This is a genomic window from Nostoc sp. FACHB-152, assembly GCF_014697475.1.
Taxonomy (GTDB): Bacteria; Cyanobacteriota; Cyanobacteriia; order Cyanobacteriales; family Nostocaceae; genus Nostoc_B.
Genome location: NZ_JACJRV010000017.1, coordinates 1 through 57671 on the forward strand (window position 1 = coordinate 1; position 57671 = coordinate 57671).

At 39.7% G+C, this 57671-nt stretch carries 52 protein-coding genes and 1 pseudogene (1 of these 53 running past the window's edge); 34 read left to right on the top strand and 19 right to left on the bottom strand.

The annotated features are described in order from the left end of the window. Positions 1-205: 205 nt before the first annotated feature. From H6G76_RS15125 to H6G76_RS37055, 8 genes and pseudogenes are all read right to left on the bottom strand, one after another. Positions 206-3202 (bottom strand): hybrid sensor histidine kinase/response regulator, encoded by a 2997-nt coding sequence (locus tag H6G76_RS15125; protein ID WP_190701839.1) that lies wholly within the window; start codon positions 3200-3202, stop codon positions 206-208. Between the two features lie 84 nt (positions 3203-3286). Beyond that, positions 3287-5554: a methyl-accepting chemotaxis protein gene (locus H6G76_RS15130; RefSeq protein ID WP_190701840.1), complete on the bottom strand. Its 2268-nt coding sequence runs from the start codon at positions 5552-5554 to the stop codon at positions 3287-3289. 61 nt (positions 5555-5615) lie between these two features. Further along, a complete protein-coding gene (locus H6G76_RS15135; RefSeq protein ID WP_190701842.1) occupies positions 5616-6113 on the bottom strand; it encodes a chemotaxis protein CheW in 498 nt (165 codons plus the stop codon). Between the two features lie 4 nt (positions 6114-6117). Then, the gene (locus tag H6G76_RS15140; protein WP_190701844.1) at positions 6118-6495 is read right to left on the bottom strand and encodes a PleD family two-component system response regulator; all 378 of its coding nucleotides are present in this window, start codon (positions 6493-6495) and stop codon (positions 6118-6120) included. Between the two features lie 48 nt (positions 6496-6543). Further along, positions 6544-7593, bottom strand: coding sequence for a response regulator (locus H6G76_RS15145; protein ID WP_190701846.1), 1050 nt, complete (start codon positions 7591-7593; stop codon positions 6544-6546). A gap of 568 nt (positions 7594-8161) precedes the next feature. Further along, positions 8162-8290 carry a hypothetical protein gene (locus tag H6G76_RS37680; RefSeq protein ID WP_277883093.1) on the bottom strand — a complete coding sequence of 43 codons (129 nt, stop codon included), beginning with the start codon at positions 8288-8290 and terminating at the stop codon, positions 8162-8164. After that, positions 8260-8544, bottom strand: a complete 285-nt coding sequence (locus tag H6G76_RS37045) for a WD40 repeat domain-containing protein (protein WP_242056411.1) — start codon at positions 8542-8544, stop codon at positions 8260-8262. The genes H6G76_RS37680 and H6G76_RS37045 overlap by 31 nt, the downstream gene beginning before the upstream one ends. Before the next feature lie 120 nt (positions 8545-8664). Beyond that, positions 8665-8724: pseudogene (locus H6G76_RS37055) on the bottom strand (hypothetical protein); the annotation flags it as partial. Positions 8725-9529: 805 nt separating this feature from the next. Between H6G76_RS37055 and hpsA the strand changes: the two are divergent. From hpsA to H6G76_RS15225, 15 genes are all read left to right on the top strand, one after another. Beyond that, positions 9530-14383: a hormogonium polysaccharide biosynthesis protein HpsA gene (gene hpsA, locus H6G76_RS15155; RefSeq protein WP_190701848.1), complete on the top strand. Its 4854-nt coding sequence runs from the start codon at positions 9530-9532 to the stop codon at positions 14381-14383. 34 nt (positions 14384-14417) lie between these two features. Next, positions 14418-15128 (top strand): hormogonium polysaccharide secretion pseudopilin HpsB, encoded by a 711-nt coding sequence (gene hpsB, locus H6G76_RS15160; protein WP_190701851.1) that lies wholly within the window; start codon positions 14418-14420, stop codon positions 15126-15128. Positions 15129-15173: 45 nt separating this feature from the next. Next, positions 15174-16157, top strand: a complete 984-nt coding sequence (hpsC, locus tag H6G76_RS15165; RefSeq protein WP_190702081.1) for a hormogonium polysaccharide secretion pseudopilin HpsC — start codon at positions 15174-15176, stop codon at positions 16155-16157. Positions 16158-16191: 34 nt separating this feature from the next. After that, positions 16192-16875 carry a Tfp pilus assembly protein FimT/FimU gene (locus H6G76_RS15170; RefSeq protein ID WP_190701854.1) on the top strand — a complete coding sequence of 228 codons (684 nt, stop codon included), beginning with the start codon at positions 16192-16194 and terminating at the stop codon, positions 16873-16875. Positions 16876-16920: 45 nt separating this feature from the next. Next, a complete protein-coding gene (gene hpsE / locus H6G76_RS15175; RefSeq protein ID WP_190701857.1) occupies positions 16921-17886 on the top strand; it encodes a hormogonium polysaccharide biosynthesis glycosyltransferase HpsE in 966 nt (321 codons plus the stop codon). Positions 17887-17909: 23 nt separating this feature from the next. Beyond that, positions 17910-18920 carry a hormogonium polysaccharide biosynthesis glycosyltransferase HpsE gene (gene hpsE, locus H6G76_RS15180; protein WP_190701860.1) on the top strand — a complete coding sequence of 337 codons (1011 nt, stop codon included), beginning with the start codon at positions 17910-17912 and terminating at the stop codon, positions 18918-18920. Next, positions 18917-19933 (top strand): glycosyltransferase, encoded by a 1017-nt coding sequence (locus tag H6G76_RS15185; protein ID WP_190701863.1) that lies wholly within the window; start codon positions 18917-18919, stop codon positions 19931-19933. Before hpsE (H6G76_RS15180) ends, H6G76_RS15185 begins: the two co-directional genes overlap by 4 nt. A gap of 7 nt (positions 19934-19940) precedes the next feature. After that, positions 19941-20585, top strand: coding sequence for a prepilin-type N-terminal cleavage/methylation domain-containing protein (locus H6G76_RS15190; protein WP_190701865.1), 645 nt, complete (start codon positions 19941-19943; stop codon positions 20583-20585). Positions 20586-20621: 36 nt separating this feature from the next. Beyond that, positions 20622-21293: a TIGR04282 family arsenosugar biosynthesis glycosyltransferase gene (locus H6G76_RS15195; RefSeq protein WP_190701868.1), complete on the top strand. Its 672-nt coding sequence runs from the start codon at positions 20622-20624 to the stop codon at positions 21291-21293. Positions 21294-21545: 252 nt separating this feature from the next. Beyond that, the gene (locus H6G76_RS15200) at positions 21546-22382 is read left to right on the top strand and encodes an HpsJ family protein (RefSeq protein WP_190701870.1); all 837 of its coding nucleotides are present in this window, start codon (positions 21546-21548) and stop codon (positions 22380-22382) included. A 135-nt stretch (positions 22383-22517) separates the two neighbouring features. Further along, complete coding sequence (locus H6G76_RS15205) at positions 22518-23405, top strand: glycosyltransferase family 2 protein (protein ID WP_190701873.1); 888 nt, start codon at positions 22518-22520, stop codon at positions 23403-23405. Between the two features lie 414 nt (positions 23406-23819). Continuing rightward, positions 23820-24593, top strand: coding sequence for a DUF502 domain-containing protein (locus tag H6G76_RS15210; RefSeq protein WP_190701876.1), 774 nt, complete (start codon positions 23820-23822; stop codon positions 24591-24593). Positions 24594-24695: 102 nt separating this feature from the next. Beyond that, entirely contained in the window at positions 24696-25337 is a 642-nt protein-coding gene (nusB, locus tag H6G76_RS15215; RefSeq protein ID WP_190701879.1) for a transcription antitermination factor NusB, read from the top strand. A 214-nt stretch (positions 25338-25551) separates the two neighbouring features. Then, a complete protein-coding gene (ftsY, locus tag H6G76_RS15220) occupies positions 25552-27132 on the top strand; it encodes a signal recognition particle-docking protein FtsY (RefSeq protein ID WP_190701882.1) in 1581 nt (526 codons plus the stop codon). Positions 27133-28100: 968 nt separating this feature from the next. Continuing rightward, complete coding sequence (locus H6G76_RS15225; protein WP_190701885.1) at positions 28101-29492, top strand: SpoIIE family protein phosphatase; 1392 nt, start codon at positions 28101-28103, stop codon at positions 29490-29492. 68 nt (positions 29493-29560) lie between these two features. Here the strand turns inward: H6G76_RS15225 and H6G76_RS15230 are convergent, their stop codons facing one another. Then, positions 29561-30553, bottom strand: a complete 993-nt coding sequence (locus H6G76_RS15230; protein ID WP_190701889.1) for a DUF2278 family protein — start codon at positions 30551-30553, stop codon at positions 29561-29563. 193 nt (positions 30554-30746) lie between these two features. Continuing rightward, positions 30747-31367, bottom strand: a complete 621-nt coding sequence (locus H6G76_RS15235; protein WP_190701892.1) for a hypothetical protein — start codon at positions 31365-31367, stop codon at positions 30747-30749. A 102-nt stretch (positions 31368-31469) separates the two neighbouring features. Here H6G76_RS15235 and psbP point away from each other — a divergent pair, with 102 nt between their 5' ends. Next, entirely contained in the window at positions 31470-32015 is a 546-nt protein-coding gene (psbP, locus tag H6G76_RS15240) for a photosystem II reaction center PsbP (RefSeq protein WP_190701895.1), read from the top strand. Positions 32016-32095: 80 nt separating this feature from the next. Beyond that, the gene (locus H6G76_RS15245) at positions 32096-32689 is read left to right on the top strand and encodes a nucleoside triphosphate pyrophosphatase (RefSeq protein WP_190701899.1); all 594 of its coding nucleotides are present in this window, start codon (positions 32096-32098) and stop codon (positions 32687-32689) included. Positions 32690-32726: 37 nt separating this feature from the next. On the opposite strand, the gene H6G76_RS15250 is transcribed toward H6G76_RS15245, so the two are convergent. Together H6G76_RS15250 and H6G76_RS15255 are read right to left on the bottom strand one after the other, a co-directional pair. After that, positions 32727-33110, bottom strand: a complete 384-nt coding sequence (locus tag H6G76_RS15250) for a YkvA family protein (RefSeq protein ID WP_190701902.1) — start codon at positions 33108-33110, stop codon at positions 32727-32729. 26 nt (positions 33111-33136) lie between these two features. Then, complete coding sequence (locus H6G76_RS15255) at positions 33137-33391, bottom strand: hypothetical protein (RefSeq protein ID WP_190701905.1); 255 nt, start codon at positions 33389-33391, stop codon at positions 33137-33139. A gap of 196 nt (positions 33392-33587) precedes the next feature. Here H6G76_RS15255 and H6G76_RS15260 point away from each other — a divergent pair, with 196 nt between their 5' ends. Next, a complete protein-coding gene (locus H6G76_RS15260) occupies positions 33588-34340 on the top strand; it encodes a phycocyanobilin:ferredoxin oxidoreductase (protein ID WP_190701908.1) in 753 nt (250 codons plus the stop codon). Positions 34341-34432: 92 nt separating this feature from the next. On the opposite strand, the gene H6G76_RS15265 is transcribed toward H6G76_RS15260, so the two are convergent. Together H6G76_RS15265 and H6G76_RS37685 are read right to left on the bottom strand one after the other, a co-directional pair. Continuing rightward, entirely contained in the window at positions 34433-34597 is a 165-nt protein-coding gene (locus tag H6G76_RS15265) for a hypothetical protein (protein WP_190701912.1), read from the bottom strand. A gap of 353 nt (positions 34598-34950) precedes the next feature. Beyond that, positions 34951-35079, bottom strand: coding sequence for a hypothetical protein (locus H6G76_RS37685; protein WP_277883094.1), 129 nt, complete (start codon positions 35077-35079; stop codon positions 34951-34953). A 47-nt stretch (positions 35080-35126) separates the two neighbouring features. Here H6G76_RS37685 and H6G76_RS15270 point away from each other — a divergent pair, with 47 nt between their 5' ends. The 3 genes from H6G76_RS15270 to H6G76_RS15280 all read left to right on the top strand — a co-directional run bounded on the left by H6G76_RS15270 (position 35127) and on the right by H6G76_RS15280 (position 38642). Beyond that, complete coding sequence (locus H6G76_RS15270; RefSeq protein WP_190701914.1) at positions 35127-36566, top strand: HlyD family efflux transporter periplasmic adaptor subunit; 1440 nt, start codon at positions 35127-35129, stop codon at positions 36564-36566. A 30-nt stretch (positions 36567-36596) separates the two neighbouring features. Further along, a complete protein-coding gene (gene devC, locus H6G76_RS15275; RefSeq protein WP_190701916.1) occupies positions 36597-37751 on the top strand; it encodes an ABC transporter permease DevC in 1155 nt (384 codons plus the stop codon). Positions 37752-37907: 156 nt separating this feature from the next. Continuing rightward, positions 37908-38642 carry a DevA family ABC transporter ATP-binding protein gene (locus tag H6G76_RS15280; RefSeq protein ID WP_190701919.1) on the top strand — a complete coding sequence of 245 codons (735 nt, stop codon included), beginning with the start codon at positions 37908-37910 and terminating at the stop codon, positions 38640-38642. A gap of 57 nt (positions 38643-38699) precedes the next feature. Here H6G76_RS15280 and H6G76_RS15285 read toward each other — a convergent pair whose 3' ends face one another. Then, positions 38700-39491, bottom strand: a complete 792-nt coding sequence (locus H6G76_RS15285; RefSeq protein WP_190701922.1) for a hypothetical protein — start codon at positions 39489-39491, stop codon at positions 38700-38702. A gap of 137 nt (positions 39492-39628) precedes the next feature. Between H6G76_RS15285 and H6G76_RS15290 the strand changes: the two genes are divergently transcribed. After that, a complete protein-coding gene (locus tag H6G76_RS15290) occupies positions 39629-40408 on the top strand; it encodes an HAD family hydrolase (protein ID WP_242056412.1) in 780 nt (259 codons plus the stop codon). A 114-nt stretch (positions 40409-40522) separates the two neighbouring features. Continuing rightward, positions 40523-41140, top strand: a complete 618-nt coding sequence (locus tag H6G76_RS15295; RefSeq protein WP_190701927.1) for a chromophore lyase CpcT/CpeT — start codon at positions 40523-40525, stop codon at positions 41138-41140. A gap of 157 nt (positions 41141-41297) precedes the next feature. Here H6G76_RS15295 and H6G76_RS15300 read toward each other — a convergent pair whose 3' ends face one another. The 3 genes from H6G76_RS15300 to H6G76_RS15310 all read right to left on the bottom strand — a co-directional run bounded on the left by H6G76_RS15300 (position 41298) and on the right by H6G76_RS15310 (position 43477). Then, positions 41298-41666, bottom strand: coding sequence for an STAS domain-containing protein (locus H6G76_RS15300; RefSeq protein WP_190701930.1), 369 nt, complete (start codon positions 41664-41666; stop codon positions 41298-41300). Positions 41667-42074: 408 nt separating this feature from the next. Next, positions 42075-43118 carry an oxygen-dependent coproporphyrinogen oxidase gene (gene hemF, locus H6G76_RS15305; protein WP_190701933.1) on the bottom strand — a complete coding sequence of 348 codons (1044 nt, stop codon included), beginning with the start codon at positions 43116-43118 and terminating at the stop codon, positions 42075-42077. Between the two features lie 194 nt (positions 43119-43312). Next, positions 43313-43477 (bottom strand): hypothetical protein, encoded by a 165-nt coding sequence (locus H6G76_RS15310; RefSeq protein ID WP_190701935.1) that lies wholly within the window; start codon positions 43475-43477, stop codon positions 43313-43315. An 86-nt stretch (positions 43478-43563) separates the two neighbouring features. Here H6G76_RS15310 and H6G76_RS15315 point away from each other — a divergent pair, with 86 nt between their 5' ends. The 8 genes from H6G76_RS15315 to H6G76_RS15350 all read left to right on the top strand — a co-directional run bounded on the left by H6G76_RS15315 (position 43564) and on the right by H6G76_RS15350 (position 53148). Then, positions 43564-44088: an SRPBCC family protein gene (locus H6G76_RS15315; RefSeq protein ID WP_190701938.1), complete on the top strand. Its 525-nt coding sequence runs from the start codon at positions 43564-43566 to the stop codon at positions 44086-44088. 242 nt (positions 44089-44330) lie between these two features. After that, positions 44331-45404: an Mrp/NBP35 family ATP-binding protein gene (locus H6G76_RS15320; protein WP_190701941.1), complete on the top strand. Its 1074-nt coding sequence runs from the start codon at positions 44331-44333 to the stop codon at positions 45402-45404. Between the two features lie 275 nt (positions 45405-45679). Further along, positions 45680-47059 (top strand): rod shape-determining protein RodA, encoded by a 1380-nt coding sequence (gene rodA / locus H6G76_RS15325; RefSeq protein ID WP_190701944.1) that lies wholly within the window; start codon positions 45680-45682, stop codon positions 47057-47059. A gap of 102 nt (positions 47060-47161) precedes the next feature. Beyond that, positions 47162-47359, top strand: coding sequence for an NAD(P)H dehydrogenase subunit NdhS (locus tag H6G76_RS15330; protein WP_190701949.1), 198 nt, complete (start codon positions 47162-47164; stop codon positions 47357-47359). 66 nt (positions 47360-47425) lie between these two features. Then, on the top strand, positions 47426-48082 hold the full coding sequence (locus H6G76_RS15335; RefSeq protein ID WP_190701952.1) for an HAS-barrel domain-containing protein: 657 nt from the start codon (positions 47426-47428) through the stop codon (positions 48080-48082). A gap of 150 nt (positions 48083-48232) precedes the next feature. After that, complete coding sequence (locus tag H6G76_RS15340) at positions 48233-50368, top strand: cation:proton antiporter (RefSeq protein ID WP_190701954.1); 2136 nt, start codon at positions 48233-48235, stop codon at positions 50366-50368. A 293-nt stretch (positions 50369-50661) separates the two neighbouring features. Continuing rightward, entirely contained in the window at positions 50662-51597 is a 936-nt protein-coding gene (locus H6G76_RS15345; RefSeq protein WP_190701957.1) for a UDP-glucuronic acid decarboxylase family protein, read from the top strand. A 159-nt stretch (positions 51598-51756) separates the two neighbouring features. Further along, on the top strand, positions 51757-53148 hold the full coding sequence (locus tag H6G76_RS15350) for a UDP-glucose/GDP-mannose dehydrogenase family protein (protein ID WP_190701960.1): 1392 nt from the start codon (positions 51757-51759) through the stop codon (positions 53146-53148). A 126-nt stretch (positions 53149-53274) separates the two neighbouring features. On the opposite strand, the gene H6G76_RS15355 is transcribed toward H6G76_RS15350, so the two are convergent. Continuing rightward, a complete protein-coding gene (locus H6G76_RS15355) occupies positions 53275-55008 on the bottom strand; it encodes a fasciclin domain-containing protein (protein ID WP_190701963.1) in 1734 nt (577 codons plus the stop codon). 828 nt (positions 55009-55836) lie between these two features. Here H6G76_RS15355 and H6G76_RS15360 point away from each other — a divergent pair. The 3 genes from H6G76_RS15360 to H6G76_RS15370 all read left to right on the top strand — a co-directional run. After that, on the top strand, positions 55837-56589 hold the full coding sequence (locus H6G76_RS15360) for a hypothetical protein (protein WP_199337392.1): 753 nt from the start codon (positions 55837-55839) through the stop codon (positions 56587-56589). Positions 56590-56691: 102 nt separating this feature from the next. Continuing rightward, positions 56692-57459, top strand: coding sequence for a DUF1350 family protein (locus H6G76_RS15365; RefSeq protein ID WP_190701967.1), 768 nt, complete (start codon positions 56692-56694; stop codon positions 57457-57459). A 162-nt stretch (positions 57460-57621) separates the two neighbouring features. Continuing rightward, on the top strand, positions 57622-57671 hold the start of the coding sequence (locus H6G76_RS15370; protein ID WP_190701970.1) for a SpoIIE family protein phosphatase. The gene runs 1087 nt beyond the window's last position; only the first 50 of its 1137 coding nucleotides appear in the window; the start codon lies at positions 57622-57624; the stop codon falls past the right edge of the window.

Consider the following 57671-nt stretch of genomic DNA (forward strand, 5'->3'; position numbering starts at 1 on the left):
GCCTATTTTATTAACCCAGATTTTTGCCAAGCTTACTTCTTTAGGACGTATTCATCCCGTTTCTACAGGCATTAAACCCTCGTAAATTGGCTAAGGTATTGATATACTTAACAGCTTACTTTTAACCTCTTATGCAAATTCCTAATATTCATATAAATAAATATTCCCAGCAGAAGCTGGGAAGTAATTAAATCAGGCACTTTATTCAATTGGATGCGGCTGTTTCTGCAACATTACCAATGAGTTCCTCTAAGGTGCGGAGTAATTCTTGCTCGTTGTAAGGTTTGGAAAAATAGGCTTTAGCACCTAGTTGCATAGCGAGTTGTCGGTGTTTATCGCTGCTGCGAGAAGTCAGCATAGCAACTGGAATATTCTTCAAATTAATATTATTCTTAACTTTTCCTAAAAATCCATAACCGTCAAGACGAGGCATTTCGATATCACAAATTATTGCTGCGATTTCCAAGCCTGCTTCTAATTTTTCTAAAGCATCTTGGCCGTCTTTGGCTTGTTCTACTTGATACCCACCTTTTTCTAGAGTTAAAGCCAAGAAACGACGGACATTAATCGAGTCATCAATGATTAAAATCTTGCCTTTTGGCTTGGGAGGTAACGCCGCTAGTTTTTCACTGTCAACAAAGAGGAACGGTGTTTTCAGCCTGACGGAGGGTAATTGATTGTTTTTTGGAGTGTTTTGATTTGTTGCAATCCAATATAGTAATTCGTTAGCACTAACTAATGCGACTACTCGACCATCACCGAGAATTGTGCAGTTACTAAAGCCTTGAGGTAGACATATATTACCTTCAACTTGGCGGATAGCAACTTCTTGTTCACCCCAACAACGGTCTACTTGGACTGCTACTGTTTGATTGTTGCCTTTAACTATTAATACGCTACTAGCGTTAATTGCTGCGGGAGTTTCCAGTTCTGGGCTATCGTAGCGCGGACAATTAAACTCAAAATATTGTCCCAGGCGAATTAACGGTAGCATTGTGCCTTGCCAATTGAGGACTTCGCTACCTCCCATTGAAATAATGCGATCGCTTTGTAGTAAAAATATTTCTGATACCACATCTGTGGGAAAAGCCAGCAATATTTTACTAGTTTCTACTAGTAGCACCCTAGCAACAGAAAGAGTAAACGGTACGGATAGGGTAAAAGTAGTTCCCACTCCTGGTTCGGTATCGACTGTGATATCACCGCGAACCAGTTTCAGGTTGTTGCGTACCACATCCATTCCCACACCACGGCCAGATAAAGCGGTTACTTTTTCAGAGGTGCTAAACCCTGGTTCAAAAATTAGTGATAGTAGTTCATCATTACTAGCACTTTCTAGTAAAGAACTATCTAAACCCATTGCCAATGCACGAGCGCGAATTTTTTCTAAAGAAATACCTCGCCCATCATCCCGCATAGTAATAATAGTGCGATTGCTGCGGTGACTGGCTTGAATTTCAATTAATCCTTGTTCTGGCTTACCTAAATTGCGGCGGGTGGCTGATTCTTCAATACCATGATCAAAAGCATTCCTTAATAGGTGCATTAAAGGGTCATTTAATGCTTCCAAAATGCTGCGTTCAATTAAAGTATTACCACCTTCAATTTTCAATTGAACATTTTTACCATACTCTACATTTAAGTCGCGGATGGCTCTAGGAAAACGCTCAACTAATTCTGAAATTGGTCGCATCCTCACTTGATTGAGTTTAGTTTGCAATTGCTTGGATGTCTTATTCAATTTGCGGGCAATTTGATCAGCATCATCCACACTTAATTGAATATCTGTGGATACCTCTTGTACCTGCACAATAGTTTCGACTATATCCTGCGATCGCAAATTAATTTCTTCTAAGGACGGCTGGTTTACAACAGCGATTTCTTCGCCTAATTTACTCTCTGCATGATCCTGATGTGACAACTGATTTTGCCGCAAATTAGATGATATTGCTCTGTTATAGGCTATGCGTAGTTCTTGATTTTCTTGGTCAAGAGTTTGCACTCTTTGGCTAAGATTACGACCGAGATTGCGTAATTTTTCTAGTTGGGAGTGTAGACCATTTCTCTGAATGATCAGTTCACTAAATAAATCATTGATTTGTTCCAATTGTTTACTTGGAACTCGGACTGTATTTTCTAAAGGTTCGCGCTCTTTAGCATTACTAATTGGTTCGATTTTGTGTTCGTTAATAATGGTGTTTATCTCAGGAATATTTACAGTATCAATATCTGTATTTAAAGAGATAAAATCATTAGTATTTATTTCTTCCAGTTCAGTTTCAAGTATATCTATTAATTCTATTTCTTGATTAACACCATTATCTGTAGCAAGAATTTGCGCGTTCGGCTTTGACGTTGCCGCAGGCATTGCTTCTTCAGTAGACAGTGACTTAGATTGTTTATAATTTGTCGAAGAAGTTGATATTTCACTCAAATCAATAGCTATAGGAAGACTATCTAACTGATTTGTTAAAACTAAAGCTTGTGATTGTCGCCATGCTTGCAATGCTGCTTGGGCAATTTGGGGGATGCGATCAGAATTTGCCGATTCTATAGAGCTTTTTATAGAATCACACAGTTGGGTAAATGCTGACAATTGCAACATTTCTCCCAAACCACCTAATTCAGCCGCCATAATCACAACTTCTTCCTGTAAACAAGGTTGTTGACTATCTGCTAATACAGATTCTAGGCGTTGCAAACAACCTTCAACTTCTGTTTCAAATAATAAAGGAATAATATTTTGTCCATCTTCTGGTGACAACATAGTTGTTGCATCTTCAGGAGTAGGATTACCTAAACGTTGATGAAGCTCTTCAAAAACTGGGTAACAAAAACTTGTTAACCATTGTTCTTCTATCGCGCTTTCTGTTGATAGCAAGTCCACAATTTGACGCATCCAGTCAATTGCAGATAGCAGTAAACTTTGTAATTGTTGGTCGATTTCTAGAGAACTTTTTCTAGTTTTTAAAACTTTAAAAGCATCTTCTAATCGGTGTGCTAAATCACTTAGCACCCGAAATCCCATCATTGCCGCACCACCTTTAATCGAGTGGGCAGCGCGGAGTGCGCCATTAATTTTTTCTAAATCTATGCGATGGCTAGTGTCGATTTCTAGCAATACTCCCTCTAAAGTATTGAGGTAATCTGTCGCTTCTTCCAGAAATTGCATCTGGATTTCCAATTCTTTATCTTTTGACATAGTTTTTATTATTTAGTCAATAGTCAATGGTCAATAGTCAATAGCCTAAATTTTGACTATTAACTTTTGACTCTGGACAATTATTCAGTTAACTTTAAAAGTTTCAACAGTCTCTTGCAACTTATGCGAAATCTCTACTGTTTGTTTGAGAGATTGGCAAATTAAGCTAGAAGAATCGCTAGTGCGTTGAGAAACGGCAGCGATATTTTTCATTAACACACTAACAGTTTGTGATGTTTGAACTTGAGATGCAGTTGCAGAGGAAATAGACTGTACTAAAGAATCAATTTGACGAGAAACATCGAAAATTTGTCCGAGATTTTGTTTGGCTTCTTCTACTACCCGCGCGCCTTCACCAACTTGGGTAGTACCAATTTCTATCGCCTGGACAACTGCACTGGTTTCTCGTTGAATTTTCTCCACAATTTGTTCAATTTCTTGGGTGGCTGCGGCACTCCGGGCTGCTAACTCACCTACTTCTTCGGCAACCACAGCAAAACCTTGTCCTTCTTCACCAGCACGGGCGGCTTCAATACCAGCGTTAATTGCCAGTAAGTTGGTTTCCATCGCTATTTGATTAATCAAAGAAACCACACGGGAAATTTGTTGAGAAGACTCTCCCAGTCGTTTGACTTTTTGGGCAGTTTCACCGACGCTTTCTCGCAAAGAGAGGATGTTCTGCACTGTTAAGTACATTGTCTCTTCACTCATAGAGGCCTTTTGCGCCGCGTTATTAGCGACAGTGGCGGCTTGTTCGGCACTGGTGGCTACGGCTTGCATGGAATTAGTCATGTTATCAACAGCATCAAGGGCGTGAGTAATTTCCCCGACTTGCACCAATGCTTCGTCGGCAAGTTGCCTAATAGCTGTTTCGTTAGAACCAATGGCAGTATTTACCTGAGTGGCTGCTTGTTTAACTTGAGTGACTATATCCCGCAAATTTTCGACAATAGAGTTAAAAAAGTCGGCTACAGTGCCAATTTCTCCGTCTGTAACTTCAGCACGTACAGTTAAATCACCTTTAGCTGCACCTTCTATATCATTTAATAGTGCTACTAGCTGGAGTTGTAGGGCTTCGTGTGTTGGCTGTTCTCCTGTGAAAACTGGGCGAATAATAGTCTTGGCTTGGGCAATTTCAGCTTGTTCTTTGACTAAAACCTGCAATTGTGCAGCCATATCATCAATATTGGCACTCAATACACCTAACTCGTCTTCTCTTTGGGATGCTAGACGAGTGTTGAGTTCACCTTTTCCTAGCTTGGCGATCGCATCTGTCGCATTCAGGATCGGCTGTATGGTAAGCTTGGCTAACTTAGCTGCGATCGCAGCTACAATTCCTCCTATTAATACCGTACCAATGGTAATCAGCCAAAATAGTTGCTGTTGAGTTCCATATAAACTTGCCGCATCTGTCGCTAATAATACTTGCCAGTTTAAATCTGGTAAACCTGCAATTTTTTGGGCTGGTACGTAACTAACTAATTGTTGTTTTTGAGAACTTTTAGGAACTGTTGTTAGAGTAGTAACATTATTTGTTGCCAAGCTTTTTGCTAAACTTGGATACTCAGTTTTTACAGCTTTTCCTAATAGTTCTTTTTGGGAACTTAAGAAAACTTTGCCAGACTGATCTAACAAAGCGTATTGATGACCATTAGCTTTGATCGCCTCTTGGAGAGATTTTGTTGGTAAGCTGGTTCTGACTACTCCAATAGTTCTGCCTGTTGCTGTGTCTATTATGGGTGCAGCCAGATAGATATGAGAATTTGTTGGCTGACTAATAACCGCAACTTCTTTTTGCAGAGTTTCTTGAATATAATTATTGTCTTTTTGATTATCTAGAGGTTGCCCAGAGGATTGCACAATCAAACTACTGTTAGTATCAAAGACAGCTATATTGTCATAAACTTTATAAGCTGTCAGAAGTTTGTCAAGTAATACTTGCTTTTCTACGGCATTTATATTGTTAGAAAAATTGCTATTTGTTAGCAATGACAAGTTAGAAAGTACCTGAAGATCCCCATATCTTTCGGACATAAAACGGTTAACTTGATCTGTTAAACCCAATGCTTCTGTTGTTTGATATTGGGTAATTTTTTTAATGAGTGATTGATTAGCCAAATTATAGGCGATCGCACCGATGAGCAAAGCTGGTATAGTACTGATAGCGATCGCTAAAACTGTTGCTTTCGTTTCTAAACTTTGCTGTTTAAAATACCTAATTAACTCATGTTTAGTGTCACTATCAAAACTATTTAATAGTTTGATTTTATTTTCAGAAATTTTTGTAGATTTAATTAACGAAGAGCGATTTTTACCATCCCTACTCTTAGCTATGCCAGTTCTATTAAACATACTATAAATTCTCCTGCATAGGTAAATAAAAAATATCCAAAGTTGTCTTTAATTAAACAACCTAATCACTGCGGAGAATGGAAGATTGCACAATTGCTTGTGCATCCAATACCAGCAATATTTCTTCTTGTTGCACCACACATCCACGCAAATAAGGAACTAAACTAGATGCTACTTGTCCAATTGGCGAATGAATTTCATCTAACATAACCTTAGTTGTACCTTTAATTTCTTGGACAACTAAACCTAAAATCAGTGAATCTACCTTAATCACGATAGCGTTATACTGCTGCCTTCTCGTATCTATAGCTTCTAAATTGAGCATTCTGGGCAAATCAATTGCCCAAATTATCCGACTTCGCCAATTCATTAATCCTAATATGCATCCAGGCATATTAGGCATAGGAGTTACATATTCAATAGGCAAAATCACCGCTTCTTGTGTGTGATTCATTGCCAACATTGCAGCAGTTTGTTGATTTATCTGAAACTTAAGATAGCCGTCTCCTGAATTATTTTGGATAGGTTTCTCTGCAACTAATACTTTGGAATTATTCATTGATTTAAATAACCACTGATTTAATAGCTCTTAATAACTGTTCCCTTGTGTATGGCTTAGTAATATAGACATCAGCACCTTGTTTCATAGCCCATAATCGGTCAATTTCTAGATTTTTTGAGCTACAAATAACTATCGGTACTTTTTGGGTTGCTGGATTTTTTTTCAAGGAACGACATAACTCAAAACCACTCATGCCAGGCATTACAACATCAGTAACAATTACATCAGGATTGTGCGAAATAGCCTGTTCTAGTGCTTCTTTAGCACCACTTGCTGTAATGACTTTGTAACCACTCTCTTGAAGATAATGGCTCATCAATTCTAATTCGCTGGGCGAATCTTCAACAATTAAAATTGTGCCAACTAAAGTTATACTCACTCCTAAATCTCCTAAAAAAATCGACTTTTTTGGTAAAATATGACATTCTTAGTCAATATGTTTAAATACTATTTTCAGTAATTCTGATTGAGTAAAAGGCTTGGTCAAATAGCCAGAAGATCTGACTATTTTGGCTTTAGCTCTATCAATAAAGCCTGTTCTGCCAGTCACCATAATGATGGGTGTATTTTTAAAAGCTGAATGCCTTCTTAATAGCGAACAAAGTTCATAACCATCTAAATTTGGCATTTCCACATCAAGTAAAATCAAGTCAGGTTTACTGCGGAGAATCTGCATTAATGCCTTGACTGGATCATTAATTGTTACTACCGAAAATGTATTTTCATCCAGAAATAGTTTGATAGAATTTAACACAGTTTGGCTATCATCAATACAGGCAATTGTATATAAGCTCTTTTTAGATAATTGCTGGGTAGGTTTGTTGTTGATATTGCCAACAGACTCAACATCTTTATGTGTTAATGATTGTTCATTGGGCAATGGTTTGATTTTTGGTAAAACCTTAGACCCTTTAGCAACATCAACTGATAACTGGAGTTGATGTCTATGTCGTAACTGTCTTTGACAATATTCAACTAATAAGCGCAAATCTAATTGGCAAAACTTTGCTAGTTCGTTCCATGAACTATCAGAGTAAAATTCGTAATTTCCTTCTTTAACAATTAAAAATGTCTCTAGCACCTCTTTAGCTAACTCATCTACTAAAGTAGCTGCTTGCATAGAACTGATATATCGTTGCTCAACCAACCAACAAATAGCTTGATAATCAGGATATGGTATGGACAAACTTTCATTTGCTGGTTCAAACATCAGCCGCATCTGCACACGAGTCGCACTGTTGAGAGTAGGAATGTTTAGACTCAAGCGACGCAACTGATTATCAAGTCGTTCAAACATCTTATCTGAAGAAGAAGCATAAGTTAGGTTACCTCCTTCTAAATGAATTGACCAAGAAGTAGAGCCAGTATATACCCTTAAGCAACCAGTAGCCCTGCGACTTGTTAGCTGTGCTAATAAAGATAGGGGATGGAGTTTCTGGATTAACCGATAGCTACTCATAGAAGTTTTATTTTGCATACATCTTCAGATAGATTTAATACACATCAGTTCAATTTTTACAACAGCTTAGTAACCATCCTTACCAAAATATTGGTTATTAACGCTGATATTTTAAGCTACAAAGAGCCACTTAGGATGTTGGGTAAAGGTAAAGTTAAGGTAGTAATTTTGATGATGTTCACCTCTTGGTTAATCAGTAGTAAAAAGTTACATTTAGTACAATATATGTAATGTTTAAACATCTTAAAAAAGTTAAGTCCCCAAAGGTAGAGTTAAAACAACCTATTTGTCTTTGAGAACCTTAAAGAATACTGCTAAACTAACAAAATTTAACTAATTTTTTCTCAGTGCTTCCACTTAAAAAGAATCAGCTTCGCCAAAACCAAACATAATGTAATGTTTGGTTAAGTAATATTACTGAATGTTTATCGAAATTGGCCATGATCAATTACCTCTAGCGTGTACTAGTGGAATTGTCTATATGATTCCCACTGAAGAGAAAAATATTAATATGCTTAACTAAACTTCAACAGTAGATTTGCTGGAAGTTAATTAATGAAAACTTAACAAATGAACGCAAAAAAGCCTATTCAGTAGCACTCAACATTTTTAAAGAAGCTTTTTCAGCATTAGTTAAGCCAGAAATGCCGTTAATATCCATACGCTCATATAGACGATCAGATTTTAGCGATCGCCATTGGCTACAATTCTGCACATCCCTAGCTGAATTGTCTCATCTTCGCTACCACTAGCCAGCAATTTGCCATCAAGGCTAAAAACCAGAGAATGAATCGCAGCTGTATGTCCACGCTTGAGGATTTCTACAGATTCACCGATGCTGACTTGCCACAACCTCACACAAGTATCAGCACCAGCAGTAGCCACCATCTTCCCACAAGGACTAAATGCCACAGAGTAGACTTGTTGATGATGTCCTACCAAAATTTGAATACATTCTCTTGTGTTCAAATTCCATAACCTCACAGTTTGGTCTTCGCTAGCACTAGCTAATATTTGTCCATCAGGACTAAATGCGATCGCCCAGACTTGGCTGTAATGATCATCTAAGGTTGTGAGACATTCACCCCGTTAAATGTGCCAAAGTTTGATGATTCTGTCTTCACCGTTACTAGCTAGAGTTTGCCCATCGGGGCTAAACCGTACAGAATAGACTTTCTTGTGATGCCCTGACTCTAGTTGGTTTTGCGATCGCTTGTGTTTTTTCTCACACTATTGGCGCAGCTCCGCTAGCCAAGACACTGCTTTCTATAGTTGTTGGGACTTGGGTTTTACGATTTGCAGCCTCGTTGTTCTGCTTATTTGCCCTCAGCATTATTTTTGAGTCTTGGCGTTAATTAATTACCAAATTTCAGGTGCAGTTTTACACATTCCCTTTGGCTAATGTCCTACCTAGCAAAAGGCTTCACACCTGAGAAGGTCATCTGATACAGGCTGGTGTTTGACCCCTACAGCACGCGGTGCTTTTATTTTTACTTTGGTGACCCAGCCATTTCCATCTGCTCATATTTCTTCCTTTATTATCTTGCTCATTTTTTGCTGCAAATGGGATGAGCAAAGATTTTGTGAATTGCTATGACATCTTTTCCTTCACAGATGGGTAATCTAAGCTTATCTGTCCATTCTATCTTCATAAATCTGCCTTCAGATACCATCTATCTCTGTGAAGTTAATGTGAAGTATCAGTGTTTTGTCCCACATCAGCAACAAATTCAATAATTCAGAAAAATCCGTATTTTCCGGAAAATCTAAAAACTTGAGCAATGATATAACTTAAAAATCATTTTCTGGTGTTTTTCTGCATTGAGGAGTTAGTTAAATAGGGCAGCTATTAAAAATTTAAAAACCTATAATTTTGCCTGTGGATTTACTCAACAGGTATGGTCGCAATTGCAAAAAATATATTCGCAACAAACCAGTTGATAGGAAATCAGCTATGTCATCTAAACGCCAGCAACTTAAGTTTATAAAAAAAATATTCAAGCTAAATCAGCGTTTTTTCTCTGCAATCAAAAAGCAATTGATTTGGCTACTGCGAAGCTTATTTATTAGTAAAAGACAGCGAAGTGCTGTCAATGCTGGTTTTGTGCTGCCTACAGTTGCAATGGTAGCTTTAGTAGTTGTTCTACTAACAACCGCAATTTTATTTAGGTCTTTTGAGCGTGCTAAAAATGCCAGTAATGTACGAGTCAATGAGGTGGTTCTAAATGCTGCTACCCCAGCACTTGATCGTGCTAGAGCTAAGATAGATGCTTTACTTGAAGACCCAACATTGCCACGGGGTACTCCCTCTGATAATGCTTTATATATTGCGCTTACAAAAGATAAGTATCTATTAGGTGATGAGACTCGTCTAAAACTAGCTTTTGATATCAATAATGATGGTGATATCGATGTCACTTCCACAACTAATAACTTATTAGAAAATGATGAAACCCTAAAAACAGCTTGGAAATATGCAGTTGATACAGACAATAATGGGTTAAAAGATACTTTAACTCTTTATGGAATCTACTTTCGTACTCCTAGCAGAGATTCTCAAGGAAAGTTTAATCGTAAAAGAAATCCATTAGAAGCCAGAACTCCACCAATGGATAATGCGTTGAACAATCAGCAGTGTAGCAGCGCATCTGGTTTTTCTAGCTTAGTAGGTAACTCCAGTTGGTATCAGCTGCAATCGGGTAATCTTGGTAAAAGCTTTTTTGTCTACACAGTTAATGTGCCGCTTACCCAAGCAACATATGACGCATTAGCTAATAAAACTGGATACGAACCATACAAAGGTAACAAAAGTGTTGTAGCTTTAGAGTTTCAGCAAGATCGTAGCCGTGTTCCTCTACCAAATAATGCCGTTTGGTTTGAAAATGATCTAGAAATTATAGTTGGTTCTACAAATTTATTACTGAATGGCAGAATTCACACCAACGGTAATTTACTAGTAGGAAGAGGTACTGGTACCATCACTCTGCGGCAAGTTAGTAGCAAAACATCCTGTTTCTACAATCAAGAGAACGGACTGATTAGTGTTGGCGGGAATGTTGGTACAGGAAATGTCAATCAGAGTGCTGATCAAAGTGGAGTAACTGTTGACCTTTATCGAGGTTTTGGGCAAGGAATTGCTACAGCTCTAATCAGTGGCTCAGGCACTACTGAAAAATCTACAGGCAGTTCTGGTGGTTCACAAATCGGATTTAATGACACTGCGTATAATCAACGCATTGCTCAAATGAAGACAGATGGGTTGGCTTTATGTACAACCTGTCAAGGTGCTGCTACTACTAGTGCTTTCCTAACTGCTGTTCAGGGTAGTTCATATCCGGATGATGTGAAAAAGAATGTGGCAGCAAAAGTTGAAAGTACAGATGATGTTATTACAGCTAAAAATGTCCTGGCAGACGAAGTAGAAATTTATTTAAAGGACAGGACAAGACGAGTACCTTTTGCTGAAGTTCCTAGTGGAAGTTCAGGGACAACTGGTTACACAGCTATTGCTATCAACTTAGAACCTCAAGCTGCATGGCGAGAACCAATAAACACTAGTAATCAGTTGACTGGTACATCTATCTCTTTAAATGCCACTAAACTCTCAGCAACATATCCCACATTTCAAAAACAAAAGGCTATTCAGATATATATAGGCGATCGCGCTTTTGTGGGCAATAATCTACCTGCTAGATGGTTATTAAATAGTAAATATGTTGGGACAGAAGGGAAACAATTCGTTAAAAATAGTTCTGGTGCTAGTGTTAACTGGACTGAACCACCTACTACTATTGGCCCTGCACAAAATCAAGCTAGATGGCGCAATACCCAAATACAAGCACTCGCAGATTTAGGTATCTCAGAACGGAGTGGCTTTTGGGAAGAAAAAGCGGCTGAGAATCCTATGAACGATTTAGATAATGTGGGTGGGGTAAGAATAGTTACGGGTGCAGGTATATATGTTGATGGTTTTGGTAGTACTGTTGACACAACAAATGGCCCATTCTACCCTCGTGGTCTACGTTCATTTTTCTCAGCCCCCTCAACAACAGATGCTACAGTCGTCTGGCCTGACACTATGCCGATGTTAAATGTCGCAGACATAAATAAAAAAGGCGACTTACTCATGCGCGCCACTGCTGTCTACCACTATAAAATAGACTATGGCACTGACCAGGAACCTATTGCTTGCGTAAGTAGCTACTACGACCCTTCACATCCAGTAGTAGCTAAAAACAAAGTCAATATTGATGGTGGATATGGTGTAGATACCACCTATGGTCGCTCAAACAACGGTATTGTTTACGATTACCCAGGCAGAAGCACATTTACATCCAACAAAAAGCTTCTGGAACTACAAAGTAATTTGAAATTCCCGAATGGGCGTTGGGTGAATAAACCTTTAAAAGATGCCTTAGCAAAAATTGGCACTGGCACTACAGTACCTAGCACAGGCTTACAAATAGCTGACTATTCAGCAATTGATACTGCACTTTGTGCTATCTCGATTTTGAATAATGAAGCTGGTTTTGCTACCTCGTTAACAAACAAACCCCCGCATGGTGCTATTAAAGAAGCAACCTTTCTAGATGCTAGAGAGGTAAAACAGATTGGTGCATCCAGTACATCAACTAACTACGATCTCGACTTAGAACAGCGTCAACCCTTAGAAATTCGAGTCACTGATATTGATGTAAGTAAATTAGCTAGCACAGCGATTGGCTCTAATGAGTACCTACTACCTTACAGTGGCATTATTTATGCCACCAGAGAAGATGCCTTACGCGATGCTAGTGACACATCTACTGAATCAGAGTTACTCAGCCCCACAGATTTCAAGCTTGACCCTACACGTCGTCCAAATGGCATTCGCTTAATCAATGGTGAAACTTTAGCCAGAAACCCTGCTACTAATAACAATGCTTACAATTCCAGAGAAAAAGGATTGATTTTTGTTACTAATTTACCTGGATATATTAAAGGTAAATTTAACGCACACCAACCAAGTCTGGGCAGCACAACAGAACTGGAAGAGTTCACAGAAAAAGAACCAGATACTAATTTCTATGAGCGTAGTACAGCAGAAACTCGATTTGCTTGTCGTCCTGGTAGACCGGGTTGTCCCTCGTTGGCTGGTGATTATTGGCGTTCAGCAACTATCATTGCTGATTCAATGACTTTACTCTCTAGCGGTTATGTAGATGGGTTCCGCAGTGATGGCGACTATCATCTCAACAATAATAGTGGCATTGCAATGGATGCCACTGATTCTGCTAGAGCAAAGCGACTCAAAAATGGCTTCTGGGAAAACTATTTTGCAACCAATGGAACTTGGTGGCAAACCAGTGGAGATAATCAAAATTTTCCTAAAACAGATGCAGGTTCTTATGTACGTAACGGCGTAACACCAATTCAACGACGGATTAATAATTTCCCAATGTATATTATGGAAATGTGCCGTAAGCCGTTAATTGAGCAATGTGAACCCGGTGATTGGGTAGTCGGGTTTGACATCAATGGTGATGGTAATTTAAGCAATACTGCACAAAATTACAGCATTGTAGTTGCAGGTACTACATTCACATTCACATTCACTGAAAGCCAAATTAAGTCTCATCAGTTGGGACAAGCTATTATTTTTGCTTACGGTTCTAATGTGATTGATAAAGATAAAAACAACATACTTATTAGGGGTGAACTCGATCCCACAACTGCATTCTCTACAGGTACTAATAGTAAAAGTATCAGAGATAGGCTTGGTGCTGGTGATACAGGCAATAAATTGGCATTAATGCCAGGTGATCAATTTTACCCACGCCGCGTTGCTTTTGCCCGCAACCCATCTAATAACCAACTAATCAAAGTCAGCACCAGTCCCGATATTTATAAACCTTTGGGTGTAGGTTGTCCTCTTGATATGACAGCTAGTGCATTTGCTAACAATGGGTGCAGTTATGGTGGTTCAAGCGAATACACTCATTTCGGTAAAAAGGGATCTAGTGCCTTGTGGTTTAGAACCATACTATCAAGTGCTACCGATCCCACTGATATTGCTAATGCACGCTACAACACTAGTCAGTCTCTATTTTATGAACCTCCTACTGACCCCGATGGCCAGCCACGTTTAATTCCAGTGTTACAAATTCACAATCCAAACGATAACAGTGGCATCAGCGGTTCTAGCGTTAGAGATGATGATACAGCAGTAGCAAATGGAGATGATTTTAGAACTCGTTGGCTACAAGTTGCTAATGGTAGCACTACATTTAACGCGACGTTTGTCATAGGAAACAGCCCTAGTAGACCAGAGGAAACCTCAGCAGGTTTACAAAACTTTGTGCGGTTTGTGGAAGACTGGAGAGATAGTACAGGAAACGAAGTACCAGCTAAAATCAGTGGCAGCTTTATTCAATTGAAACGGAGTACCTACTCCACAGCGCCTATTTCACCAATTTTTAGTAACAGAACCGCAACCACATCTTCTCTCACTGATAACTTGAGTCTATTTGACTACGCCTTAGACACTTATCCAACGCAAAACCTAAATGGTCTATTACCTTTTTACTCACCACCAGAAAGAGCTTGGGGGTTTGATTTAGGGCTGTTATCAGAACAACCAGACTTGTTTGCTCAAAGGTTTACCTTGCCTTCAACCGGTCGTCCAAGTGAGTTCTTTAGAGAAGTCGGTCGGGATGATACTTGGGTAAAAACATTGCTTTGCGCTGGTGAACCAGCTTCAGGAGGCTCTTACTCAGCAGCCGTTCCGAATGAATATCGTAGTGGATGTCCATCCATTCCAAATGATTAAATATCAAACCTTTGACAATATAGGGTAAATTGCCATGATAGGGAAACAAACTAGCAAACAACAGTTAAGAAAAACTGAAGTAGCCAAGCCAGTAATATCTTATCTACTGCGTCGTACTGAGGGTTTTACGATTGTTGAATCTTTGATAGCGATAGTTGTAGTGAGTATTTTGCTAGTGGCGATCGCTCCGGTGCTTTCCCTATCTGTAGCTACCCGTGTACAATCTCGACGAGTAGAATTAGCCACCCAAGCTGCTAAAGCTTACATCGATGCAGTCAGAACTCAAAAAGTTACAGCACCAACAGAAAGTGGAACCTACACTCCTTCTACTAATCCTGCTCCCACAGCTACAGGGACTTTGACTTGTACTGCTAACTCTTACTGCACAGCACCAGCCCCAACAACATCACAACTATATTGTGTCGATTTGGACAGTAGTAATAGTTGTGAAATTACCAGTCTCACAGATATGGTTGTGCAGGCTTTTCGCTACAACCCAAATAATAGCAATAGCAATAATGCGATTACTGGATACACTTTGGGGTTACGTGTTTACAGGGCAGATGCTTTTAAAGGCAGCACTACTTTACTAAAAAACAATCCAACAAAGACAACACAAAATCCTTTTACTGGAGGCATAGGTCAGCGTACCGCACCTTTAGTAGAAATGACAGCAGATATTAGTGACACTGTACCTAAATATAGTGATCTTTGCGCCCGCTTTACTGGTGGTTGCAGCAACTAAATTTCATTGTTAGTTATATGTCAATAACAGCAAATTTGCAAAATGATGAATGCACTTAAATTTATTTTAATTAGCCAATTAAAGCATTCCCAAAAACATCAGGCAATAAACGGCTTTACCTTAATTGAATTGCTAGTAGCTATGATCATAGCCGTCATGGTCATAACTCCTTTAATGCTATTTATGGTCAATGTTTTAAATAGCGATCGTCAAGAACAAGCAAAAGCAACTACCGAACAAGAGTTACAGTCTGCGCTTGATTATATGGCACGCGATTTACAACAAGCAGTCTATATCTATGATGCTGATGGAGTGACGAGAAACCGAAATACTACAGATCTCACTTTGTCAGGAATTCAAGATCAAATACCACCAGTCAAAACTGCACCTAATTGTACTGACGCAACTGTTTGTAAACCAATACTTGTTTTTTGGAAACGCGAATTCATCCCTAATAGTGTTGGTGTTACTTCTACTACTCAGACCCAAGAATCATCAACCGATGACAACTATGCTTATTCGCTAGTTGGATACTATTTAATCACTAATACAAACGGGTCTAATTCAACTTGGTCTAAGCAAGCAAGGATTGGTAGATTTCAAATTCGAGGTGCAGTGAATGCCCTATACGCTAATAGCAAAGGAAACACAGCAGATACTGGTTTTAATCCTCCACCACTTGATTCAAATATTACTGCTACTACCCTTAAAGAAAGAATGAATCAATGGCAGACTTCATTAGCTGCGGGAACCAACTATACTCAACAAGTTACAACTTTAGTTGATTATATTAGTACTACTGGCCCTTCAGTATCTGGTAGTTGCTCTAGCCCCAGACTTGTGGGAGATTTAACAACTGGATTTTATGCTTGTGTTGATGCTAACGAAGTCTTGGCACAAGTGTTTTTGAGAGGTAACGCACTTGCTCGCATACAAAGTAATAACTTGAACTACCAAAGTATTCAAAGTAGTTACTTTCCTAATTCAAGTATTAGAGTACAAGGACGCGGATTTCTATTTAATAAATAAACTTTGTAAATTCTTTAGATAATTAAATATTAGTATGCAAAAGATAGGTTTATTTACAATAAAAAAAAATAATTACTGGCAAGCTTTCAAAATTTCTCAGCAACGAAATATAGCAAAAAGCTACCATACATCTGCTTACATTCAAAACGACGCTGGTTTTAGCTTAGTAGAAATGGTAGCAGTGACATTGATGATTGGAATATTGGCTCTTATCGCTCTTCCTAGTTGGCAAGGTTTTATGAATAGACAACGAGTTGGTAAGGCTAACGATGCTGTTTTAGCAGCTTTACAACAAGCACAGCGAGAAGCCAAACAGAAAAAATTGAGTTACAGCGTTAGTTTTAGAACAGATAATAACATTCCGCAAATAGCAGTTGATCAGGGAACAACCCCTAGTAACTGGAGCAATTTAGGTGGAGATTTAGGAATTAAATCAGGACAAATTGTATTAGGGACAAATCTCAGCGACATTAATACTGTTAGTAGCTCTGTTACTTATAGTTCTAGCTTTAATACAACTGCGCCACAAACAATCACTTTTGATTACATGGGTATCTTAGCTCCTAAGCCTACTAATGGTAACGCTGCCGATACAGGTTTAAAAGTTGTCGTAGCTGAAGCTCAAGGAAATAGTGGAGCAGGACGTACAAAGCGATGCGTAGTAATATCGACTATAATTGGGGCAATGCAAACTTTGAAAGACAATCAGTGTAATTAAATAATTTCATCTATTTAGAAGAACACAGTATATAACATCGTAAAGATGACTAAGAACCTTGAATTTACTGTAGCTATACCAACTTACAACGGTGCTAGTCGTTTGCCTGAACTACTAGAACGACTGCGAAACCAAATTCAAACTGAAAATTTCACTTGGGAAATTATTGTTGTAGATAATAACAGCACAGATAATACTGCTCAAGTCATTCAAACTTATCAAGCAAACTGGCAATATTCTTACTCTTTAAAGTATCTATTTGAAGCTAAACAAGGAGCAGCTTATGCCAGAAAACGTGCGGTAGCAGAAGCTTCAGGCGAATTGATAGGTTTTCTAGACGATGATAACTACCCATTACCAAATTGGGTAGCCGAGGCTTATGCTTTTGCTCAACAACATCCTAAAGCTGGAGCTTATGGTAGCCAAATTCACCCAGACTGGGAAGTAGAACCGTCAGAAGATTTCCAACGGCGTATTGCCCCTTTTTTAGCAATTACAGAGCGCGGAAATGTACCTCTACTCTATGAAGTAAAAAAGAAATTGCTTCCTCCCTCTGCGGGACTGGTTGTTAGGCGACAAGCTTGGTTAGAGAGTGTACCAGAACAAACTATATTAACTGGTAGAACTCCAGGTAGTATGCTGACCAGTGAAGATTTAGAAATGTTATGCTACATCCAAAAATCAGGCTGGGAAGTTTGGTACAACCCAAAAATGGAAATTTATCACAAAATTCCAAAGTCTAGATTGCAAAAAGATTATTTATTACCATTTTTTAGGGGGATTGGACTTAGCCGTTACGTTACCAGAATGGTAAACATTAAACCTTTAAACAAACCATTACTGCTGGTAATTTATATGTTAAATGATTTACGTAAAATTATCTTCCACTTATTTAAATATGGTACAAAAATAAAAAAAGATTTAGTGCTTGCTTGTGAAATGGAATTATTTTTAAGTAGCTTTATTAGTCCTTTTTATTTAAGATATACCGGATATTTAGATAAAAAATAACCAAAATTTTTTGAGCTTTTATTATGGCGGAAGCAGAAAACTATAATTTCAATATATCGGTAGTTATTCCTACATATAATGGTGCAGAACGCCTACCTAAAGTGTTAGATAGTTTGTTAGAACAACTTGGTACTGCAAATATTAGATGTGAAATTAATATTATTGATAATAACAGTTATGACAGAACATTTGATGTAGTTCAAAGTTATCATAAAAAATTTCCTAGTGATTATCCTATAAGGTATTTTTTAGAAAAACAGCAAGGAATTACTTTTGCAAGAATGCGGGGTGTAAATGAATCTAGAGGAGAATTTATAGCTTTTTTAGATGACGATAATATACCTACGCCCGATTGGCTTTTGCAGTCTTATACCTTTGGTAAAGAACATCCCCATGCTGGTGCTTGGAGCGGTCAAATTCATGGTAATTTTGAAATAAACCCCCCAGAAAATTTTTCGAGAATCCAGGCTTTTTTGGCAATTAGAGAACATGGAGAACAAGCATATTTATTTGATGCTGCTAATCTCAGACTTCCTCCTGGTGCTGCATTAGTTGTGCGACAAACAGCCTGGTTGGAAAGCGTTCCTCAAGATCCTCGACAATTAGTTTTTAAAGGCAGATTAGGAAAGTTGATGATCGGCGGTGATGATACCGAAATACTTTTATATCTTCATAGAAGGGGTTGGCAAATTTGGTACAATCCCGCCATGCATATATATCATCAAATTCCCTGCTGGAGATTTGAAAGAGATTATTTATTGAATCTGGCACGTGGTTATGGCTTATGTATTTTTCAATTACGATTAATTAACGCTAAATCTTGGCAAAGACCTGTGATTTTTTGCAAAACGATTTTGGGAAATTTTCGCCGAATTATCCAGCATTTAATTAAATATAATTTCTACTTGAAAAGTGACCTAATTGCACTTTTTGAAATTAAGTTTTATTTTGCAAGTATGGTGAGTCCTTTTTACGCTTTAAAATGGTTTTTATTAAATAAATTTAACTTTACGGGCATTCACAATAAAATATGAGTAATATAAGTTCAAATTCTCCAATAATATCTGTTATTATTCCTGCGTATAATAGCGAAAAAACTATTAAAAGTACAATTGATTCAGTTTTAAATCAAACATTTAAAAATTTTGAATTAATTGTTATTAATGATGGTTCAACTGACTCAACTTTAAATATAATTTCCCAAATTCAAGACCACCGCCTCAAAGTGTTTTCTTTTGACAATGCTGGTGGCAATATTAGTCGTAACCGAGGACTACACCAAGCTGTTGGAGAGTTTGTCAGTTTTTTAGATGCTGATGATATTTGGACAACTGATAAGCTGGCAAGTCAATTAGAGGCTTTGCAAGCTAATACAGATGCTAAGGTTGCCTATAGTTGGACTGATTATATAGATGAGAATGGTAAATTTTTAGTCGCCGGAAATCATCTAGCTGTTAATGGTGATGTTTATGAGAGATTGTTAGTCAGTAATTTTTTGGAGAATGGCTCAAATCCATTAATTTATAGAGAAGCTTTAGTTGAATTAGGTGGATTTGATGAATCTTTGAAAGCTGCTCAAGATTGGGATATGTGGTTGAGATTAGCTGCTAAATATTCTTTTATTTGTGTACCTGAGGTGCAGATTTTATATAGAGTTAGTGCTAATTCATTATCTACTCATCTTGATAGACAAGAAAAAGCCTGTCTACAGGTCTTAAAAGGTGCATATAATACTAGACCATTAGTAAGCAAAAATATTTGGAATTTAAGTCTAGCTAATCTCTATAAATATTTGGTTTGTAAAGCTTTACAAGAGCCATTTAATCGACAAAAAGGTATAACGGCTGCTAGATTTTTATGGTTATTTATTATTAATGATGCGGCGCGATCGCAGCGAATTAATTTCACCTTAAAAATTTTATTAAAAATAATTATAATTATAGCTTTACCACCTAATTTATCTACAGCATTAGTCGCCAAAAAAAACTTCAAAAATTTCCAGTCTCAACCCTTCATCTGTATCTTAATATTTGAATATTTAAAGTAACTCCTAAGTGCATTTACTGTCTAAATTTAATTTCAAAACTTATTTACATAATGATTCTAGTAGCGGTTTTACGCTGCCAGAAATTTTAGTATCTATTTTAATAATTGGGGTTTTAGCTGGGGTGTTACTACCAAATTGGTTAGCATTCATTGAACTTAGAAAACTCAATGCTGCCCAAGATAGAGTTTATTTTGCTATGCGCCAAGCTCAAAGCCAAGCCACTAAGGATAAATTAAGCACCCAAGTAAGTTTCCGAGAGCAAAGTGGTATTGTTCAATGGGCTGTTCATCAAACAGAAGCTGGGGTATTTATCCCTAATTCTGTGGCCAGTAATCCTAATTTATGGCATAGTTTAGAACCAACTATACAGATTGATCAAGCGTTAAATTTGAAAGGTAAAACAGAAACGACTATACAAAAAAATACTTCTCAAAACATTTGGCGTGTTATTTTTAACTACCAAGGGTGTCCGGTGTATAATCCTAGCGATGAGTGTACTAGTACGTCGTTGCAAGCTTTGGGACAAATCACTTTATATAGTAATAAAGCTGGGAAAGCTAGGCGCTGTGTTTATGTTTCTACGATTTTAGGAGCAATGCGAAAAGGCAAAGAGCATTCTAAAGCTAATGAAAATGATAAGTATTGCTACTAAGATGTTTCTTAGTCTATAAAAAATTAAGGTTATTACGTGCTGAAGTTACTAGAAATACAAAAACAGCACTTGATTATTTTTACGCGCTATCCAGAACCAGGGAAGACAAAAACTAGACTTATACCAGCTTTGGGTAGTATAGGTGCTGCTAATCTGCAACAGCAGATGACTGAACATACTCTGTTGCAAGCCAGAGAGTTGCAACAAGCTACTGGTATATCTGTAGAAGTACGGTTTTCTGGTGGGAGTTCGCAATTAATGCAAGACTGGCTGGGGTCAGATTTAGTTTACCAATCTCAAGGCGAAGGTGACTTAGGTGCGCGAATGGCGCGATCGCTTGCTGATGCTTTTCAACAAAGTGCTGAACAAGTGATTATTATAGGCACTGATTGCCCTGGGCTTACTTCTCAAATTCTGGCAACAGCTTTTCAACAACTGCAAACTGTTGATTTAGTGCTTGGTCCCGCTATTGATGGTGGTTACTACTTAATTGGGTTACGTCGTCCTATTCCAGAATTATTCGCTAACATCGATTGGGGAACTTCTCAGGTATTGCAACAAACTGTGGCTATCACAGAAAGATATCAGGTATCCTATTTCTTCTTGCCCATTTTGGCTGACGTTGACCGACCAGAAGATTTGTCAATTTGGCAACAAGTTGTTCAAGAGAAAGTTGGGCTGATAGAGAATAGTGGAGTACAAGATTAAAATTACAGTTGTCTTTGCGGCTAATACAAGCTAATCTCGTATCTTCAAGCACCAAGTATTTTCTGAAGACAGCCAAGATAACTAGTGCTACCGTGGTGTAGTTTCAAACCAAGAGACAAAAATTTTCCCTTGGCTTGCATTAGCCTTTTCTAGATTAAGAAATAGTTTTATCGAATAGTGAGAGTTGCTGGAACAATATTCCAGTAACTTTAAATAGGACAATAAAGCTGATTCACCGTAAGTTTGGAACATATGACTAATCGTTTTACTTCTGGAAATGTTGCCCTCGCACTCAAAGTGATCGGGGTAGTTTTAATTTTGTCCTTTTTGTTGGACTTTCTAATTTTGTTGTTGCCCTTTCAACCGACCGATCGCACATGGCAAATTAACTTGGCAACAGCTTTAGTTGATCGCGGAATCGTGCCAATGGTGGGTTTAGGTTCGCTGTTAATTGGCTATTGGATTGATAGTGCTGGTGATGACGGCCCCAAAGGTATCGACTTGCGATTTCCCGCTTTCATCCTATCCAGCATTTTGGGATTAATATTCTTGCTGATTTTCCCTTTGCATTTAAACAATGTTAATCAAGCCAAAGCGCAAACTGTCACTCAAATTGGACAAGAGGCAGATCAGGCAGAAACTCAACTGAAAAACCAGCTAAATCAATTCCAAGCTCAACTTAATACTGATCAGGGCAAAGCTCAATTAGAACAACTCCGCACCCAAGCAAAAGCGCAGTTTTCTGAGTTGCTCAAAGACGATCAAAAGTATAAACAAGCCCTAGAAAGCCCTCAGTTGCCACAATCCCAAAAAGACTTGCTTAAGAAGTTCAAAGCCAATCCTCAAGAACTAGACAAATTTGTTGCCCAACAAACCGATCCTCAAGGGCTGGCAAATCAAAGACTCAGCCAAATTCGCCAGCGCCGAGAAGATGCTGAAAAACAAGCTAGAGACAACGCTTGGAAGTCTGGGCTGCGAATTGGGATTAGCAGTCTATTGTTATCTATCGGCTACATTATTATCGGCTGGACAGGCATAAGAGGTGGCGGTGCTTTACAAAGTAGTGGACGTAAAGCAGCTGCTCGGTAACAAAGAAGGGAGTAGGGAGTGGGGAGTGGGGAGTAGGGAAATACATTCTATTTACCGTGATTGCCTCCTGCCTCCTGCTTCTGCCTTCTGCCTTATCAAAATTAACTGTTAGTAAAATCGCTATAAAATCTGCAAATGTTCTCAATTTACATACTTACATATAACGAAGAAATAGATATTGCCGCTTGTATCGAGTCGGCCATGCTATCAGATGACATTATAGTTGTGGACTCATGCAGTAGCGATCGCACTGTAGAAATTGCCAGTCGTTATCCTATCCGCGTTGTTCAACACGCTTTTGAAAGTCACGGTCGTCAACGCACTTGGATGCTAGAGTCTATACCCCCAAAACATGAGTGGGTTTACATTCTCGAAGCCGACGAGCGCATGACACCAGAATTATTTGCTGAGTGTGAACAGGCCATGCAGAACCCAGACTATATTGGTTACTACGTGGCTGAACGGGTAATGTTTATGAATCGTTGGATTCGCTACAGTACTCAATATCCCCGCTACCAAATGCGTCTTTTCCGCCACGGTAAGGTTTGGTTTTCGGATTACGGCCACACCGAAAGAGAAGTTTGCAACGGTGCTACTAGCTTTTTAAAAGAAACATACCCTCACTACACTTGCAGCAAAGGTTTAAGCCGTTGGATTGAAAAACACAATCGTTATTCTACAGATGAAGCCAGGGAGACACTACATCAACTAGAAAATGGCAAAGTTGACTGGCGAGATTTGTTCTTTGGGAAGTCGGAAGTTGAACGCCGCCGGGCTTTAAAAGATTTGTCTTTGCGTTTACCTGCTAGGCCCGTATTACGCTTTTTTTATATGTATTTTATCTTAGGTGGCTGCTTAGATGGACACGCGGGAATGGCTTGGTGTACATTGCAGGCTTTTTATGAATACTTAATTTTGCTGAAAGTATGGGAGATGAAGCATCTGCCTACACCCAGCTTAGACCCAACATATCGTAGTGATGAAAGCAAGGCAGTAGCTACACAAGTGGCTGGGGAAGGATGAAGCCTGAAGTGTAAAATTTATTTTCATCAGATGTAGAGATGTAGCAATACTACGTCTCTAATTTTATTAAAATTTATAACAAAAGATTATCAGAAAAATTTATTTGATGAACCTACCAGCCCTAAACTAGTTAAACACCTTATTTTAGCTGCACTGTCTTGCTTTCAGAAGTATGGGCAAATTTTGATAGAGCGAGGTAGGATCGATAATAATTAAAATAATTGCAACAATCATTTACAACCTACACAAAGAAAAGTAACATCCTCCCATGTAAGTCTTCAATCTATGGGTAGCTAGCTATAGGCATACAAACGCCTATTATCAATTTAACAGGCAGTTTATTGACGATGAAAAAATCTACTTGTGGTCGGAAATGCCTAAGTAAGATGTTCAAAATTTAACAAATTTGTGGGAATGAATTCCCATTATCAGAGTTTCACTAGCCTAAAAAAGGAGAAACGGGGTTTGGTCATCGATCGCTTAAAGCAGGACTTAAAAAATGACCTGATAGCTGGATTGTTAGTGGTAATACCGCTAGCGACCACAATCTGGCTAACGATTACGATCGCCAATTGGGTAATTGACTTTCTTACCCAAATTCCCAAACAACTCAATCCCTTTGATGGATTACACCCAATACTAGTAAATATACTTAATTTAGCAGTGGGTTTAGCAGTACCACTGTTGAGTATTCTGGTGATTGGGTTGATGGCTCGGAATATTGCTGGGCGATGGTTGCTTGATTTTGGTGAGCGAGTATTGCAGGCAATTCCCTTAGCAGGACAGGTATATAAAACCCTGAAACAGCTTTTAGAAACAATACTCAAAGATTCTAATGGCAAGTTTCGCCGTGTAGTTTTAATAGAGTATCCCAGACCAGGCATATGGGCGATCGCTTTTGTTACAGGTGCAATAGGTTCAGAAATTCAAGCTAAAATGTCACGCCCGGTGTTGAGCGTTTTTATACCTACTACCCCAAACCCGACCACAGGCTGGTATGCAGTAGTACCAGAGGAAGATGTAATTAACCTGTCAATGTCGATAGAAGATGCTTTTAAGGTCATAGTTTCTGGTGGGATTGTGGCACCAAATACCCCCTTACCACCTTTGGTTTTGTCCAAAGAACAAAATTTAGAAGTTTCAACCAGACAAACAAAGCACTCAGTAATTTCCGGCGAGGAAATATAAAATTTATCCGGCAAAGGCACAAGTAAATAGATATTATGAATGTCTGGCTTTGTTTCAATTAATTATTCACCTCCTTAATCTAGTGCGTAGGCACTCACTCCCATGCAAGACAGAAAACCTCAACAAATTGCCCGTGAACTGGCACTTTTAAGTCTCAGCCAGCTACCAGTCAACCCCAAAAAATTAACCGAAGAACATCTGCCCAAATTAGTACTAGCAACAGTACGAACACTCAGAGCAGAAGTTCAAGATACCTTAGACAATGCTGCGGCTGAACTGCAACGTAGTAACGATCGCCTTTTAACTAGCCAAACTCGTGCTTCAGACATGAATACTGCGAGAACTATGCTGCAAGAAGCGATCGCTTATACTCAAACGGCAATCAATCAACTAGGTGCAGCAGTTGAATTTCCAGAATTGATTCAACTAGCCAATCAAGACAGAGAAGTAGGCAGATATGCCATTCAAATTGTCAAAATAGTCAATGAACATCGTATTGTGATCGATGAACAAATATCTGCTGCTTTAGTAGATTGGCAAGTCAACCGCTTGGCTCAAATTGACCGCGATATTTTACGCATCGCTGTGGTCGAAATGGTATTTTTAAACGTTCCCGACAGCGTGGCAATTAACGAAGCGGTGTTACTGGCTAAACGTTACAGTGGTGATGAAGGTCATCGCTTTATTAACGGAGTTCTGCGCCGAGTCACAGAACAAAAAAAATTGCCTACTGTTTTAACCTAACTTTGTAACCATTATGAATGCTAAGTTGTGAGTTGAAGGATAGGAGAAGTCAGTTGCTTGCGGGGTAGCAATTACCCCTGATAGCAATCCGACATTGAGAGGTGAGGATATCCCGGAGGTTTTCACCCTAGGGAAGAGTAACAAATTAAATTAAACTCATAACTTACTAAGTCATAACTCCTAACTTAAAAAACAACTAACACCGCTAGCGGCAATGGCTTTTAATTGGTTTCGTCGTCAATCTAACGATTCTTCTAATAATCCCTCTGAAACTCAACAGGCACAAACAACTCCTGAAACCCAAGAAGAGGTAAATGAAACATCACAGACAAACCCAACAACTGCGACAGACTCAGCAGCAGATTTGTTGGCGTTTGCTAAAGCTGCCTATAAAAATATTCAACAAAAACAACAGTCTGAAACTGGAGAAGTTGTCCCAACCCAATCAGCAACAGCAGAAACCGTAGTCTCAGAAACGCCAGCAGTTACCCAAGAGGTAGAAACACCTGTCCCAGAACCTGCTGCAATCATCGAGACACCACAACCAGAAGCAGAAACAACTGTTGACGAAGTATCTGAAATAGAAACTACAGTCAGCGAAGTAGAATCCACATCTATAGAAACACAGCCAACCGAGCCAGTTGCTTTATCTTTTTTAGAACGAGCAGCAGCAGAACGGCAAGCCAAGCAAGAGCGATTAATCGCCAATGCCATTGAAATACAAGCACCGGAATCAGTACAACCTGCTACTGTTAGCGAAGCAACTGACACAGAAACATCAGATTTGGTGTTTGATGAAGGATTTGTTTGGTCAGCAGAATTGTTGGCGGCGCAAGGTAGACGCGCCGAAGACATTTCGATTGAAGAAATTACTTGGCTGAAAAAGCTACGGCAAGGATTAGATAAAACCCGCCGTAGCATCGTCAATCAACTCAAAGCAATTGTTGGACAAGGGCCACTTAACCAAGCGGCGGTAGCAGAAATTGAATCTGTGCTTTTACAAGCTGATGTGGGTGTAGAAGCGACAGATTACATTATTAGTGCTTTACAGCAGAAACTGCGGGACGAAGTGACTCCTCCAGAAGAAGCGATCGCTTTCTTAAAACAAATTCTGCGGGATATGCTAGATGAACCAATCCGCAAATCTGACAAACCTAGCTTTGCCCCAGAAAAAGACAATCTCAATATTTGGTTAATTACTGGCGTAAATGGTGCTGGTAAAACAACAACTATCGGCAAAATTGCCCACTTAGCCCAAAAATCAGGGTATAAATGCTTGATTGGCGCAGCCGATACTTTCCGTGCGGCGGCTGTTGAACAAGTGAAAGTTTGGGGAAGCAGAAGTGGTGTAGAAGTAATTGCCAACCCTGGGAAAAACACAGACCCCGCAGCCGTGGTATTTGATGCGATCGCCGCAGCCCAATCACGAGATACAGAATTATTATTAGTAGATACTGCTGGGCGATTGCAAAATAAAAAGAACTTAATGGATGAACTTAGTAAAGTTCGCCGAATTATCGACAAAAAAGCCCCTGATGCCAAAATTGAATCTTTGTTAGTGTTAGATGCCACACTTGGTCAAAATGGTTTGCGTCAAGCAGAAGTATTTTCCCAAGCAGCCCAACTTAGTGGTGTCGTATTAACCAAACTGGATGGGACTGCGAAGGGCGGTGTGGCTCTAGCTGTTGTGCAGCAGTTAGGTTTACCAATTCGCTTTATTGGTGCAGGCGAAGGAATTGAAGACTTACGCCCCTTCTCTAGCTACGAGTTTGTCGAGGCTTTATTGAGTGGCTAAAATAACATCCTACGCTGGCGCAAGCTACCTTCACGCCAGTGTAGGCTTGTTTGATTAAGTATACGCGATGTCTGACGACAAGCCGCTTTGCGTCTACGCCTTTTTTTCGCAATATTGGTTTTTTCTGCTTAATTAGGATATTTCTCGCTACAATGCATAATTGCCTGATTAAAGATAAATACTAGAGTCTAATTATGCAAACATAAACAGGAATGTAATTTTTTTGTTAATATCTTTCGTTGAAAATTTATAACTTTTAGGGTTTATTACTCTAGACTCTCATAGAGATAAATTACAAAGTAACTTAATTTTCAGGAATCAGCTTGTAAACTAAATCGATAACTGCTATAAATACTGAAAAAAACTCAGTATTAGTTCATGTTATACAATATCTCATTTGGTGCAAGTGCATTAAAGTAGAACCCTCAATAATATTCTTAATACTTACTTTTTTAAGAATATGTGAATATTCTATGGAGGTAGATTATAAAGAAAATGACTCAACTAGTAATGAAAGATTACAATATTTAACTGAAAAGTTTGGGGGAATGATTTTTTTAATTTCAGTAATGCTAGCTTTGCAGTTAATTTTTGCTTCAGTACCCATAAATTTTCTCTAAAACAAGAAAAGCTTAGGAATTAGAAAAAATTAATTTTTAAATTCAGGAATTTTAGCTTTCATGATGTATGATTTGCTAATTAAGTTCTTGAATACTCAAGAGCCTTCCACAAGCTGATAAAATTTGCTGATTTTTACTAATCAGTTTTTCAGCAAAAACACATGGAATTGCCGTATCTATATTTGGGTAGACATAAAATAAGCAAATGTAATACTTATCTATGCCTACGTCCTACGTCTTTCTACTCTTGCTAAAAGACAAATCTTGTCTCAATATGGTTTAGCAATATTTTGCCAAGAAAGTTATTAACTAATTTAGAATCTACTACTCTTAACTGCGATAGTAACTGTGCCAGTGTCTCAAGTGCCGTTTCAACCCACTGATGGTAATAGTAGTGCCGCGACGGATGTCACACCAGTCGTGGCACTAAAAGAACTTGTGGCAAGGTTGCACCGAGAACAGAACAAAATTCAAGATTTGCTGAGTTCTTTAGGATTTGCCCTCCGAAGTTTCAATAATTTGAATCAGTTTTTAGAACTGATTCCTTTAATGGCAACTAGGGTGACAGATGCCGATGGTAGCGCCTTGTTTCTCTATAAACCAAACGGTCAAGTCAGATTAGAACAGCTACATTGGCAAGATAGTCGCCAGCGCAAAGATATTCGTAAAGCCCTAGAAACAGCTAGCAGTCAAATTACATTGCTACCTAATAGCGCGCCGCTAGCAAGTTCCACAGGAATTTTAGATGCTCAGATGCATCGCTATTTGGGGCCGGATGTACAAATATTCGGCACGGCAATTTTAGTCAAGCATACAGAACGGGGATGGCTTTATGTATTAAGCCGCGACCCTGACTATAGCTGGACAGAAACCAGACAAAAGCTAGTGCGCTTAGTTGCAGACCAAACCGCAGTAGCAATTGAAAATGATGAACTAGCTGTAGAACTGAGAAAAAAAGAACGCTTAGACCAAGAATTAGAAATTGGGGCAGAAATTCAAAGGCGACTCTTACCGCGTCAATGTCCAAATATCCCCGGTGTAGCCTTAGCCGCACGCTGTAAACCCGCCAATCGTGTGGGTGGCGACTATTATGATTTTATTGCGACCAATCACAATCAATTACAGTTAATCAGCAGAATTTCTCCAGAAGCTAGCCGTTGGGGTTTTGTAATTGGGGATGTAATGGGGAAAGGCGTACCCGCCGGATTAATTATGACGATGATGCGGGGAATGCTGAGGGGTGAAGTATTGCATGGTAATTCCCCTGCTGGGATTTTGCAAAATTTGAATCGAGTCATGTATGCGGATTTAGAAAATTCTCACCGCTTCGTGACATTGTTTTATTCTGAGTACAATCCCCAAAATCGGATTTTGTCTTATAGTAATGCTGCACATAATCCTCCTTTGTGGTGGCACGCAGCAACTAAGACAGTTAGCCGCTTAGATACTTTGGGAATGCTGATAGGTTTGGATGCTAACAGCCAATACGAAGATGCTCAGGTACAGTTAGAACCAGGGGATATAGTAATTTATTATACAGATGGACTGACTGATGCGGCGGCGGCAAGTGGCGATCGCTTCGATGAAGAAAATTTCGTAGCTGCTTTTAGTGCTGCTTGTCGTTACTGTAAAGGGCCAGAAGAAATCGTCGATTATCTATTTGACCAAGTTCAGCAGTTCATTGGCCCTGATAGGCATAACACCGATGATATGACGCTAGTGGTTTTGCAGATTGTTTAGTTACTTGTCCTTTGTCATTAGTCATTGGTTTAAGACAAAGGACAAATGACTAATGACAAGTGACCAAACTAAAACACAATTGTCCAACCTTGTTTTTGAGTATCTTTCTTGGTGTAAGAGACACCATCTATCTTGAGACCTTTGTCATCAAGTAGAGTAATTATGCCGCCATTGTTGTCTAGTTGAAAGCCATCTTTCGCCACTGGAATTCTGACAACTTCACCAGGATTGATAATTCCACTTAAACTTTGCTTGCGCTTGTTTCGATCTGCTAACGCCCATCCCCTCAGATCAACTTGGTCTGAGGAGGTATTAATTAAACTAACTGTTTCCTTACCGATATCTTCGCCAACTGGATTTACCAAAGCAGCTACAATCCGAATTGCCGCAGTTGTGGACGAAATAACGACATCGAGCCTGTTGCCAGTGGTATCGTCGGTATGGAAAGACTGAGATTGGAACGCTAAAAATATACCTACCCACTGATTTCGGGCTGGGTAGTAAATTAGTAGTCCGCCATCTTGCCAAACACCGTTGTCCTTTTGAAATTGTGCGGCGTTACCCTGGTTCATATGGATGTCATGGATGCCATTACCAGGGAGAAAACCAAAATATTTGTCCTTGACATCGGTTTCTGGCCCCCACTTTTCGCCAAAGGGAAACAAAACTGCATCGTCAGAAGCAATTGCCCGTGCAATATATAATTCCAACAACTCATTCAAATCATTGTCTGGGCCAGGCACATCATAAGGCAACGCTTTCATATTCGCTGGATCAAATAAATTACCTCGGATGTAGTCTAATGCTAATCCTCCAGGTTTTCTCGGTAACTCATGAAAACCAAAATCTAACTCTTGCAATTCCCTAGTGATGGGATGAGAGAAATTTTCGTCTACAAAATACAGTAATTCTGATGGACTTTGCTGTGATTTGACATTGATAGCGATACGATGCTTTTGTTTCTCGTCAGTCACAAGCACTTGGTAATGAGGCGAAGGGCCTTCACCAAGCTTACGATTAATAGCCCGACATTTCAGAACACCGTAATTTTTCAAAGGCATCTATTTTTCCTCAATGAGAGCGGACAATCAGACAACACTGGTCGTAAACTTATCTAGCGAAAATACTGCTTATTGATAAATTTATGCTTTAACAAACATCATGCCTCTGTATTACTGAGCATCAAAGTACCCTCCAGGATGATTTTATTGTCTCCATATACCTGAAAAACTCTCTTTTTGAGCCTCCTAACCTCTAGCCTCTAGACTCTTCTTGCACAACCACTTCTAGCCAATGGGGATAACCATAAGAATTCGCAGCTATTAATTTTGTTCCTCGATAATCTTTGAATAGATAACTCGCTATTAATCGAAGATTTTCTAGCAGATGAGTATCTTCACCAACAGCTTCAAAAGCTAGAGTCCACCAACTTTGCTGTTGAATTAGCAGTTGAGTAATTTCCACACTACAACCGTTATCGATACTATCATTGGCGTTAACAGGTTGTATTGAAGAGTCAGGTAAAATTTGATAGCTTTGCAACCGGCGAACTTTTTGAATATTGACCCAAATTGAATTAGTACTAACTGTTGCAGGCTGAAAACTTTCGCCCCTTGAATCGCTACACATCCACTTACCCCATTTTTCTGCCTTACCTTCCACCAACTCCCCAAAACGCAGGACACCCAATTCAGCTTTACGCCATTTAACTTCCAACCGTTCTTGACGCAGTTTAATGCCTAAGTAATCACACCCAGGCGCGTAAAGATACCAGTCTTCTCGCTTTTGGGGTGAACAGCTTTGCCCAAACCACCCTTCAATTTCCGGCGGTATCGTTCCAGGTAAAAACCAGCGCAATTCGTTAGTTGTGAGCATAAGAAACTAATCTCGGCATCTGCTAAGACCCAGTTGATGGGACAATAAAAACGATCAATAACGCTAGCTTGAGTTGCTTCCAGCCCTAAGGAATCTCTAACAATGTGGAAACGAATTACTTTTATTTTGCTATTAATTTTGAGCTTCAGCCTGATTAATCCTGGTGTAGCTGCTGCGGCTGGATTCAAAAGTTATGTAGATACAACTGATGGCTATCAGTTTTCATACCCCAACGGCTGGCTGCCAGTTAAAGTGGCTAATGGCCCCGATGTAGTATTCCATGATTTGATAGAAATATCTGAAAATGTGTCTGTAGTTATTAGTCCGGTTCCTGAAGGTAAAAGTTTAAAAGAACTGGGCGCACCTACAGAAGTGGGTTACAAATTAGGAAAAGCTGCACTCGCACCTTCAGATTCCGGTCGGACAGCAGAGTTAGTGGATGCGCGAGAAAAAGAAACTGAAGGGAAAGCCTACTATATATTAGAGTATCTCGTAAAACTGCCAAACAACCAACAACGGCATAACATCGCTAGTGTTGCTGTTAGTCGTGGCAAGCTGTTTACCTTTAATGCCTCAATTCCTGAAAAACGTTGGTCGAAGGTCAAACGGACTATGGAAAATGTGGTTGATTCTTTCACTGTATATTAATTAGCAATTGGGAGTGGGGAATGGGGAATGGGGAATAGAAATTCCAATACCCATTACCTAATACCCAATTAGCAAATATCATGAACATTCCTCAATTTGTCTTGGCTTCTGCTTCCCCAGCGCGTCGCCGCTTGCTGCAAACTGTTGGTATTGAACCGATAGTTAGACCGAGTGATTTTGATGAGTCGCAAATTCAAATTAATGAGCCTGCGGAATTAGTGCAAGTTTTGGCTCAACGTAAGGCGGAAACTGTAGCACCGCAGTTTGAAAAAGCTTTAATTATGGGATGCGATTCGGTTTTGGCGATTGATGGTGAGATTTATGGTAAACCAGCAGATGCAGCAGAAGCGATCGCTCGTTGGCAATTAATGCAAGGTAACATTGGCGACTTGTACACAGGTCATGTATTAATTGACATTTCGCAAAACCGTACTTTAGTCAAATGTCAGGTAACAAAAGTATACTTTGCCAAAATGAGCGATCGCGCTATCAAAGCATATGTCGCTACAGGTGAACCTCTCAAATGTGCTGGTGCTTTCGCTTTAGAAGGTTTTGGGAGTTTATTTGTAGAAAAAATTGAAGGTTGTCACAGCAATGTCATTGGCCTTAGCTTACCCCTGCTCAGGCATATGCTGGCAGAACTGGGGTATGAAGTTACCGATTATTGGCAATAAGTAGCTGTTTGTTTACTTCTAGTGTCAGCGCAAAAGCTTATCGTTTAAACAAGTGTCTCAGCCAAATTACTACTAAAATTCCCAACACTAACCAGATCAAAACAATGAAACCTGCTGCTATCCAATTGGCAGGTTTCTTATGAAACTGTGTTGCCTCAGCTTTCTCTCGGCATTCGGCTAAGACTGATGAAGGAATCAACTTCAGGACGACCCAAATCCCCAAAGGTATTAAGATCAGGTCGTCGAGATAGCCAAGGATAGGAATAGGATCTGGAATTAGGTCGATGGGACTAAAAGCATAAGCAACAATAACAACTGCTAACAATCTTGCATACAAGGGTACTTTAGGATTTTTAGTAGCAAAATATATAGCGTAAATATCCTTTTTGAGTTTTTTGGCGAGTTCCTTTAAGGAATGCATTGTTGCTTTTGCAAAATAACTACTGATTATTGTAAATATTGCCTGATATTTAATGTCACTTCTCCATGATCTGGAACCCAAGCTAACCACTCATCAGCTGACACTTGGCACAGTAACAGTGCTTCATCCGAACTGTAGGGACTAGGGAGTTCTAAAAGGCGCACCCATACAGATGGTTGGCAATGCTGCACTGAACTTTTGCTATAGGCTTTGCTTAACCAATCTAGATTCTGCCTGACTGCTGGTACAGCACAATCGGGTCTTTGAGTAGTGATTTTCATAGCTGTAAGCCTCCCTGATGGGTTAAAGCAAAATTAATTCTGTAACTAAGACTACAAAATAATTAATTACTTTGAAAAGTCAATGTCTTATAACTTTACGTAACCAGGCGTAACAGTTTGCTTAATGTTGCGTGGTTAAACAGAAGTGATGCTGCTGGCTGTAGACTAGCCATTAGATAGGATTGCTAACGAGAATATGTCATTTACTTCTACTCCCTCACTACGCGAACAACAACATCCCCTAATTCGCCAGCTAGCTGATTGTATTGAGGCAGTTTGGCACAAACATTTGGATCTTTCGCCTTATCATTTACCTGCGGAGTTGGGTTATGTAGAAGGTAGACTAGAGGGCGAGAAACTGACAATTGAAAACCGTTGCTATCAAACGCCGCAGTTTCGCAAAATGCACTTGGAACTCGCGAAAGTAGGCAATATGCTGGATATTTTGCACTGCGTGATGTTTCCGCGCCCAGAATATGACCTACCGATGTTTGGTTGCGACTTAGTTGGCGGTAGGGGTCAAATCAGTGCTGCGATCGCAGATCTATCTCCTGTTCACTTAGACCGCACCTTACCAGAATCCTATACAAATCAACTCTCAGCACTCCCTGCATTGGAATTTACTCAACCGCGAGAATTACCTGAATGGGGACATATCTTTTCAGAATTTTGTATCTTTGTGCGTCCAGGTTCCCCAGAAGAAGAAGCGATGTTTCTCTCACGCGTGCAAGACTTTTTAGAAGTGCATTGTACCCAAGCGATCGCAGCTAGCCCTGTTTCACCCGAACAAACCCAACAAATTCTCGCTGGACAACACAACTACTGCACCAAACAGCAACAAAACGACAAAACCCGCCGCGTCCTCGAAAAAGCCTTCGGCCAAGAATGGGCAGACAATTACATGACTACAGTCTTATTTGACCTACCCAGCTATAGCAATCCGATTTGATTATTGAAAAAATCTAAGTATATGTAGTGGCGTGTCTTTCATAAATCAAATATGAGTCCTATAGTTATTTGTCATTAGTCATCGGTCATTAGTCATTTGTTACCCCCTACCACCCCTGCACTCTCACCTTCTCTTCCCAAACCTGCATCTGTAGGTTCTGTTACGTTTTCCCGTGACTGATGAATGTAGAATTCAGTTAACGAGAGTTTGATGGAGTTAGATAATAGCCGCAGCGTCCCTAGAGCAAATATTCCCATAATTTAGGAGTTAACAAACCTAATAATCCGTTAACTGTAAATTTAAGGAAACAATGATGTTAAGAATGCTCTATTTGAGAAAATTGTTTAGTTAATAGTTAACTGAATAAGAGAAAACTTGCCTTTATAGTAAGTTTAGGTTCAGTAACAACAGTAGCCCAATTTCATATTTTTGCTCTCAACCACTCAAAATAAAATTGTCGAAAGTCTTGCAAGGTTTTGCTCACTAGCATTTGTTAGCAAAATGTTACTTGCTAAATTTATACCAGGTTGCAATCAAAAATAGTATCAGGGTAATGAATTTAAAATTCGTAATTACATCTTTAAAATTAGAACTTACAAGCTTTTTCTAATTACGAATTAGTAATTGAATCACTACCAGTAGCACCATACTTATCAAACTTTGGTGTTAAGTATTCATTGGAGATTGGATTTTTACGAGGTATCCAGTCAAAAGGCATCATCACGTTTGTATTGGGCATAATTCCTTTTTTACTATCAGCAAATTTTAGATAAACGGTCAACAACCATGTCAAGGGTGACTGAGAAGCCACGATCAAGGCCACAGATACTTGATCCGGAACAACCTAAGATTTGGTGGGGCATTGCTGTAGCCTTACCAATAGTAATCGCGGCTGGGCTACTAACTACAGCCAAAGTTGAGCAGTTGAGAAAGTTAAACTCATCTGTACCAGTTAAACCAGTTGGTAACAGCATTAGTGCCGTAGGACGTTTGGAACCGCGAGGCGAAGTGATCAAACTTTCTGCCCCAGCTGCGGGATTGCAGTCTGCGTCACGAGTTAGGCAGCTGTTTGTCAGAGAGGGTGAACGAGTAAGAAAAGGACAAATGATCGCAATTTTAGACAACCACGAAACTCAACTAGCAGGTGTAGAAGAAGCAAAAGCCAAACTACAAGAAGCCCGCGCTAACTTGGCGCAAGTCAGAGTTGGTTCACCAAGAGACATTCAAGCCCAACAAGCGGTAATTGCTCGGCTAGAGGCTCAGTTACGTGGCGAAAGAGATGCTCAACAAGCTGCAATTACTAGAATTGCGGCACAGTTAAGTGCTGAAAAAATGGCTCAACAGGCGACAGTAGAGCGTCTAGAAGCCGAACTGCGAGGACAAAGCGATACCTTGAGAGCAACTTTGACACGGATACAAGCTGAACAGCGCAATGCTCAAGTTGATGCAGGACGCTACGAAATGCTTTACCGCGAAGGTGCTATTTCTCAGCAAGAGCGAGATAGACGACGACTGACTGCAATCACCGCCAACCAGCAGGTAGTCGAAAGCCAAGCCACTCTCAGACAAGCAATTGCCACTTTACGCCAGCAAGTTGCAGAAGCGAGAGCGAACCAAGTCAAAACTTTAACAACGCTACAGCAGCAACTAATTGAAGCCAAAGTCACACGCGACAAAACCGTAAACACTCTACAAAGACAACTTGACGAAGAACGAGCCAGACTCAAAAGACTGCTAGAAGTTAGTCCTACTGATGTGCAGGTGGCGCAAGCACAAGTTAGTAATGCGATCGCTAATGTTCGCCGCGCTGACGCAGAACTAAGATTAAGCTACGTCCAAGCACCAACATCTGGAGAAATTTTAAAAATTCACACCAAATCTGGAGAAGCCATCACTCCTGATGGTATTGCGGAGATTGGGCAAACCGAGCAAATGATGGTAATTGCAGAAGTTCCTGAAGACAGTATTGGTAAAGTGCGGATTGGCCAAAGTGTGACTGTCAGCAGCGATAACGGTGCTTTTGAAGGCGAGTTAAAAGGAACTGTTGCTGAAATTGGCAGAAAAATTGGCAAAAAAGATGTGCTGAATACAGATCCAGCTGCTGATATAGATGCCAGAGTTGTGGAAGTTAAAATTGCTCTTTCACCAGAAGATAGCAACAAAGTTTCTGGTTTAACTTACGCCAAGGTACTGGTTGATATTAACAATCAAACCAATTCTAATTAAGTAGTAATTAAACAATTTTTTGCCGGAAAAATGAATCAAAAAATACCTCTAGCGTGGCTACAAATGACGCGAGATAAAACGCGTTTAGCCGTAGCTTTAGCTGGAATTGGCTTTGCTGATATTCTCATGTTTACCCAACTCGGATTCCGAGATGCACTGTATTACAGTAACGTTCAGTTTCATAGTAGCTTACAGGGTGACATTGTTTTAATTAACCGCCAATCCAACGCTATTTTATCAATGAAAAGCTTTTCGCAAAGGCGTTTGTATAAAGCTTTAGATTTACCTACAGTGCAATCAGTACATCCAATATACTTAGACTATACAATTTGGAAGAATCCTGATACAGGTCGAACACGTACCATTCTCATATATGGGATTAATCCAGAAGTTAATATTTTTAACTTACCAGGAGTTCAAGAAAATTTAGATAAACTCAACCTGCCTGATACAGTTTTATTTGACCGTTCTTCTCGACAGGAATATGGCCCAATTGCAGCTAACTTTGATAAAGGTCAAAATATTACAGCAGAGGTAAGAAGAAGAAAAATTAAAGTCGTAGGATTATTTACTTTAGGCACATCTTTTGGTGCAGATGGTAACTTAATTACTAGCGACGTTAACTTTTTACGGATATTTACTAACCGTCAGCGCGGATTAGTTGATATTGGTGTAATTAAGGTGAAACCAGGAGCAAATGTTAATGCTGTTGCTCAAGACTTAAGAAATTATTTACCTCAAGATATTAATGTTTTAACCAAACAAGAATTTATAGATTTTGAAAGACATTATTGGGCAAGTAGCACAGCCATCGGCTTTATTTTTAGCTTAGGTACAATCATGGGTTTCATTGTCGGAACTGTGATTGTTTATCAAATTCTTTATACTGAAGTTTCCGACCATTTATCTGAATATGCCACTTTAAAAGCCATAGGCTATACACAAAAATATTTATTAATTGTAATTCTACAAGAAGCTTTGCTATTAGCTTGTTTAGGGTATCTTCCTGGTTGGTTTTTTACTATGTTAATGTACCAAAAAGCTAAAGAAGCCACATTATTACCTATTTTTATGAGCTTTGAACGAGCAATTACTGTATTAATTTTAACAATGATTATGTGTTTTATTTCTGGAGCGATCGCAGTCCGCAAACTCCGTTCCGCAGACCCTGCTGATATCTTTTAGTTAAGTCGATAAACTCCAAAATGAATTATAAATATAGGTTTAATTAATCAGGTTAAACAAAATATACAAACAATGCTAACAAGCGAACAAAAATAATAACTTGCAGGCTCTATAGTTCATTTTTAGAACTAAAAATTTTTCCACATCCAATTTATTATGAAACAAGAACCTGTAATCGCCATTAAAAATCTCAATCATTACTATGGCAAAGGCTCACTAAAAAGACAGATATTATTTGACATTAACCTGGAAATTAACTCAGGAGAAATTGTAATTATGACTGGGCCTTCTGGCTCAGGTAAAACGACGTTACTGAGCTTGATTGGCGGTTTAAGGTCTGTTCAAGAAGGTAGTTTACAATTTTTGGGTGTAGAACTATTCGGCTCTAGCCAAAATCAATTAGTTCAGATTCGGCGCAATATTGGTTACATATTTCAAGCTCATAACCTGTTAGGATTTTTAACTGCCAGACAAAATGTGCAGATGGCAGTTGAATTGAACGATAATGTTTCTCAAAGTGAAGCGATCGCCAAAGCTGAAGAAATGCTAACTGCGGTAGGCTTAAAGAACCGAATTAATTACTATCCAGATAATCTTTCTGGTGGACAAAAACAAAGAATTGCGATCGCTCGCGCCCTAGTCAATAATCCGCCATTAGTACTGGCAGACGAACCAACAGCAGCATTAGACAAGCAATCAGGACGCGATGTTGTAGAAATTATGCAGCGTCTTGCTAAAGAACAGGGAACTTCCATTTTGCTGGTGACACACGACAACCGAATTTTAGACATAGCCGATCGCATCGTAGAAATGGAAGATGGCCTTTTAGCCCGTGACTCTCAAAGCGCAGTTATCAGCTATGATTCTGGCGCATGGAGCGAAAAATCATAACTTTTGTTAATAGTCATTTGTCATTTGCAACTTTTTCCCTGCACCCTGAAGCTGTAACTATGAAGCTTTAGGGTTGGGTGCATTTGCTTGACGGCTGGTGCGGAAAGTCACATTCACGCCATCATTCGATTGCTCTAACACCAGTAAGGGTGTAGGTTTAGCTTTTTGATCCCAATGCATAGTAGCAAGTCGCCCTTGAATGGTCGGTTGCCAAGTATCCTCATCGTCCATTGGGCTGAGATAAGTTTCAATACAATCAATAATTTGGCTAATAGTGGCAGAAGTCGCCTGTGTCGGTAACTTCATAAGCTTAATTTGAATGCGAAACAGCACTCGTTTAGCAATATTTGGTGGCGTACCACTCTCATACTCGACATCAAAAATTTCATCCACCTGTCGTCCCGCACTATTGGCAATCCCAACTGTTCCTTGTTGCGCTTGATTTGGACGTAGTGCTTGCGAAATTTTATCTTTGACCTTGATTTTAACTTGATTAAGAATTGCAAAATGAAATACCTCTTCTGACATCCGCATCCGCAGATAATCTAGGTTAAAGTCCCGTGAGTTCACCAAGTCAGGATTAGTTTCCATTTTGCGAATAGTTTCCAGAGCAAGTTTGAATTTTTTCTCCAATTCTTTAGCACGGAACTTTTCAAACTTGATTTTTTTCTCTAATTTGTCCATTTGGATTTTGGAAAACACAATCAAAGCAATTACAGCTACAGCTAGTCCTCCAGAGGTGATGAGTAAAAGAGGAGGCGCTGGCTGAGATTGGTTTACTGCTGGTTTTTGAGTTACCTTTTTTGTCTTTGGTGCTGAAGATTGAGCAAGAAGTATAGGATTTAGCATGGTTGGCCAACCAAAATAGTAATTTGAGTTCTTGTTGTTTAGAATGCCCAAATCATGAGTTGCATCTTGCTGTGTTATTGGTATTTTTAAGAGCTTTTTATAAACAGCATATGTACCGACAGCAAAATGTATCAGTTATGCAACTATCTCTAGCCGTATCCACTACGTGGAGTAACATTCGCCTGATCGCTACAGATATGGATGGTACTCTGACAAAGAATGGTAAATTTTCTGCACCCTTATTACAAGCCTTAGAAGATTTAACCACATCTGGAATTAAGGTATTGATTGTTACAGGTCGTTCTGCTGGTTGGGTAAGTGGAATCAGTAGTTTAATGCCTGTTGTCGGTGCGATCGCAGAAAATGGCGGTTTGTTCTATCCTGCCGGAAGTGAGCAACCAATAGCTTTAACACCAATTCCAGATTTAAAATTACATAGACAGCAATTAGCAATAGCTTTTGAGCAATTAAAGCTGAAGTTTCCCCAAATTCAAGAATCAGCCGATAATCTTTTTCGCATCACCGACTGGACTTTTGATGTAGCTGGTTTGAGTTCAGGTGAATTACAAATTTTAGGTGAACTTTGTCAACAAATGGGTTGGGGATTTACTTACAGTACAGTGCAGTGTCATATTAAACCCCAATCTCAAGATAAAGCCGTTGGCTTATTAAAAGTATTACGAGAATATTTACCTGAATACTCATCCCAACAAGTTGTAACTGTTGGTGATAGCCCTAATGATGAGAGTTTATTTGATCAACGTTATTTTCCTGTTTCAGTGGGCGTAGCAAATGTCATGCAATATATACATCAGTTACAACATCAACCAACTTATGTAACTAGTGCTGCCGAAGCGGAAGGATTTTGTGAATTAGCTAGTTGTATTTTGCAATTGGTTACTGATGGAAACAAATAAAGGTCAATAATAATTACTGATCCGAATTTCTACTTAATTTGGTAATATAAAGTTTATAAGTCCTGTTTCCTTGCTCACCAGCTACGCAATATTTGGGATTGTGCATCACAATTTATGAGCCTATCACCCTTGTTAATTACGTTAAGTAAGTATATAGCTGGTGAGTTTGACAATCGGGAACAAGCTTTAGCAGAACCTGCTTGGTATGTTCATCTGCGGCTTTGGCAAAGACCCGTTAACTTGTTTGCTGAAGACAGCATTACCCTGTTTGCTGAACAAGCTAATATTGTCAATTTAGACCGCCCTTATAGACAGCGAATTATGCGGTTAATGGCAGGAAAAACTTCTGATGCACCTTTACAAGTTCAGTACTATATGCCCAAAAATCCGAGTGCCTTAAGTGGTGCAGGAAGTAATCCTGCCTTACTCAAGGCACTCACAATTGAACAAATCGATTTATTACCAGGTTGCATCCTGACAGTTACCCAGCAAGAACTAGCCCCTAATAATTTCAAGTTTATTGCGACCCAACCAACCGAGACTCGTTGCTCTTTTAATTATGGTGGCAATAATATCCAAGTTTCTTTAGGGTTTGAAGCCACAGCAGCAGAATTCTACAGCTATGACAAAGGCATCGACTCAGAAACCGGGAAAGCAACTTGGGGAGCGATTTTAGGCCCTTATCGTTACACTAAACGAGAACATTACTCAGTTTTAAGTTCTGAGTACTGAGTACCCATAATAAATCGCTCTCAAGCTGAGTATAAAGATTTTTCATTTCATACTCTAGACTTTATACTTCGGTTTTTTTCTACTAGCCTGTAGCTTTAAGCTATTTTTTATGCGTTATTAGTATCTTTTGTTCATACTCAACACTTTAAATTCATAGTTAACTGGCCATACTCCGAGGAACACCTTCTAAAGCTTCCTCCTCTGTTTCAAAGATTTCAAATACTGTATCCATCATCGTGACTTCAAACACAAGTTTGGCTTCTGGATGTACATTGCAAATGCGGAAGCTGCCTTTGACTTTATCCGCATCACGCATACCAGCAACCAAAGATGTCAACCCAGAACTATCAATAAAATTTACTTGACCAAGATTTACCACTACATGGCGGCTGAGTTTGGAAATGCATTCCTGCAACTTTAGGCGAAATTGCCAAGCTGTGGTGATGTCTAGGCGGCCAGATGGCGTTAAAACTATAACGGTATTACCGTCTTGGGTGGTATAGGTGGTTTGTTCTATTTGTATCACGCAAAATCCCCGTGGCACTCGTTTTTAAATTGGCTACTGCTGGATACAGTCTGAGATTGGTGAGTCAAAAAACTTATCTGTTGGTAATTCTTGCTTTCCGGTGACTCGAAGTTCCTGAGAAAGACAGTAAATTAATTGACTCACCACTTAAAAGACTACCCAGTGCTGACACTTGAAATAGACAAGTTACAGCTAAAATAGTCACCTTTTGACTAGGTGCTTACCTTTAGTAGTGTAACTCACTAAAAAAGTGCTGAGTAGCAATAGAAATGCTGAGTTGAACGCGCTGAGTGCCAAGCAACGAATATCTAAGATTATGTATTTAACAGTAACTCACTCAACACATAACTTTTTTGTTGCTTGCTAGCAGATTGATTTAACCTAGAGGGGATGACTCAGCACTTTAGTTTATTGAACTGGTGTCCAATTTATCCAATCTTGTGGCTTGAGGAAAGTTTCGTACAATTGAGCTTCAGGGGAATTGGGTTCAGGCTGATAACCGTATTCCCAGCGCACTAAGGGCGGCAAAGACATGAGAATAGATTCTGTGCGTCCGTTGGTTTGCAGTCCAAAAATTGTGCCTCGGTCGTAAACCAGGTTAAATTCAACGTACCGACCGCGACGATAGAGTTGAAAATTGCGTTCGCGATCGCTATATTCTGTTTCATGTCGTCGTTGGACAATTGGCACGTAGGCTGGCAAAAAGGCTCGACCACCACTGTTGATAAAAGCAAATAAATCTTCCCAAGTCCGTTGTGCTACTACCCCTACTTGGTCGCTGTAATTAGCTGCGGGGCCTTTGGGATCTGGGCCGCGATATAAAGTACCTTGACCATCTTGATAATCAAAGAACAAACCGCCTACGCCGCGTGTCTCATTGCGATGTTTCAAGTAAAAATATTCATCGCACCAAAGCTTAAAGATTGGATAATACTCGGCGTGATGTTGGTCACAAGCCTGCTTCAGGGTTTTATGGAAATGGGCTGCATCTTCCGCAAAGGGATAGTAAGGTGTCAAGTCAGCACCGCCACCAAACCACCAGACTGGGCCAGCTTCAAAATAACGGTAGTTTAAGTGAACAGTCGGGACATAAGGATTGCGGGGATGTAACACTAAGGAAGTGCCTGTAGCATAAAATTGGTGTCCCTCGGCTTCTGGACGTTGCTTGAGAATCGAGGGTGGCAGATGAGAACCCCAAACTTCAGAAAAATTTACACCTGCTTGTTCAAAGATTCTACCTTCACGCAGCACACGCGATCGCCCGCCACCACCCTCTGGACGTTCCCAAGCATCTTCCTGAAACTTACCGACACCATCTAACTCGGTTAAAGCTTGGGTAATTTCGTCTTGCAGCTGCTTCATAAATTGACTCACCCTAGCCTTAGCGTCTTCTGGCGGTAAGAACTTTGATGATGATGCTTCTACTGTTGGGGTGTGCGAATTAGTCAACATAGAGATTCCCAAACCTAAATTACAATTGCCAAAAAGCTACAGAATTTTTAGCTAAAAATTTGTGGGCAGTACGAACCAGCAATTAGGCTCGCCTTGCTCAAACTAGTTTTGTCTTAATTGTCAAGCTTTTACACAATAGATTGTGTATGACTAGAGTTATTTTCCCTCAAATGCGTATAGGCTTGTATATTGACTCAGTTTTTTTGTAATTCTTGATGGAGATATTCTGGTGTTAAACCAACTTCTGGCAAAGTAGTATATGCCTTACCGATGATGGTGATGCCCTGCAAGCCTTGGTTTTCAGCCCTAACAATCTTGCTATCATCTATGCCAATCGGTGCTTGCTCTGCCGAAAGCAATATTGAGAAATGTTACATATGGGCAAAAAATAATTGCTCACCATACCAGAGTTACCAGCAAGTTTGTAGCGAGGAGGATTAGGCAAATGCGAGGTTGGTTATCTAAATTCATCCACCGCAAACGTCGTCGGTTTTGTGCTTCCCTGGTACGGACGTATCGAGAGATTAGTGACGCTTCAGTAGATGAACTGTGGCAGAAAGTAGTTGACTTAACAGATGTGTCCTGGCATCCTCTACTCAAAAGTACTAATGTCCCCTACGGATTAGTACCCAAACCAGGATTAATTTATCAAGCTGTCACACGCTTTTCGCCATTTCCCGTCCACATTTTTGTGGAGCGAGTCAATCCCAGAGAACTGCTGAGTGTGCGAGTGCTAGCAATTCCTGGTGTGGAAGAACGAATTACTTATCAAGTGGAATCGACAGTGTGTGGTACGTGTTTATCTTATTCTGTAACACTGCGCGGTTGGTTATCTCCTTTGATTTGGTCATTTTCTCGCCCTTATGCGGATCGGGTGGCACGTTCTTTAGTTGAAGCTGTAGAAAATGCCGCAGTGCAAGCGGTAGCCGGTAAGAAAAAATCCCTTAATGATAGTTGTTTTGATTTTTAGAAATTGGGGAGTGGGGAATAGGGAGTAGGGGGCTAGGGGCTAGATACTAGACGCTATAGGAAAAATGAATGGGGTGGGAAAAGTTATTTTATAACCTCTACTCACCACTCCTCACTGCCTACTCACTACTCACCACTCCCCACTCCCTAGCCCCTATCTCCCAATTCCCAAGAAAGTTAAGATTCTATTAGGTAAGAATAAGAATTTCTTAAATTTTTTACGGCGGTAATGCTGAAAACACTATGTACGATGTCCTTGATTCCCGTTCTGTCTTAGAAGTATTGCGGCCTGTGCAAGACCCAGAACTCCGTAAGAGTCTGGTAGAACTAAATATGATCCGCAACGTAAAAATTGACGGTGGCAAGGTGAGCTTGACTTTGGTTTTAACCACACCCGCCTGTCCTTTACGTGAATTTATTGTCGAAGATTGTGAAAAAGCTGTTAAAAAATTACCAGGTGTTACGGAAGTCAAAGTAGAAGTCACAGCAGAAACGCCTCAGCAAAAAAGTGTACCCGATCGCAATGGTGTTCCTGGTGTTAAAAATATTTTGGCTGTTTCCAGTGGCAAAGGTGGTGTAGGTAAAAGCACGGTAGCAGTGAATGTGGCAGTCGCTCTCGCTCAAACAGGCGCGAAAGTTGGCTTGCTGGATGCTGATATTTACGGCCCCAACGATCCTACGATGTTGGGATTGGGTGATGCTCAAATTACCGTCCGCTCTACAGAAAAAGGTGAAGTTTTAGAACCTGCTTTTAATCATGGGGTCAAATTAGTCTCAATGGGCTTTTTGATTGATAAAGATCAGCCTGTGATTTGGCGTGGCCCGATGCTGAACGGTGTAATTCGCCAATTTCTCTATCAAGTGGAATGGGGAGAGCTAGATTATTTAATTGTCGATATGCCACCAGGTACTGGTGATGCCCAGTTAACTTTAACCCAAGCTGTACCAATGGCTGGAGCCGTAATTGTTACCACACCCCAAACAGTCGCTTTGTTAGATGCCCGTAAAGGATTACGGATGTTCCAGCAAATGAACGTCCCAGTTTTGGGAATAGTAGAAAACATGAGCTACTTTATTCCCCCCGATATGCCAGATAAACAGTACGATATTTTTGGTTCTGGTGGCGGTTCTAAGACTGCCAATGAGTTGGGCGTGCCGTTGTTAGGCTGTGTACCCTTAGAGATTTCTACTAGGGTTGGTGGTGATAGTGGTGTGCCAATTGTTGTTGCTGAACCTGATTCTGCTTCTGCCAAAGCATTAAAAGCGATCGCTCTCGCTATTGCTGGTAAAGTATCAGTCGTTGCATTGACAGCATAAATTGGAATTTGGTCTGATTCCTGGGCAGTTGCCTGGGAATACAGATTATGAATATTGAGGAAAATTCCAAATCTAAAAGTTAAAATTTCCCTCAAGCAATCTAGCAAATCCTATATTAAAAGTTACTTATAGTCTTTATGAATAAATTCAATGCTTGATCGACGTGATTATTTATTTTATCTCGGAAAATTAATACTGAATTAATAGTTTAATATTCTGAGATTGTTTGTTAATCAGTAAATTCTAAATTCCATAATTAAGTATAAACATACACAATGTTATTAAAACGTTCAGTCCCCAAATTTCGTTGGAAGTCTTGGGTAAAACCTTGGCAGCAAGTAGATTGGTTGTTATTTTTCTTGCCTGTTGCTGTCAGTATGTTTGGCGGTCTCATGATTCTGAGTACAGAACTAAAACAGCCTGTCACTGACTGGTGGTGGCACTGGTTAGTAGCTGGCATCGGTACTTTCATAGCGTTGTTTTTAGCTCGTATCCGCTATGACAATCTGCTTCAGTGGCATTGGGTGACATACGGACTCACTAATATGAGCTTGATTGCGGTAATGCTGGCTGGTACTAGTGCCAAAGGCGCACAGCGATGGATTAGTGTCGCAGGTTTTAACGTCCAACCGTCAGAATTTGCCAAAATAGGCATAATCATCACCTTAGCGGCCTTACTGCATAAGCGGACAGCTTCTTCTTTAGACAATGTTTTTCGTGCCTTGGCAATTACTGCTGTTCCGTGGGGATTAGTGTTTTTGCAACCAGACTTAGCAACATCACTGGTATTTGGAGCGATCGTTTTGGGGATGCTTTACTGGGCTAATGCTAACCCTGGCTGGTTGATCCTATTGATTTCGCCTGTCATCTCCGCCATTCTGTTTAGTATTTCTTGGCCTTTATCTGAGCCAATAGACTTATTGAATGTACTAGTTTCTGCACCTGTAGGATTTAAAGAGATCGCTATTGGTCCTTTAGGATTTCTCAAAGAAATAGCTTTGAGTCCTTTAGGAGTAATTTGGGCATTTGTCATGGCAATTGTTGGTTGGCAAACACTCCCTTGGCGGCGATTTGGTTTGGGTGCTATTGGTGCTTGGACTCTCAATATTCTGGGTGGTGAATTAGGTGTTTTTGCCTGGAACCATGTTTTGAAACCGTATCAAAAAGCGAGACTCACCGTTTTTACTGACCCTGATCATGATCCTCTCGGTGCAGGTTATCACTTAATTCAATCCCGGATTGCTATTGGGGCTGGAGAAGTGTGGGGGTGGGGTTTATTTAAGGGGCCAATGACCCAACTAAACTTTGTACCTGAACAGCATACAGACTTTATTTTCTCAGCTGTAGGTGAAGAATTTGGTTTTATTGGTTGTTTAGTAGTTTTGTTGGTCTTTTGCTTAATTTGCTTGCGTCTGTTGTACGTAGCGCAAACAGCCAAAGATAACTTCGGTTCATTATTGGCTATTGGTGTTTTGTCGATGATTGTGTTTCAAGTAATTGTTAACGTGGGTATGACTGTTGGTTTAGCACCTGTGGCGGGCATTCCTCTGCCCTGGATGAGTTACGGACGTTCTGCAATGCTGACCAATTTCATCAGTTTAGGAATAGTAGAATCAGTAGCAAACTTCCGACAACGACAGAAGTATTATTTATGAGTCACATAGTCAATAGTCGATAGTGTTATTGCAAAGGACAAATGACTAATGACAAAGGACAAGTATTAAGCTATTAACAGTAAATCAGCGAGAGTAAAAATCATGATTCTGCCTGGAGCAACTGTTCGTGTCAAAAATCCCGCAGATACCTACTATCGCTTTGAAGGACTCGTTCAACGGGTGAGTGATGGCAAGGTAGCTGTCTTGTTTGAAGGTGGTAATTGGGATAAACTAATTACCTTTCGTCTTTCAGAGTTAGAACTGGTAGAGACCACTGCCGGGGCTAAAAAAGCAAAATAATTTAGTCAAAGGTCAATAGTCCAAAGCTTTTGACCTTTGACCATTGACTCTTAACTCAGCACTATCATGCGCCTTCCTTTACCACAGTTTACGACAAGCGATCGCCACCCTAACCACATTGCGGAGGTGATCGAGACTAGCACTACCGAATTTTTAGCACAGTGCTTAGAACCGGAAGACTTGAGTTTTCCGGCAATGCCACCTTTTGGTAGTTGGGTTTGTGCTGTGGATGAAGAGTCGGGCAATAAAGTGTATGCTGTGGTTTCTTATGCCACAACCATGCCCATTGATTCTATACATCGGGCTGTGGCTCTGGGGTTGTCGTTGCAAGATTTACGTGAAGAACAACCCCAGATTTTTGCCATGCTTAAAACTGAATTTCGGGCAGCGATTGTTGGCTTTACGCCACCGTCCCCAAATCCCACGGAAATTCCCAGAGTATATCAGTATCTACCGCCTCGTCCGCCGCAAATTCATCAAGCTGTTTATCGATGTGAAGGCGAAGCAATCATTAAATTTACGGAAGAACTAGATTTTCTGCGTACATTATTAAGTGTAAACGGTGCGCCAGTTGAGTCATTAACCGCAGCTGCTATTCGTGATGTCTACCAGTTACGCAAAGCTGATAGAGAATGGCTTGTCAAAGCAGGACGAATGCTAAGTGTGCTGTTAAAAGACGACTACGATCGCTTACGTTTTATTTTAAGTCAAATCCACCCATAGGTAGTTCGTTCTTAGACAATTGCCTAGTTAGTGTAAGATCAGATGTTTTCTTCTCTACCAGGGTGGCTCTTATATTTATTAATACAGATTATTGAGCGATCGCCATTAAGGTCATCGCCACTTCACCGTCGCCCCCTTAAGTTCTAACCTATGGAACCAGTATCACAAGTTCTGGCTCTAGAACTAAATTACCCTGTTCTTGGCCAAGAACCAGTTGTTCCCTTTGCAATTTTGCTCTTGGTGATTTTAGTCGTACCCATCCTGTTTGAGCGACTAAGACTACCAGGGATAGTTGGTTTGGTATTTGCTGGGTTAGTCCTGGGGCCATCAGGCTGGAATTTATTTAATGCTAAATTGCCAATGATTAATCTGCTATCTAACATTGGCTTAATTTATTTAATGTTTGTAGTAGGTTTAGAACAAGAGCTAGGACATTTACGCAAAAATATACAGCGTTCTTTGGGATTTGCAAGTTTTACCTTCTTTGTTCCCTGTGTAACAGGAATCTTGTTAGGGCGGATATTTGGCTTTGGTTGGAATACATCTATATTCATCGGCAGCTTATTTGCTTCTTATACTCTTTTGGCATACCCGATTATTAGTAGTTTGGGAGTTGTCAAAAATCCAGCTGTTAGTGCCACTATTGACGCTACGATATTTACTGATATCAGCACTCTTGTAGTATTAGCTGTTTGTCTAGTCAGTTTGCAAACAGGTGTATTCAACCTGCCTAATTTACTCACCTTGTTAGGTCATATAATCATTTATTCAGTAATTATTTTGGTAGGGTTTGATTGGGCAGGGCAGGAATTTTTTCGTCGGTCAGGAGATGATGAAGGTAAAAAGTTTTTGTTTGTGTTGCTGGCTGTATTTGTAGCCTTATTAGGTGCTGAATTTATTGATATAGAAAAAATTTTAGGTGCATTTTTAGCTGGTTTGGCAGTGAATGAAGTAGTAGATGAAGGGCCAACAAAAGATAAGGTAGTATTTGCTGGCAGTGTTCTATTTATTCCGATTTTCTTTATTAATATTGGTTTATTAATTGATTTATCTGCTTGGTTGAGAAGCATTACTACTTTAAAGTTGATGGTGCTAGTTGTAGTTGGTGTCATTGTTAGCAAATTTATAGCAGCTTTGTTAGCAAAACTTTTTTACCGCTACAATTGGCAGGAAATGTTAACTATGTGGACTCTATCAATGCCCCAGTTAGGTACAACCCTAGCGGCTACTCTAGTGGGATATCGTGCTGAGTTGATATCAACTGAAGTATTTCACAGTGTAGTTGGATTAATGTTGATTACATCGACTTTGGGGCCGTTGCTTACTAGTCGTCTAGCGGTATCTTTAACACCTACAGCTATTTTAGAAACCGTACAATCAAATTTAATTGCACAAAAAACTGAAGAAAAGCAGAGTAGTTTTACTATAGTTGTTCCTATATATAATCCTCATACACAGCAGCATTTAATTGAGATGGCGGCATTATTAGCCCGTCAAGCAAAGGGCAAAATTATCCCTTTAAATATCGCTACGACTACGGCTCATATGGATGCACCACAGCTAGAAGCATCTTTGCAACGAAGTGAGCGGTTACTAGCGAAAGCTACAGTTCAGAGTCGAAACTTAGGAGTAGAAGCAGAACCTCTGCTACGGATCGATGATGCCTTCGCACTGGGAATTAGTAGGGCGGCTCGTGAACAAAAAGCTAATTTAATTGTTATGGGTTGGGGTAAACGTACAGGCTTAAGAGCGCGTTTATTTGGCAATGTGGTTGATAGTGTGTTGTGGTCAGCGCATTGTCCTGTAGTGGTGACACGTCTGGTAGAATCACCCCACAAAATTCAGCGCATTTTAGTCCCACTCGAAAACTTAACATCCCCGACATTGCAACCTGTACAGTTTGCCCAAATGCTAGCAGAATCGAATCAAGCGCAAGTAACAGTGTTGAATGTATGCGATCGCCACACTAGTTCCAGTAAAATTGATAGCAAGCGATCGCAACTTGCTGCTTTAGTCTCCAACTTAGCTCTGCAAAACTCTCCAGAAGTTCAAATTATTGCTCATGAAAATGTTGCCCAAGCAATTTTGCAGGCAGCAAGACTATATGATTTAGTAGTGTTACCTTTTATACGCAACCGTAATAGTCCTGGTAGTTTAGCCATCAGTGATGTTAGCACTCAGTTAGCAAGACAACTTACTTGCTCTGTCGTCATGCTGGGAGAACCACAACGTACTCAAATTAGCATCAACTCTAAAAAAGTTATTAATACTAAATCTGTTGTGTAAAAAGTTTCGCCTCTTGAAGATTGAGCATCTGAGTTTTTACACGAAACTTTATTTTGTTGAAGATTTGATGAATTCTTCAGTATAAATGCTCAATGCTGATATAAGGTTTGCTATTTTGCTAGAGGAACTGTCCTGCTGTTAATTCTTGTAACAAAATTACATACATAAAGACTTGGTAAATCCGCAAATATATTCTGAATTAGCTCTGTTCGCCCTGCATTTTTGTGTATCAGCTGGGTACTCTAAAACAAGCTAAACAGCCACTAGTAGTATCTGAAAGTATTAAGAAAACTATGAGAATTTTGGTGACGGGCGGCGCTGGGTTTATTGGTTCCCATCTGATTGATCGATTAATACCCGAAGGGCATGAAGTAATTTGCTTAGATAATTTTTATACTGGTCATAAACGCAATATTCTTAAATGGATGGGTCATCCAAATTTTGAGTTGATCCGCCACGATATCACCGAGCCAATTCGCTTAGAAGTAGATCAAATATACCATTTAGCCTGTCCAGCCTCTCCCGTACATTATCAGTACAACCCAGTTAAAACAGTAAAAACTAACGTGATGGGTACGCTGAATATGCTGGGGTTAGCTAAACGTGTAAAAGCTAAATTCTTGTTAGCTTCAACGAGCGAAGTTTACGGAGACCCAGAAGTTCATCCTCAAACAGAAGAGTATAGAGGTAATGTTAATACTATTGGTCTGCGTTCATGCTACGACGAAGGCAAAAGAATAGCAGAAACTTTAGCATTTGATTACTACAGACAAAATAAAGTTGAGATTCGAGTAGCTCGCATATTTAACACCTACGGGCCACGGATGTTAGAAAACGATGGTCGGGTAGTAAGTAATTTGGTTGTGCAAGCATTGCGAGGTATTCCGTTAACTGTGTACGGAGAAGGTACTCAAACTCGTAGTTTTTGCTACGTATCAGACCTAGTAGAAGGACTGATGCGGTTGATGAATGGAGAATTCACAGGCCCGGTCAATTTAGGTAATCCTGACGAATACACTATCTTAGAATTGGCTCAAACTGTGCAGAATATGGTAAATCCAGATGCGGAAATAAAATTTGAGCCATTACCTTCTGACGATCCGCGTCGCCGTCGTCCCGATATTACAAGAGCAAAGACTTGGTTAAATTGGGAACCTACCATTCCTCTACAAGAAGGGTTAAAACTGACAATAGAAGATTTCCGCGATCGCATTAACAGCGAGAAATAGGATTTAAGCTTCACAGCAGTTGAGACTGCACTGGCTTTCAAAACAGGTCTGATTCTATCTATAGCTTGTTTTGAGGGACTGGTTAATTGATAGTTGTATTGGTGTCATATTGGCAACTTCCTTTTGAAGAGCAACCCAAGAAAGCGAGGAGTTTAAAAAATGCGTGTTTGTGTAATAGGTACTGGTTACGTTGGTTTAGTTACAGGTGCTTGCTTGGCTCACATTGGGCATGATGTGGTTTGCATAGACAATAACGAAGAGAAAGTCAAGCTCATGAAATCTGGGCAATCGCCCATTTTCGAGCCAGGTCTGTCAGAAATTATGCAGTCTGCCATTCAAAGTGGCAATATTCAGTTTTCCACAGACCTCGCCGCAGGGGTAGCCCACGGCGAAATTCTTTTTATTGCAGTTGGTACACCACCTTTACCAACTGGCGAAAGTGATACCCGTTATGTAGAAGCTGTAGCACGTGGTATCGGAGCCAATCTCAACGGTGGTTATAAAGTAATTGTCAACAAATCCACAGTACCTATCGGTTCTGGTGACTGGGTACGGATGATTGTTTTAGATGGGATTGCTGAACGTCAGAAAGTGCTTGTACCAGCAGGTGGCGCGCCTGTTGAAGATAAAGTGCCAGAAATTGCATCACATTTTGATGTCGTTAGTAACCCAGAATTTTTGCGTGAAGGTTCAGCAGTCTATGACACCTTCAACCCCGATCGCATTGTTCTAGGTGGTAACAGCCCTAGAGCAGTTGCAATGATGCAAGAACTTTATGCTCCAATTGTTGAACGCAAGTTCGCTGCTGATCAATCTTTACCACCTGTACCTGTACTAGTTACAGACCTCAGTTCGGCAGAGATGATCAAATACGCTGCTAACGCTTTCTTAGCAACCAAAATTAGTTTTATTAACGAAGTTGCTAACATCTGCGATCGCGTCGGTGCTGACGTGACTCAAGTAGCCAAAGGTATCGGTTTAGACTCCCGCATTGGTAACAAATTCTTGCAAGCTGGTATTGGTTGGGGTGGTTCTTGCTTCCCCAAAGACGTTTCCGCTTTGATTCACACTGCTGACGACTATGGTTATGAAGCTGAATTGCTCAAATCAGCAGTTAGCGTTAACGAACGTCAGCGTTTAATTGCTTTAGAAAAACTTCAACAAGTCCTGAAGATCCTCAAGGGTAAAACTGTTGGTCTACTCGGTCTCACCTTTAAACCTGATACCGATGACTTACGTGATGCTCCCGCACTCAACTTAATTGAGCAACTCAACCGCCTAGGAGCTAAAGTCAAAGCTTACGACCCAATTATTTCCCAAACAGGAATGCGTCATGGTCTTTCTGGCGTACTAGTAGAAACTGATGCTGAGAGATTAGCTGATGGCTGTGATGCTTTAGTACTCGTAACCGAATGGCAGCAATTTAGCCATTTAGACTATGCCAAGATGGCAAAATTAATGAATAACCCTGTAGTTATTGACGGTCGTAACTTCCTGGATCCTGAAACAATGGTAAGAGCAGGCTTCCAATACGTCGGTGTAGGACGGTAGAAATCTTAGAAGAGAATAGGGAACAGTTTCTCGTTTCCTCTCTTAAACAAAGGTAACTCCAATAAAAGAGACGCGGGCGATCGCGTCTCTTTTGATTTGGCAGGAATATACTAATCTCAGCCCAACTTAGAAGTTGTAGCCTACACCCAACATCAAACCGACATCAGTTTCATCCAAGAACGCTGCATTAACTGCACCATTCAAAGTAAAGCGATTGCCTAAGGGAACGTCTACACCACCAGTTAACAGCAATGCTATGTCAGCATCGTCGCTAGTTTCGATAGCCACACCAGCACCTATATAAGGAGATATTGGGAAGCGTTGATTACCTGTAGGATCGACGGAACGTGGAGCAAAGTCGAAAGTTACAGGTATTAAAACTATGGGGTCGTCTCCAAATACAGCTGAGGGACGTGCTGATATAGTCCGAGTTAAACCGATTTTGCTCATTACTGCAATGTTACCTTCGCTGAGAGCAGAATCGCCACCCAAACCAATATTACCGGCAACTCCAACATAGCTAGAGCCACCGCGAGTAGATCTACCAGGATCTACAGCAGGTGTAGTTCCACCCGGAGTGGTTTCTCCTGGTTGTTGGCTAACATTCAAGTTAGGTGGAATTAGAACTTCATTAATTACGTGGATTACACCGTTGCTAGCTTGAACATTTGGTTGAATAACTGTCGCATCGTTAACTGCGATTTGATTATTAGCACTGTCAACTTTGATATTTACAGATGCTTCTTCAACCGTTTTCAGTTCTCCAGCCGTCAGCTGACTAGCAGTTAATTGGCCAGGAACCACATGGTATGTTAAAATCCTCCGCAATAATTCTCTATTTTCTGGCTGCTGTAGTTGTTGTACAGTGCCAGCAGGTAAAGCGGCAAATGCTTGATCTGTAGGAGCAAATACTGTGTATGGGCCTCCTTGTTGCAGAGTTTCTGCTAACCCAGCCGCTTTGATTAGAGTAGTTAAAGTACTAAAAGAATTATTAGACGCAGCAATAGAAACGATATCGTTACCAGTTGTGCCAGTAGTACCAGCCGCTACTATATATTGACTTGCGGGAAGATTGGCAGCCAAAGGTTGTGCTTGTCCCTGTCTAACTAGAGCTTGATACAATAACGCTGCGGCTTCCGCACGGGTTAAAGGTGTTTGAGGATTAAGCTGTTTGACATCTGGATAGTTGACAACAATGTTAGCTTGAGTGGCTGCGGCTACACTATTTACTGCGTAGTTAGGAATTGCGGAAGCATCTGTGTAATAAGTATTCAGAATATCTGATGCTGAACCTGAATTGCTAGCAGTTAAATTTAAACCACTTGACAAAGCAGTGATTGCCTGAGCTTTTGGAATTTGCTCATTGGGACGAAACGTATTATCAGGATAACCACTCATAAAACCTGTTTCGTAAGCTTCTTTAATCGCAGAAGCCGCCCAATAATTAGCAGGTACATCTCTAAATCCACTGGCACTGAGTTGCCGAACTGCATTCTGATTAAAAGCTTTTTGAATCATTGCCGCAAATTCAGCACGAGTCACAGCTTGGTTGGGTCTAAAAGTCTGATCTGGAAATCCAGTAATTACATTTCTTGCGGCTAGTGCTTGAATAAATGGGCCACTCCAGTAATCTGTACCAACATCAGAAAAATTAGCAGCAGCAGGCGCGGCAGATGGAGTATTTGTATCAGGAGTTGTTGTACCAGGAGTGGTATTTGGATCTGTAGTAGGAGTTGTAGATGGAACAGTAGTTTGGGCTAAAGTTGGGGCGGAAACTACTATCGGACTGATCGTAGCAGTTGTTACTCCTAAAGCTAGTAAAGTTGCACGTATTAATGACCAATGAAACGAGCTGCCCATTAAAATTCCCTCCAGACAAAAATTAGGTAGAAATATTGAAAATCAAAATATTTCATGAAGATTGGCTTGTAAATCTAATACCACATATTAATTCAATTATTTAGAGTGGTATTTGGTAGCTTTATATACTCATTTAGTTAAATGAGTATATACCTTTCCTGCTTTTTCAGAAATATATGATTCTAGCTATGTTGATACATAACATTTAGTAATACTTAGAGTTTAAAACCGACAGAGTACTCATATGTAATTATTTCGATTTAATTTCAATTCAACAACTAGCTAAAGAATACTTTTTTGGCTATATAACTTCATACTTTAGATAGTTGTATATTATGTTAAAACGCCTGGAAACTCACCATAAATAGGTAATTCGGCTGAAATCGGCAGATTTATATCAATATAAATCTGCTGCGTCTGGCGAATCTTAAAATTCGGCAAGTAATTGTTGATGCTGGCACTTATTTTATTATTGATAGTCACCCAGTTATTCTATAAGAAGCAGAGTTGTTGATAGCGATCGCCATAAATCTAGACTATCTTATATGTAGATTTTTAAGTTCTAAATGACTGAGTTTGTCAAAAAATAATTTTGTTAGATTAAGGTTAAATTAGCCATCTTTAAAGCTAACTAGATAGCTTAACTTCTAATTCATTGGTTGAATATGGTATTTTTCGGCACATTCTATTCAACAATAATTTTGATTACTCAGTATCACCTTGTACCTAAACTAATTTTTTATTGAATAATTTAATTAAAAATTTTTACCGAAATTACCATTTAGTTAGCCATCCCGACATTGGCTTGTTATATTGTACTAAATAACTATGTATGTGATTGTGGGGAAAGCTGTGCGTAATGATTTACATGGTTTAGAAATTAGTCCAAAAGAACTACAACAATTAACTAATTTACCTGTTAAGTATCAACTAGTTTTAATTACCAATCCTCTTAAAGGGTTTAGTAAACAAATTTTATATAAAATGAAAGGTTCAGAAGGAGCTACTGTAATTTTTATTAGCTTCTCTATATTTGTGTTTAGCTATCTAATTTTTGATATCGTTATTAGGTTATTTGCTAATTGGGTAACAATCCCATCTTGGATATTATTATTAATCTTGGGCTTGGTTGGCAGTGCTGTAATGCAGGGAATTTTTTATGGGGTATGGCGCAATGCCTTAAAAACGTTAAAAAAGAGTATGACTTACTCTCTAGAAATTCTCTTAGATGATGTAGAGAGATATAATTCTATAATTAGAGCGATAGATATTAATGACCAAATAGAAGACGCTGGCAATCCAGATGTTACTATCAAAGAAAGAGACAGGGTAATTGCAGCACTGAAACTCACTAGAGCCGATTTAGTACGGGCTTTAAAAACAGAAAGAATTTTGCGAGAAAATCAAAATTTCATTCTTGGTAACACTGAGCTATTTGCCAATAATCTAGCAAATTTAACAGCAATGCAAGTTACAGAAAAAGCTACCGAACATGGCAAGTTATTAAATGAAGCATTGCAGATTGCTTTAGATGTACAGTATGAAATGAAAAAATTACAAAGTCACGGGGGAGATCTGTAAACAGTCCCCAATTTTAATTTTTAACCGGTCGAGATGCCCAGCATTACAATTACCGATCTAACATAAATAAGTGTAAATTAAATTAAGCGATCGCCTACAGGCATGGACTGGAAAGAAATTAGAGGTAACTGGGTACTCATTCCCCAAAATCCCATCGGGATTATACATTTTTTAGGAGGCGCGTTTGTCGCCACTGCGCCACACCTGACTTACCGTTGGTTATTAGAACAGTTAGCCAGTAAGGGATATGTTGTCATCGCTACTCCCTTTGTGAATACATTAGATCATATAGCGATCGCTCAATCTGTACTGCTGAACTTTGAACGTACTCTAGAACGCTTGCATGACTCTGCTTTACTGCGTAAGCTTTATCTCCCCACCTATGGTATTGGACACAGCATGGGTTGCAAACTCCATTTGCTTATAGGTAGCCTTTGTCCTGTAGACAGAGCCGGAAATATTTTAATATCCTTCAATAATTATGCTGCTAAAGATGCTATTCCTTTAGTAGAGCAGTTAAATTCTGCTTTGACGATTGAGTTTACGCCATCACCATTAGAAACGAACAAAATTGTGCAGGAAGGTTATAAAGTCCGTCGTAATTTATTAATTAAATTTAATAACGATACCCTCGACCAATCAGCAGTTTTAACCAAAATTTTACAACAACGCTTTCCAGAGATGGTGACGGCACAAACATTGCCTGGAAGCCATACAACCCCATTGGGACAAGACATCAAATGGCAACCAGGAACTTCATTTACTCCCTTTGATGCCTTTGGGCAATGGTTTAAGCAAGAGGTATATCGAGACTTAAATCAACTCAGACGTGCGATTCTTTTGTGGCTGAATCCTTTGTCATCACCATAAGTTGTTATTAACCTTGAATTACTAGCAAAATTATGAATAATTGGGATAGGTTATTCAAATATTAGATGACAGTTAGACAGGTTGATATTCAGACTGTTAAAAAGCAATATAATCACTAACCTATCCATCTGGGATTGTCAATAATTATTGATAATATTTTATATGTTCCAAATATTAGTAATTGATGATGATTATACTATACAAATATTTCT

Coding starts and splice junctions, on each gene's coding strand:
- H6G76_RS15125 (WP_190701839.1), bottom strand. CDS start 3,202: ATGTCAAAAGATAAAGAATTGGAAATCCAGATGCAATTTCTGGAAGAA.
- H6G76_RS15130 (WP_190701840.1), bottom strand. CDS start 5,554: ATGTTTAATAGAACTGGCATAGCTAAGAGTAGGGATGGTAAAAATCGC.
- H6G76_RS15135 (WP_190701842.1), bottom strand. CDS start 6,113: ATGAATAATTCCAAAGTATTAGTTGCAGAGAAACCTATCCAAAATAAT.
- H6G76_RS15145 (WP_190701846.1), bottom strand. CDS start 7,593: ATGCAAAATAAAACTTCTATGAGTAGCTATCGGTTAATCCAGAAACTC.
- hpsA (WP_190701848.1), top strand. CDS start 9,530: ATGTCATCTAAACGCCAGCAACTTAAGTTTATAAAAAAAATATTCAAG.
- hpsB (WP_190701851.1), top strand. CDS start 14,418: ATGATAGGGAAACAAACTAGCAAACAACAGTTAAGAAAAACTGAAGTA.
- hpsC (WP_190702081.1), top strand. CDS start 15,174: ATGAATGCACTTAAATTTATTTTAATTAGCCAATTAAAGCATTCCCAA.
- H6G76_RS15170 (WP_190701854.1), top strand. CDS start 16,192: ATGCAAAAGATAGGTTTATTTACAATAAAAAAAAATAATTACTGGCAA.
- hpsE (WP_190701857.1), top strand. CDS start 16,921: ATGACTAAGAACCTTGAATTTACTGTAGCTATACCAACTTACAACGGT.
- hpsE (WP_190701860.1), top strand. CDS start 17,910: ATGGCGGAAGCAGAAAACTATAATTTCAATATATCGGTAGTTATTCCT.
- H6G76_RS15185 (WP_190701863.1), top strand. CDS start 18,917: ATGAGTAATATAAGTTCAAATTCTCCAATAATATCTGTTATTATTCCT.
- H6G76_RS15200 (WP_190701870.1), top strand. CDS start 21,546: ATGACTAATCGTTTTACTTCTGGAAATGTTGCCCTCGCACTCAAAGTG.
- H6G76_RS15205 (WP_190701873.1), top strand. CDS start 22,518: ATGTTCTCAATTTACATACTTACATATAACGAAGAAATAGATATTGCC.
- H6G76_RS15210 (WP_190701876.1), top strand. CDS start 23,820: ATGAATTCCCATTATCAGAGTTTCACTAGCCTAAAAAAGGAGAAACGG.
- nusB (WP_190701879.1), top strand. CDS start 24,696: ATGCAAGACAGAAAACCTCAACAAATTGCCCGTGAACTGGCACTTTTA.
- ftsY (WP_190701882.1), top strand. CDS start 25,552: ATGGCTTTTAATTGGTTTCGTCGTCAATCTAACGATTCTTCTAATAAT.
- H6G76_RS15230 (WP_190701889.1), bottom strand. CDS start 30,553: ATGCCTTTGAAAAATTACGGTGTTCTGAAATGTCGGGCTATTAATCGT.
- H6G76_RS15235 (WP_190701892.1), bottom strand. CDS start 31,367: ATGCTCACAACTAACGAATTGCGCTGGTTTTTACCTGGAACGATACCG.
- psbP (WP_190701895.1), top strand. CDS start 31,470: ATGTGGAAACGAATTACTTTTATTTTGCTATTAATTTTGAGCTTCAGC.
- H6G76_RS15245 (WP_190701899.1), top strand. CDS start 32,096: ATGAACATTCCTCAATTTGTCTTGGCTTCTGCTTCCCCAGCGCGTCGC.
- H6G76_RS15250 (WP_190701902.1), bottom strand. CDS start 33,110: ATGCATTCCTTAAAGGAACTCGCCAAAAAACTCAAAAAGGATATTTAC.
- H6G76_RS15255 (WP_190701905.1), bottom strand. CDS start 33,391: ATGAAAATCACTACTCAAAGACCCGATTGTGCTGTACCAGCAGTCAGG.
- H6G76_RS15260 (WP_190701908.1), top strand. CDS start 33,588: ATGTCATTTACTTCTACTCCCTCACTACGCGAACAACAACATCCCCTA.
- H6G76_RS15265 (WP_190701912.1), bottom strand. CDS start 34,597: ATGGGAATATTTGCTCTAGGGACGCTGCGGCTATTATCTAACTCCATC.
- H6G76_RS37685 (WP_277883094.1), bottom strand. CDS start 35,079: ATGCCCAATACAAACGTGATGATGCCTTTTGACTGGATACCTCGTAAA.
- H6G76_RS15270 (WP_190701914.1), top strand. CDS start 35,127: ATGTCAAGGGTGACTGAGAAGCCACGATCAAGGCCACAGATACTTGAT.
- devC (WP_190701916.1), top strand. CDS start 36,597: ATGAATCAAAAAATACCTCTAGCGTGGCTACAAATGACGCGAGATAAA.
- H6G76_RS15280 (WP_190701919.1), top strand. CDS start 37,908: ATGAAACAAGAACCTGTAATCGCCATTAAAAATCTCAATCATTACTAT.
- H6G76_RS15285 (WP_190701922.1), bottom strand. CDS start 39,491: ATGCTAAATCCTATACTTCTTGCTCAATCTTCAGCACCAAAGACAAAA.
- H6G76_RS15290 (WP_242056412.1), top strand. CDS start 39,629: ATGCAACTATCTCTAGCCGTATCCACTACGTGGAGTAACATTCGCCTG.
- H6G76_RS15295 (WP_190701927.1), top strand. CDS start 40,523: ATGAGCCTATCACCCTTGTTAATTACGTTAAGTAAGTATATAGCTGGT.
- hemF (WP_190701933.1), bottom strand. CDS start 43,118: ATGTTGACTAATTCGCACACCCCAACAGTAGAAGCATCATCATCAAAG.
- H6G76_RS15315 (WP_190701938.1), top strand. CDS start 43,564: ATGCGAGGTTGGTTATCTAAATTCATCCACCGCAAACGTCGTCGGTTT.
- H6G76_RS15320 (WP_190701941.1), top strand. CDS start 44,331: ATGTACGATGTCCTTGATTCCCGTTCTGTCTTAGAAGTATTGCGGCCT.
- rodA (WP_190701944.1), top strand. CDS start 45,680: ATGTTATTAAAACGTTCAGTCCCCAAATTTCGTTGGAAGTCTTGGGTA.
- H6G76_RS15330 (WP_190701949.1), top strand. CDS start 47,162: ATGATTCTGCCTGGAGCAACTGTTCGTGTCAAAAATCCCGCAGATACC.
- H6G76_RS15335 (WP_190701952.1), top strand. CDS start 47,426: ATGCGCCTTCCTTTACCACAGTTTACGACAAGCGATCGCCACCCTAAC.
- H6G76_RS15340 (WP_190701954.1), top strand. CDS start 48,233: ATGGAACCAGTATCACAAGTTCTGGCTCTAGAACTAAATTACCCTGTT.
- H6G76_RS15345 (WP_190701957.1), top strand. CDS start 50,662: ATGAGAATTTTGGTGACGGGCGGCGCTGGGTTTATTGGTTCCCATCTG.
- H6G76_RS15350 (WP_190701960.1), top strand. CDS start 51,757: ATGCGTGTTTGTGTAATAGGTACTGGTTACGTTGGTTTAGTTACAGGT.
- H6G76_RS15355 (WP_190701963.1), bottom strand. CDS start 55,008: ATGGGCAGCTCGTTTCATTGGTCATTAATACGTGCAACTTTACTAGCT.
- H6G76_RS15360 (WP_199337392.1), top strand. CDS start 55,837: ATGTATGTGATTGTGGGGAAAGCTGTGCGTAATGATTTACATGGTTTA.
- H6G76_RS15365 (WP_190701967.1), top strand. CDS start 56,692: ATGGACTGGAAAGAAATTAGAGGTAACTGGGTACTCATTCCCCAAAAT.